Origin of the sequence: Bradyrhizobium sp. (genome assembly GCF_035309285.1) — a bacterium.
Taxonomy (GTDB): Bacteria; Pseudomonadota; Alphaproteobacteria; order Rhizobiales; family Xanthobacteraceae; genus Bradyrhizobium.
The window spans coordinates 1-57671 of the sequence record NZ_DATGFH010000144.1 but is presented as its reverse complement, the minus strand read 5'-3'; the positions used below and the strand labels follow the sequence as shown (position 1 = coordinate 57671).

Sequence of the window (57671 nt, the reverse complement as noted above, 5' to 3'; positions counted from 1 at the left end):
TCAGGCCGAGGCCCATCAGCATCGGGGTCAGGAGCTGCACGCTGGAGACGCCGATATTGCCGCCGGCGGCATTCAGGCCCAGCGCCCACCCCTTCATGCGGTCCGGATAGAAGAAGGAGATGTTGGCCATCGAGGAGGCGAAATTACCGCCGCCGAGGCCTGCGAAGGACGCGACCAGCAGCATCAGCCAGAACGGCGTTTCCGGATGGCTGACGAAATAGGCGAGCGACAGCGTCGGGATGAACAGCACGGTGGCACTGAAGATGGTCCAGTTGCGGCCGCCGAACGTCGTCACTGCGAAGGTGTAGGGAAAGCGCATCAGAGAGCCGATCAACCCGGGCAGCGCCACGAGCTGGAAGAGCTGATCGGTGCTGTAGTGGAAGCCAGCCTGCGGCAGCTTGGTCGCGACGATCGACCAGATCAGCCAGACCGAGAAGCCGATGTGCTCAGCGACGATCGACCAGATCAGGTTGCGACGGGCGATGAATTTGCCCCTGGATTCCCAGAACTTCTCATCTTCGGGATTCCAGTCGGAAATCCAGGTCGGGTTGTGCTCAGGCATCAGAGTCTTCCTTTCAATCGCAGGCGTCGGTGCACGCGCTGGGGTCGCCCCCAGGTCTGGTGGTCAACATTTCGGATGATTGGCTTCCAGGGACGGCGTCGGTGGCGTCGGAACAAGCTATTCAAGCTTTGTGCCAAGCCACGTCAGAACGAAAATTGAAATAATTATCGATAGTTACGAGTCTTGCCTGAAATTTTTGCAGAGCGGATTCGCATTCAAAATTTGCGATTCGCTCATTTCTTGTGCGGCGCACAAGAAATGAGCTGAGTGATCAAAAGGTGACCGGCAATCTTGCCATTGCTGCGCGAGGAGCGAAGCGGACGAAGCAGTCCAGAGCGCGGCTGAAGCTCTGGATTAGATTGCTTCGCTCGCAATGACGGCAGAGACGGCAGCCTACGCCGGCTCGCTTTCGCGCGCTGCCATCGGCTTCGGCGCCATGCCGCCGCCCGGCTTCAGACGGAATTCATACGTCATCAGATGCCACGGCGCGGACGCTTCCTTGCCGTCCGGCATCTTCGGATCGCTGCGCTCCTCGACCTTGGCGATCAGTTCATCCTTCACGCCGAACACCACGTCGGAGTCGATATACTTGTCGCCGTCGATGAAGACGTGCGTGATCAACGGCTCGTAACCCTTGGCGTTGACGAGGAAGTGCACATGCGCCGGCCGCATCGGATGCCGCCTGGTCTGCACGATCATCTCGCCGACCGGGCCGTCGGTCGGGATCGGGTAGCTGCAAGGCAGGATGGTGCGGAAGAAGAAACGGCCATCGCCGTCGGTGACAAAACGCGCGCGCGCAGTCGGTCCGTGCGTTGCGTAGGAAGGCTTCTGCGAGTCATAGAGGCCGTCATCGTCGGCGTGCCAGACGTCGACGGGCACGCCTGCGAGCGGCTTGCCCGCAAGGTCCGTGGCGCGGCTCTGCACGAACATCTTCTCGCCGGTCACGTTGTGCGGAGAGATATCGCTGCCGTGCGGCATCTGCTTGTGCTCGCCGACATAGAACGGCCCGAGCACGGTGGTCTGGGTCGCCCCCTCGCGCTCGCGATGGTTCACGGCATCGACCAGCATGGATACGCCGAGCACGTCCGATAGCAGGATGAACTCCTGTCGGATCGGGGTGCATTTTTGTCCCGTGCGGGTCAGGAACTCGATCGCGTATTCCCATTCCTCGAAGGTGAGATCGGTCCTGCGCACATAGTCGTGCAGCGATTTCACCAATTCCTGCAGGAGAAATTTCGCCCTCGGATTCGGCGTGCTCTCGAAGCTTTTGACGACGGCTGCAGTGAGGTCGTTTTCGTTGAACTGGGGCATGTGAGATATCCTGCAAGCTACCCGGGAAACGCGCTAAGCTTATAGGTAAACGCACGTGGTTGGAACACAACCGCGTTTAAGTTATCAAGGTGCACTCGCTTTCCACGGAGACGCTCCCGATGCTCGCCCCGACTCCCGCCTCCCCCGAATCCGTCGGCATGTCGCAATCAGCTCTTGACCGGATCGATGCGCATCTGAAGACCCGCTACGTCGATGCGGGGCGTTTTCCGGGCACCCAGCTCCTGATCTACCGCCGCGGCAAGGTGGTGCACGACAGCGTGCAGGGTTTTGCCGACGTCGAGCGCAAGGTGCCGGTCAGGAACGATACCATCTTCCGCATCTATTCGATGACCAAGCCGATCACAAGCGTCGCCTTCATGATGCTGTTCGAGGAAGGCCGCGTCGCGCTCGACGAGCCCGTGCACAAATACATCCCGGAATGGAAGAATCTTGGCGTGTTCGTCGGCGGCACCGCACCTGCTTTCGTGACGCGCCCGCCGGCGCGGCCGATGCTGATCGTCGATCTCATGCGCCATACGTCCGGACTTACCTACGGCTTCCAGCAGCGCTCCAATGTCGATGCGGCCTATCGCGAAGCCAAGCTCGGCGACGTGGTGAAGGCGGGCACGCTGGATTCGATGATCGCGGATCTGGCGAAAATCCCGCTGGAGTTCTCGCCGGGCGAGGCCTGGAATTATTCGGTCTCGACCGACGTCATCGGCTATCTCATCGGCAAGATTTCGGGCATGCCGTTCGAGCAGTTCCTGAAGGAGCGCATCTTCGATCCGCTCGGCATGGTTGACACCGATTTCTACGTGCCGGCGAACAAGGCGCATCGGCTCGCCGCGTGCTATTCCGCCGATCCTCCGGGCGCGATGTCGTTTCTCGCCACCGAGCGCAAGGCCACGCTCACGCTGCAGGACGATCCGGCGACGAGCTCCTTCCTGTCGCCGCCCTCGCTGATCTCGGGTGGCGGCGGGCTGTGCTCCACCACGGCCGACTACCTCACCTTCTGCCGCGCCCTGATCAATGGCGGGGAGGTCGGCGGCGTGCGCTTGCTCGGGCCGAAGACGCTGCATCTGATGACAACCAATCACCTGCCGGGCAACCTCGATCTGCCGGCGCTGTCGCGCTCGTTGTTTTCGGAATCGGCCTACAACGGCATCGGCTTCGGGCTCGGCTTTGGCGTCAACATGGATCCGGCAAAGACGCTCATTCCCGGCAGTGCGGGCGAATACTACTGGGGCGGCGCCGCCGCGACCGCGTTCTGGATTGATCCGGCCGAAGAGCTGATCACGATCTTCATGACGCAAGTGCTGCCCTCGAGCGCCTATCCGATCCGGCGCGAGCTGCGGACCATGGTCTATGCCGCGATCGCCGAAAGTAACCTTTGATTAACGAGGATTCCGCACCGCACCGAGGCTTCCGGAACCCGGCTGAAATCTTTGGCGGATTGCTGACGCTTCTCCTATGCTCGCAATGAGCTGGCGCGTTCGCGCCGTGTTTCTTGCGGGATTGTTGTGCCAAAGCTTTCCCTGCCGGTCCGGCTTGCACTTCTGGTCGCGGGCACCATGCTGCCGCTGATCATCTTCATGGTCGGCATCATCTTCCATAACTATCTGCAGGACCGGAAGGACGCTACTGCGCACGTGCTGCAGACCGTGCGCAGCATCCGCCTGACGCTCGAGGCCGAGATGGAGCGCATCACTGGCGGGCTGCAGGTGCTGGCGATGACCGACACGCTGAAGAACGGCGACTTCAACGACTTCCGACGTATCGCGCTCGGCTTCATCGATCAGTACGGCAAGGGCGGCGTGTTGTTGGTCGCCGATCGCGAAGGCCGCATGCTGTTTTCCACGCTCTCGGAGGACACAACAAGCCTGCCGCTGCGCAACAACCGCGAGATCGTCAAGCGGCTGTTCGAAATCAGGCAGCCGCAATATTCCAACCTGTTCTTCGGCGCGGTCAAGAAAACGCGGATCGTCACCGTCGAGGTGCCGGTGTTTCGCGACGGCGAGGTGATCTACGATATTTCGTTCACTCCGCCGCTCGGGATGTTCCAGCATATCCTCGAGAGCCAGCGCCCGAACGACGATTGGACGCTGTCGCTACTGGACGGCAACGGCGTCGTCTTCGGACGCCTGCCGAACCCGCAGGAGAATTTCGGCAAGCGCGCCACGCCCTCTGTGCTGAGTGATATGCTGCAGAAATCCGAGGCGGTGCAGCCGACGACGTCGCTCGACGGCGTGCACCTGATGTCAGGCTTCATGCATTCGCCGCTCACGGGCTGGATCGTGGCTGCCGGCGTCTCGGAAAGCTCGCTCGCCGCGCCGCTCTGGCGCAACCTTGCGATCGCAAGCATCATCGGCGCGGTGCTGCTCGCGATCGGGCTTGGCTTCGCGCTGAGGATGGCGACAACGATCGCGCGCGGCGAGACGCTGCATGACCTGCTGATCGAGGAGCTCAACCACCGTGTCAAGAACACGCTGGCGATCCTGCAGGCGATCGCGGCGCAGACGTTCCGCGGCGCCACCCGCGCCGAACGCGAGACGTTCGAGGGAAGGCTCGGTGCGCTCGCCGAAGCGCACGACCTGCTCAGCCAGGAAAAGTGGCAGGGCTCGGAGCTCGCCGACGTGATCGCGCGCGTGTTGCAGCCCTATCTGCTCAACAATCCCAAACGGGTCAGGATGTTCGGCCCCAAAGTGCCACTGTCGCCGCGGTTTGCCGTGGTGCTGTCGATGATCGTGCATGAGATCGCGACCAACGCGGCGAAATACGGCGCGCTGTCGAACGACAACGGTACGGTTACGCTGGACTGGGAGATCCTCGAGGAAACGCCGCGCAAGCTGCGGCTGATCTGGACCGAGGCCGGCGGGCCGCCGGTGGTGGCGCCAGTGCAGCGCGGTTTCGGCTCGCGGCTGATCGAGCGCAGCGCGCGCGACCAGCTCGGCGGCGAAGCTACCGTCGATTTCCTGCCGCGCGGCGTAGTCTACACGGTGGTCGGTTCGCTGGAGGAAAAGAGCTAGCCGATGCTTTGCAGCGACGGGAACGCGTCGAGCAGCCAGATGCTGACGTTGGAGATCGCACCGGTCAGGAAAGCGATGCCGGTGATGATCATCAACACGCCCATCGCCCGCTCGACGGTCGCGAGATGCCGTTTCATGCGCGCAAACACGGACGAGAACCGCTCGACCATGAAGGCTGCGATGAGGAAGGGAATGCCGAGCCCCGCGGAATAGACCGCAAGCAGGCCTGCGCCCTTGGCGACAGTGGCTTCAGCCGCGGCGATCGACAGAATGGCGGCGAGGATCGGGCCGATGCACGGCGTCCAGCCAAATGCAAAGGCGAGCCCCATGACATAAGCGCCCCAGAGACCCACGGGTTTCGGGATCGATAGCCGACCTTCCCGCATCAACAGGCCGACCCGCGTCAGCCCGAGGAAGTGCAGGCCCATCAGGATGATGACGATGCCGGCGACGATGGCGAGTTGTCCCGACCAGGCGCGGATCAAACCGCCGATCAGCGACGCGCTCGCGCCCAAGAGGACGAATACGGTGGAGAAGCCGAGCACGAACAGAAGCGCGGAGATCATCACCGCGCGCCGAGAGGCAGCTTCCGTCTCCTGATTGGCGACGTGCTCGATCGTCGCGCCGGTCAGATAGACCAGATAGGGCGGGACCAGAGGCAGCACGCAGGGCGACAGAAAGCTGACCAGACCGGCAATCAACGCCGCCGGGATCGAAACGTTTTGGATCATGCCGTCATCGCCATCTCTTCAAAGCAGGGGCCGAAAAGCGGGCCCAGGCCTGGCCGAAGGGGTACGCCCCCCTCACCTTGTGTACTACGCTGCATAGCCACGCGCCGTATCGATGGCGAGGATTTTTTCCCAATCACAAATGCGGGATTGCGGGCGTGATGGGCAGGGCTCAGAAGGCGCCTGGCTCAATCGATGCCCGCCCTACTTGACGATCCAAAGCAGTGGCCGGCGTGGCTGCGACCTTCCATCGCGCGAGCGCGCATCGGAAGGATCGGATGGCGTCATCTGATCGCATACTGCTTTCAGCTCAGCCTCATCGATCCGGTGAAGCTTCGTGCGCAGGTCGAGGATGGCGACCGAAACCAGTTGGGCCGTCTGGGTCTTGCCGCCCTGCCGAAGCGCGTCCCTGCATTCCTCAAGCTTTGCCAGGACGGAAAGCAATTGTTCGTCAGAATGACACACCGGCGTTTATTCCATTTCCTGGGATGGCCGAGCTAGACGCTTGCGGCAATCCGTTCGGCCGTTTCCTGCGCTTCTCCCGCAAAATCCTGAGCTCGCCAAGGCGGTGCCATGCGCCTGGTCGGCGCGACCGATTGGCGCACACGCCAAGGCCGCCAAGGGAAGGGCCGGAATTGGAGTTCTTCGGCGCTGCTGCCGCGGCTAAAAGGGCAGGAATCACCCTCCGGGCGTCCCCCAATACCGCTTGTAACGGTAAGGTTGTGCACTAAAACGGAGGAGACTTGACCCGTCATGGTTGTAGTCCGTGCAGGTTTCTGCCAAATTTAGCAGACTGAAAGGGCTTGTATGCATCTGACAACGGAAAGGGGCGTTCTCCCAGAGGAACGCCGGAGGGTTTCCCTCGGCAGTCTCAAGGATTGGGACGCGGCCCGCGTGTTTCTGGAAGTCGCGCGCTGTGGAAGCTTCCGCTCCGCAGCCGAGCGGCTTGGCCTGTCCATCAATGCGGTGCGCCGGCGGGTCGGGGATTTCGAGCGGCAGATCGGCGCCACCATGTTCATCCGCGACGTCCACGGCGCACGCCTGACGGAAGAAGGCGTGCAGGTCTTGGCTGCCGTCGAACGCATGGAAGCGGCTTCCTTCGACCTCTTGCGTTCCGCCACGAACGTGCTCTCCGGCGAGATTCGGGTGGCCGTGACCGAGGGGCTAGGGACGTTCTGGCTTGCCCCGCGGCTCGTCGAATTCCAGCGCGCGTTTCCCAACATCCTGATCGACCTGCATTGCGCGATGCGCTCCGCCGATGTGTCGCGGCACGAAGCCGATATTGCCATCCAGCTGGCGCGGCCGGAAACCCCCGACGTCAAGGCGGTGAGGCTCGGGCGCATGCATCTGATGTTCTTTGCCAGCGAGCAGTACCTGCAAACCTATGGCACCCCGAAGACAGTCGAGGACCTGGTCAAGCACCGGTTGGTTATTCAACTCGCCGACGAGGCCACCACAAGGCAAGCGCTCGCCGGCCTGTTTCCCGGCCACGGCGACCGCGACCTCGTGGTCATGAAGACCAACGTTTCCAGCGCCAACTACTGGGCCGTCGCCAATGGCGCCGGCATTGGCATATTCCCGACCTACGCGCTCGCGCTCGGCGGGAAGATGATGCCACTCGACGTTGAGGCGCGTTGGTCATTCGATATCTGGCTTTCCTATCATCCGGGCAGCGGCCGCATCCCGCGGGTGCGGAGCATGGTCGACTGGCTGATAGAGGCCTTCAATCCCGCAAAGTACCCGTGGTTTGGCGACGACTTCGTCCATCCCCGGGAACTTGACGCGGTGTATATGGGTGAACCCCTGACCCATCTGTTCGGGGGCTTTTCGACCGAAGGACGGTGAGACGAGAATGAACAAATCAGCGGCTAAAAAGATGAAGCAACGCAGCGCAGGCAAGCCCGACATCGAGCTTGGCAAGCGCATTCGGCTGCGGCGGGTTGAACAGAAGATCTCGCAGGCAGAGCTCGGCGACAAGCTTGGCGTGAGCTTCCAGCAGGTTCAGAAATACGAGAAAGGCGTCAACCGTGTCGGCGCCGCTCGTCTGCAGCAGATCGCCACCGCGCTGGACGTACCCGTCACCTTCTTCTACGACGGCGACAACAAGTCGCGCGAGGTTGAGAGCCTCTTGTTCCTCGACAGTGCGTTCAGCCTCCGCTTGCTGCGAGCTTACAGCAAGATCAAGGATCAGACCGTGCAGCGTCAGCTGGTCTCCTTGATGGAATCGATCGCCGCCAACGAGGAATAGTTCTTCGCGCGCTGCGTTGAGGTCGGGGGACCTCAACGCGCCGCGCCGCGCACGCGATCGATCAGGCCGACCGGATCCACCGGTGCAGCATTGCCGCGCCACGCGACGTGCTGATCCGGGCGCGACAACACCAGACCGCTGCCATCAAACGCGGCGGGGGCAGATTCTTTCACGTCCAGAATGCTGAGCGGGACGCCCCGTGTGTTGGCCGCCCGGGCAAGCGACGCGACGTCGAGACTGGGGTCGAACCGCAACAGGGTGAACTCGGGCCCCATTGCATCGTAAATCGAGCTGCCGTCGTCGCGGAAGAAATGCGGCGTACGGCAACCCGGCACGGTGGAAGCCGTGTAGCTGCTCATGGAATAGGACGGCTGCGCCGCCCCGTCATAGGCGATGATCGGCGAGGCGTCGTAATAGGCGCCGAAGTTCAGCCCGGCGCAGGCATATTGCTGGACGTTGATCTCATAGGTCAGCCGCCCGACCTGGCGCCGGGCCGCCTCCCCGCGCGGCCCGTCCTCCTCGATCTCGGCCGGCACTGCGCCGCGCCGCTTGATCTCAGCCTCCGCATGCGACATCGCAAAGCGCGAGACCTGGCTCGTGATCGGCCAGCGTTCGGCTTCATAGGCATCGAGAACCGCTTCCGGCGCCCAGCCGTTGAGATGCGCGGCAAGCAACCAGGACAGGTTCATCGCGTCCGCGATGCCGGCGTTCATGCCATAGCCGGCATAGGGCACCCAGATATGCGCGGCATCGCCGGCAATGAAAGCAGACCGATCGCGGAACTTGTTTGCGATCAGGCGGCGGCCATACCAGTCTTCCTTCGAGATGATCTCATAGTTGAAATTCGCGTCGACGCCGAGGATGGTGCGAAGCCCATAGTCACGGTCGACCGCCTCGAAATCCTCCTCGCCGGGCTTGAGATAGTTGTGCACCAGCCAGCGCTCGCGCCCGTCGATCGCGTAGACCATGCCGGACCGGCGCGGGTTGATCGCGCCGGTTCCCCACGCACTCTCGTGACGCTGTCGGTCGACCAGACCGGGCGCGCGGATGAAGGTCGATTGCACGCGCTGGATGATCGCGTCGCCGAAAAATTCCGCGCCGATCGCCTTGCGCACCACGGAGCGCGCGCCGTCGCAGCCGACCAGGAAGCGGCAATCGACTCGTGCGACCTTCCCGGTATCGAGATCGCGAAGGGAGACGCTGGCGGAGCTCGCGTCCACCACGACGTCCTCGACCGAGGTGCGATTGACGATGGTGATGCGCTTTTGCGCCGCTGCATGCTCGAACAGGATCGGCTCGAGGAAGATTTGATTGATACGGTGCGGCGGCTCCGGCGTCGGCCAGTTGGCATCGGCCGCGTCGGTTGCAGTGAAGCGATCGCGGCGACAGGGAATCCTGATGCGCGTCAGCTCCTGTCCCGTGAACGAAGTACGGTAGCTGATGTCGTGCGGATAATCGGCCGGCAATCCAGCATTGCGGATCTTGTCGGCGATGCCGAGTCGGCGAAAAATCTCCATGGTGCGCGCGGCCACATGGTTGCATTTCGGCTCTGGCGGTGCAGCGCGCGGTCGCGTCTCCACCACCGTCACATCGATGCCGCGCCAGGCGAGATCGATCGCAAGCGTGAGCCCGACCGGCCCGGCGCCGACGATCAACACGTTCGAAGAAATCATTCCGCCTCGGCGCCCGAATTGATCACGATGGTCGCCCAGCGGTCGACCTCGGTCTTGATGTAGCTGGCAAAGCTGTCGGGCGTTGATGGTGGAACCGGCTCGATCGCCATTGCCGTGAAGCGCTCGCGCGTGGCGGGATCGGACAACAGCCTTCCGATCTGCACCGCCAGCGTATCGATGATCGGACGCGGCGTGCCCGCCGGCGCCACCACGCCCTGCCAGGCCACGAGCTCGTAGCCTGAAAGCCCGCTTTCGGCGAGTGTCGGGATGTCGGGCGCGGCGGTAACGCGCCTGGGCGTGGTCACGCCCAGCACCCTCACCTTGCCAGCCTTGATCTGCGCCAGGGCCGGCTGCAAATCCATGATCATGAAGGGGATGTGGCCGGCGATCACGTCGAGCATCGCCGCCACGCTGCCACGATAGGGCACGTGGCGGATGTCGATGCCCGCCGCCGTTTTCAGCATCGCGGCGCCGAGATGATGCGGGCTGCCATTACCGGCCGAGCCGTAGGCGAGCCCCGGATTGGCCTTGGCATAGGCAATGAATTCAGCGAGCGTCTTCGCCGGAATCGCCGGGTTGACGATCAGCGCGAACGGAATGGCTGCGACCAGTGCGATCGCGGAAAAATCCTTGACCGGGTCATAGGGCAGTTTCTTGTAGAGCGTCTTGTTGATCGCAAGCGTGGTCGATGTCGCCATCAGCAGCGTGTAGCCGTCGGGTGCTGAGCGCGCGACCTGCTCGGCGCCGAGCGTGGTGCCCGCGCCCGGCTTGTTCTCGACAACAACGACCGCATTCAGCCCGGTCTTGATCTGGTCGGCGACCAGGCGCGCGAGCAGATCGGTGGTGCCGCCGGCCGGATATGGCACGATCATTTTGATGTTGCGGCTTGGATAGGCGGCCTCGGTGGCTCCCGCGGGCGCCGCCAGGATGGCGAGCCCACCGCCGGCACCGAACATGACCTGCCGGCGCGTCACTCCCATGGGGCCTCCCTAAGGTCCATTGCGCGTGGCTTTTTGCAGACCAGTAGCGCCGTCATTGCGACATATCAAACGCAGCCGCCGACAAGAAGGCGACCAAAGTCATACCCGTCCTTTCGGCAACGCGGGCTTCCCGGATCCGCCGCTGTTCCCGTCGTCAAGCGGATCGATGAGGAGATCGCGCCGGATCAGGTATCCGAAAAGCACCATCCCCACGCCGCCGAATGGTGGGCTAGGATACAGGTGCGGCCGGCTTTTGCGTGTGCGAATATCGGCCCGTTTGCGACCACCTACTCCTAACGAAGGCAGCTTTGCGATGCTGGACGTCACCAAGAGCGAAAAATCCTACGCTGACGGCAAGATCCTCAAGAGCGTCACCGAGGGCGTCGGCGTCGTTACCTTCAACAATCCGGACAAGCGCAACGCCATGTCGCTCGACATGTGGGAAGGCTTGGGGCTTGCGCTGACCGAATTGCGCGACGATGAAGAGGTGCGGGTCGTGGTGCTGGTCGGCGCCGGCGACAAGGCCTTCGTCTCGGGCGCCGACATCAGCCAGTTCGAGAAGACCCGGCACAATGCGGCGGCTTCCGAGGAATACTCCAGGAGAAGCGAGGCGCAGCGCGCGTTGCTCGGCAACTACCCCAAGCCCACTATCTCCTGCATTCGCGGCTTCTGCCTCGGCGGCGGCATGCAGGTCGCGATGCTGACCGACATCCGCATCGCGGCCGCCGACAGCCAGTTCGGCATCCCCGCGGCCAAGCTCGGCATCGCCTACGGCTATGATGGCCTGCGCAATCTGGTGTCGCTGGTCGGCCCGTCCTGGGCGCGTCTCATCATGTATACGGGCATGCGGATCGATTCGGCGGAAGCGCTGCGGATCGGCCTCGTCGACCGCGTCATCCCGACCGACGAGTTGTGGGGCGAGACCATGGCGCTTGCCCGCACCATTTCCTCCAACGCGCCGCTTGCGATCAAGGCCGCCAAGATCACCATCGCGCAGGTGCTCAAAGAGCCGGCCGACCGCGACATGGCTGCTGTCAAGCAGATTGGCCTCGACTGCATGGATAGCGAGGATTTCCGCGAAGGCCGCCGTGCCTTCATGGAAAAACGGAAACCACAGTTCAAGGGAAAATAGCATCCGGCACTTTGCGCGCGTGAGGGAGACCAGCATGCACAAGCCCGTGGAAGCACCTGCACAGGCAACGCCGGAGAGCCAACCTTCGCGGCTGCCGTTGTCGCGCTTCAAGGTGATCGACCTGACGCTGGCGCGGGCCGGTCCCTCCTGCGTCCGCACGCTCGCCGACTGGGGCGCCGACGTGATCCGGGTCGAGCCGCCGCCCGAAGGCGACGAGGCCGGCGAACTGGTCGGCCGGCGCGACGGCTCGGATTTCCAGAACCTGCACCGCAACAAGCGCGCCATCACGTTGAACCTGAAGAGCGAACAAGGCCGCGAGATCCTGATGCGGCTCGCGGAAGACGCCGACGTCGTCGTCGAGAACATGCGACCCGGCGTCACCAAGCGGCTCGGCGTCGACTATGAAGCTGTCAGGAAGCGCAATCCGCGGATCGTCTACGGCAGCATTTCCGGCTTCGGCCAGTACGGCCCCTACACGTCACGGCCCTCCATCGACCAGATCGCACAGGGCATGAGCGGCATCATGTCGGTGACGGGCATTCCCGGCCAGGGTCCGGTTCGTGTCGGTGTCGCCGTCACCGACATCATGGCCGGCGCGTTCCTGGCACAAGGCATTCTGATCGCGCTGCTCGATCGCGACGTTTCGGGCCAGGGCCGCTGGGTGCAGACCTCCCTGATCGAGGCCGGCCTGACGCTCCTGGATTTTCAGGCGACGCGCTGGACCATGGACAAGAAGATTCCGCCGCAGGAAGGCAACAATCATCCCACCAACACGCCGATGGGATGTTTTCCAACCGCCGACGGCCACATCAACATCGCCGCCACCAGCAACAAGAATTTTCAGATTTTCTGCAAAGTGATCGGCCACGAGACCATGGCGGCCGATCCACGTTTTGCCTCGATCGCACTCAGACGGCAAAACAAGGAAGCGATGAACGACATGATCGCCGCGACGCTGCGGGAGAAGACGACCGGCGAATGGTTCGAGCTATTGGTGGCTGCGGGTCTGCCCTGCGGGCCGGTCTATAACATCAAGCAGGCGTTCGCCGACCCACAGATCGAGGCGTTGCGCATCAAGCGGTCCGTGCAGCATCCGCGCCTCGGCGAACTCGATCTGGTGGCGCAGCCCTGCGAGATTTCGGGCTTCGACCGTGAGATCAGGACAGCCACGCCCGATCTCGGCGAACACACCAATGAAATCCTGGTTTCGCTCGGCTACAGCGAGGAAGAGATCGAAAAGCTGAAGGCAGCACGGGCGATATAGCACGAACGCGGCAAGCATCGCGTTCGCCAATATCGGTAGCTGCCGAACTCACGGGAGATCTGATCGGTCGCGACCGGATCGTGGCGGATTCGCGGCAAAGAATGGCACAGCTCGCCGAAGGTGCAGCGGTCGCGCTGCCCTTGTGCTAAACTGGTCCCATAAGGGGAGCACCGGGTGGTGCGGCAGGATCTGCGAATACCGGTACAGGATGAGCTTTCCGCCAGCATCAACCTGACGGGATGGGTCCGCTCGATCGGGCTCGCGGTCACGGTCGGTATCGTCTACTTCGTGGCTGCGCGGCTCAGCCTTGCTCTCCTGACCAAGCCTGAGGGGGTTGCGGTTTTCTGGCCTGCCGCCGGCGTATCGGCCGGCGCGCTGATTGCGCTCGGATCGCGGGCGCGATGGCCGGTCGTTGCGGGCACGATGGCGGCAACGATCGCGGCCAATCTGTCCGGCGATCGCAATCTCGGCAGCGCAGTCCTCTTCGCTCTCTGCAATGCGGGGGAAGCCGTGATCACAGCATGGCTGATCGAGCATTACTTCGGTCCGGATTTCCGGCTGAGCAGGCTAAGCAACGTGTTGGGGCTGACGGCGGCGGCGATCGTAGCGACCGCCGTCTCAGGGGTGGGAGGAGCCATCACATTCAAATTGCTTCACAGCACGACGACGCCGATCCTGACGACCTGGCAGCACTGGTTCGCATCGGACGGCCTGGGCATCATCACGGTTGCACCGTTGCTGATCGAGCTTGCATCGGCCTCGAGGGACCGGCCGCCGTTGAGCGAACTCGTCGAAGGCGCGCTGACCGTCGCGGTGCTGGCGCTTGTGAGCGGACTTGCCATTTTCCTGCGGTCGGAGCTTTTGGCCAATGTCGGGCCGGTCGCGGTGCTGTTCGCGCCGCTGTTGTGGCTTGCGGCGCGTTGCCGGCCGGTCTTCGCCGCGGCAGCCGCCTTCATCGTCAGCCTGTCGATCGTCTGGACGACCACTTTTGGCATTGGCTATTTCGGCAATCCGGATCTTTCAATGGACCAACGCGTCGGGGCCGCGCAATTGAGCATTCTCCTTGTGACGCTTGGCGCATCGGTTCTTGCCGCGCTTTTTGCCGAGTTCCGCGACAAGCGGAGGCTGGCCGAAGTGGCGCTACACGCGAGCGAAACACAACGCTATCTCATCGAAAGCGAAAGGCTGGCGGCGCTCGGCGGCCTGGTCGCAGGTGTCGCCCATGAAATCTCGAGCCCGATCGGCACCAGCCTCACAGTCGCGTCGACCTTGGCGCATCGCACCAGCGAATTCACGGATCAGATAGCCTCGCGCCAGGTACGGCGCGCCCTGCTTGTCGAGTTCGCCGACGGCTGTCGCGGCGCCACGGGACAACTCGTCGCGAACCTGCAACGCGCTGCCGAACTCATTCAGTCGTTCAAGCAGGTTGCCGCCGACCGCAGCAGTGACGATCAGCGCGTCTTCGACCTCAAGCTTGCGACCGAGCAGGTCATGGCAAGCGTTCGGTCCCGACTGCTGAAATCGCGATCTTCAATCGCAATCGAGATGCCCTTCGACATCATCATGAACAGCTTTCCCGGCCCTTACGGGCAGGTGCTGACCAATCTCATCTTCAACGCGGTCACCCACGGCTTCACCGGTCGCCCTGGTGGGCAGATCATGATCAAGGCGCACCGTCTCGGTCCGGACGAGGTCGAGATCACGTTCGGCGATGACGGCTGCGGCATGCCGGAAGAGGTTCGCCGCCGCGCCTTCGATCCGTTCTTCACCACCCGACGGGCGCAGGGCAGCACCGGGCTCGGCCTTTACATCGTCCACAATCTCGTGACGCAGCAGCTAGGTGGCAAGATCACGCTCACCTCTGCGCCCGGAAAGGGCACGACCATCGGCATGACGCTTCCCATGCTCGCCCCTGGCTAGGCCGACCCGGTGGCTGCGGGGCCGCGGAAGAGACGCCGGTTCGTACCCCACCAAAATCATGCTTCGCGTTTCAGATCGTGCGGGGCAGGTGCGCCAAAGCCCACCGCCGGCCCCGCGCCTCAGATCGGCAGCGCCGTGGTGCGCTTGACGGTACGCAGCGTCAGCGCCGATTGCACGCGCATCACGCCCGGCAACTGCGTCAGCACCTTGGTGTGAATGCGCTCGAAGTCGGCGGAGTCGCGATAGACCACCCGCAGCACGTAATCGGCGGGACCGGCGATCAGATAGCATTCGGAGATTTCCGGGTAGCGCTGCGCGGCCAGCTCGAACTTGTCGAGCGTCGAGCGCCCCTGGTCCTTCAGCGTGACCGACACGAAGGCGACGCCCGGCATGTTGGCACGAGCGGTGTCGAGCAGCATGACGTAGCCCGCAATCAGGCCGCTCTCCTCCATCGCCCGCACGCGGCGCAGGCAGGCGGACGGCGACAGGTTCACCCGCTCGGCGAGCTCCGCATTGGTGAGGCGGCCGTTGCGCATCAGCTCGCGGAGGATGGCCCGGTCGCGCTGGTCCAGCGTCTCTTCCTGCATGATTCTGCTTCTATTTTTGCAAATCTCGCAATAAAATTGTGCCCACTATCCATCGGGCACTAAATTCGACCATTAATCTTCGCGTTGTCAAGTTATCGTGGCGCATCAGGTTCAAGGAGGCTCGCGATGCTTGTAGGTGTTCCCAGGGAGATCAAGGACAACGAGTTTCGCGTCGGCATGACACCGGCTGTCGTGACCGAACTCGTCCACCACGGCCATTCCGTGCTGGTGGAGACCTCGGCCGGGCTCGGCTCGGGCTTGACCGACGAGGAGTACCGCGCCGCGGGCGCAACCATCGTCGCTACTGCCGGCGAAATCTTCGCGCGCGCAGACATGGTCGTGAAGGTCAAGGAGCCGCAGGAGGCCGAGCGCAGGATGCTGCGCAATGGACAGACGCTGTTCACTTACCTGCACCTTGCGCCCGATCGGGCCCAGACCGAGGACCTGATCAAGAGCGGCGCCATCTGCATCGCCTATGAGACTGTCACCTCCGCGAGTGGCGGCCTGCCGCTATTGGCGCCGATGTCGGAGGTCGCGGGCCGTCTTGCACCGCAGGTCGGCGCGCATGCACTGGAGAAGGCGGCCGGTGGCCGCGGCATTCTCTTGGGCGGCGTACCCGGCGCGCCGGCGGCCGACGTGCTGATCATCGGCGGCGGCGTCTCCGGCACCCATGCCGCGACGATTGCGCTCGGCATGGGCGCGCATGTCACGATCCTCGACCGTTCGCTGGAAGCACTGCGGCGGCTGTCCGATCATTTCGGCGGACGGGTGCAGACCATCTTCTCGACACGCGCGGCGATCCGCGAATGGGTGACGAAAGCCGATCTTGTCATCGGCGCGGTGCTCGTGCCCGGCGCGTCCGCGCCCAAGCTGATCACCCGCGAGATGCTCCGCACCATGAAGCAGGGCGCGGTACTGGTCGACATCGCCATCGACCAGGGCGGTTGCGCCGAAACTTCGAAACCCACGACGCACTCGCATCCGACTTATGTCGTCGACGGCGTCGTGCACTACTGCGTCGCCAACATGCCGGGCGCGGTGGCGCGGACCTCGACCTTTGCGCTCAACAACGCGACGCTGCCGTTTACGCTGGCGCTCGCCGACAAGGGCTGGCGCAGGGCCTTGAGCGACGATCCGCATCTGCGCGCCGGACTTAACGTCTGCGCCGGCCATGTCACATGCGAACCGGTGGCAGCCGCCCACGGCCTACCCTACCGGCCGGCGGAGACGCTGCTGTCGCAGGCCCCACTCGCGCAGGTAAGTTAACGCATGATCCGGAAAAAGCCTGCCCCGCGCTTGATGCGGGGTGTGAAGCGGTTTTCCGAAAAGATCATGCGCAACTAAAAAAGCTTAAGCGCGATAATCGCGCTTAGGCTGGACGCGCGAATTCGCCGAGCTCGCGCAGGAGCGCGTGCCGGAAATCGTGATAGTCGACCTCGATCAAGTGGCGCGGCGCCGCGCCAAACCGGCGCCGCCGCCGGCTCGCTTCGCCGGCGCTTCTTGCTGCGACGTCGGTCGGACGCTTGAGCACGCCCTTGATCTGGAGCGCCGCAATGCGGGCCTGGTGGTCGGCGAGGCGCCAGATGCATCCGATCGGCTGAAACAAGCCGATGAAGAACAGGCTCTCGATTCCCGGATGCATCATGGTCAGATAGAGCGGCGGGAAATGCGTGAAGTCCGGCCCCATGATCGCATCATCGAGAAATGGATAGCCGAAGCGGTAGCCGGTGGCCCAGATGATCGCGTCGAACGTTCCGGTCGAGCCATCGCTGAAATGGACGCGCTCGCCGTCAAGTCGCGCGATCGCGCGACGCGGAACCACGGCGCCGTCACGCAGCGCCGCGAGGATCGCGGTATTGAGCGTGGGGTGCATAGCCGTGGCCCGGCCTGCCGGCTTCTCCAGCCCGTATTTCTCCCACGGGCCCAGCTCCAAGCGCACGGTCGCGTCCGCAACCGCATCCTGCACAAAGCGCGGCGCAAAGCGCAGATAGCTCCGCATCCGGGCATAGAGCTGGTCGATCGGCCGGCCGAACATCACCTTGGGCAGGATGAAATAGCCACGGCGCATGCTGAGGCTGACGGAAGCGGCGACGCGCGACACATCGACCGCGATGTCGCAGGCCGAATTGCCGCCGCCCACGACCAGAACGCGCTGGCCTTCGAACGGCTCCGGCCGCTTGTATTCTCGCGAATGCAGCACCCGGCCCGAGAACGCGCCGGGATAGTCCGGCAGCAGCGGTTCGCGATGATGGCCGGAGCAGACGATCAGGTCATCGAAGGTCTCGACACGCGGGCCGTCGCGGCCGGTGACGCTGACCGACCATTTGCCATCAGGAAGGCGCTTGGCGCTTTCGACATGCGCATTCAGAACGACCGTCGCGAGCACACCGAAGCGCTCGGCATAGGATTTGAAATAGTCGAGCATCTGCCGGTGCGAGGGAAAATCCGGATAATCCGCCGGCATCGGAAAATCCTCGAACTCGGAAAGGCGCTTCGAGGAGATCAGCCGCGTCGCGCGGTAGACGCTTCGCCGGTCGGGTGCGTCGTCATAGACCCAGTTGCCGCCGATGGCGGAGGCTTCCTCGTAGCAGACGACGTCGCTGATGCCTGCGGCAAGCAGGTTCTTGACCGTGGTCAGACCGCACGGGCCTGCACCGATGACGCACACGCGCGGTGCGGCGGAAGGAGTCATGGGCTCGAAACCCGACCTACAGGCGTCAGCGGCAGGGAATCCCCTGCGCCGCCGCGATCTGAGCAATGATATGCTTGTGAATATCGGGCAGCGTCGTCATCACGACATGATCCATCCCCGGCCGCTGGGACAGATCGACGTTTTGGATCTGGCCGTGGAAATTGGAATCCGTGCGGATCGATGAGCCGATGCCGTTGGAGAGGTAATAATTCTCCAGCCGGCGCACATTGTCGGATGCCTGGCTCGCCGCCACCGGATCGAGCGTCACCATCAGAGCGACGGTCATGCCTGCCTCCTGCAGGTGCCTCGCGACATCGATCACCGCGGCCGCGCCGAGCGAATGGCCGACCAGGACGATCGAAGAGATCTGGCCGGATGCGCATTCCTCGATGGCCTCGCGTGCAGTCAGCGCCGAGGTGAGGTGGTTGGACACCTCGGTCTGAACGCCGCGTTCCCGCAGCTCGGCCGCGAGCTGGTCGATCCCGGGGGAGAAGACATTCATGAAGCCGTGAATGAGAAAGACCTTCTGCCCGGCCGCATTGGCCTGGCTGGGCAAGCAAAAGGCGGCCGACCAAATCAGCGCCGCCGCCAATCGGAGCAATGAGAGTTTCACGTTCGCGCCTGATCCCCTGTTGGGGGTATTTGCAATGGCTGGTTTTTGCCCGTCAAGTCATGGAACTGTGATGGGACCCACCTGCATTGGAACTGATGCCAAAGATCAGCAGCAGAACGGGCGCGCGGCGACGGTCCACTTCCACACTTTGGCCATGCTTCTGAGGGGCAGGTGCCGCCCTCACCCCTTCGGGCGCCGCCCTACAGCGCCTCCAGCACTGCCCTGGCGATATCCGCGGTGCCGTTGCTGCCGCCAAATTCCATCGGCTTGATGCCGCCGCCATAGGCCTGATCGACCGCGCGCTCGATGCTCTCGGCTGCCTCAGCCGCACTCTCGATGCCGTGCTTGCCGGCGAGCCAATCCAGCATCATTGCCGCGGACAGGATCATCCCGGTCGGGTTGGCCTTGCCTTGCCCCATGATGTCGGGCGCGGTGCCGTGGCAGGGCTGGAACACCGCATAACGGTCGCCGATGTCGGCCGAGGGCGCCATGCCCATGCCGCCGATCAGGCCCGCGGTCAGATCGGAGAGGATGTCGCCGAACATGTTCTCCGTCACCATGACGTCGAAATCCCAGGGCCGCTTGACCAGGTTGGCCGCGCAGGCGTCGACATAGAGGTGCTCGGCCTTCACGTCCGGATGACGTTGAGCGGCCTCATCGAAGATCTCGCGAAAGAAGGCGAAGGCCTTGAAGACGTTCGCTTTATCGACGCAGGCTAAAGCGCCCTGGCGGCCGCGCCGCTTGCGCCGCTCAGCAAGCTTGAAGGAAAACTCGAACAGCCGTTCCGAGGTCCTGCGCGTGATGACGAGCGTCTCGCGCGCGTCCTCGTGCGTCACGACGCCCTTTCCCATCGAGGCGAACAAGCCTTCGGTCGACTCCCGGATCAGGACCAGGTCGATACCGCGCTGATCGGCGCCGACGATCGGGCTCGGCACGCCCGGGATCAGCCGCGCCGGGCGGACGCCGGCATAGAGGTCGAAGATGAAGCGCAGCTCCACCTGCGGTGCGATCTCGGTGTTGTCGGGGTAGCGCACCGATGGCAGGCCGCAGGCGCCAAGCAGGATCGCATCCGCCTCCTCGCACAGCCGCACCGTGGAGTCCGGCATCGACTTGCCGGTCTCCTTATAATGGTTCGCACCGGCCGGCGCCTCGGTGAAGCGAAAGCTGAGGCCCGATTTGGCTTCGATCTTGCGCAGGATCTCCAGCGCCGGCGCCATCACCTCGGGGCCGATACCGTCGCCGCCGAGGACAGCGACGTGGATTGCGTTGTTGGCGGACATGGAGATTCCTTGTTGAAATGAGCTGTCATTGCGAGGAGCCAACAGGGCCGGCCTTTTGGCTGGCCCGATGATAGACTCCGCGACGACCTGTCCGCCATAGCTCGAAGAGCGAAGGCGGAAGCAAACCAGACTGTTTCAGCGCAGGCCGCTTCGCTCGCGATGAATTGGAGAGGACACACGCCAGCGTTCCCGCGGCACGACATGCCCGAGTGATGCATCATGCGTCGCCCTCGAGAAGTCGGAGGGCGCAGGGAACACCGGATGCTGGCCGCACCCGCGAGCCTTGCGTGCAAAAAAGAGTGCACTTTGCGCACGCAAGCATCAACAGGGCAGCCGAAACAACCGGCGTTCCCTGCGCGATGGTTCACGGCTTATACGTGGTCTCCCCGGAGTGCCGGGCTTGTTAGCCTCCGTCACCTGACGGTTCGTCACCGTCAAGCTTGATCCCAGCGTCGGGAGATCAGGACCCGCACGATTTCGCTACGTCCGCTTCAATGCCGTTCGTCTTGCGACACCAACGCGTCCACCGCTCCCCGCTTCCAACGTCCGTGACGATCGCGATACGCCCCTCCTGGTGGAGGCGGGATGCGCGGAGATAATCATGTCTTTCCGAAAAACGGAAGCGGAATATTTTTGCGGAATGGGCTTGACATGATTCTGATTAAGCGAAGTGATTTGCCCGTCGTGCCGCCGAAGCCACAGTCCGCCGGTCGCCAGTATGGCAGGTATGGGGTGAAGACCGGACCTTATCGCCACGGTGCCAAACCGGCGCGATTGACCCGAAGCAGGCTTAACTGCGTTGATCTTCGGGGAAAGCGATATTATCAGGGCTTTATCTTAGCAGACTCATCCACACGCGCCGGGCCTCGATTTTGCTCAGACTGTTCCTTGAGCGCCTTGTAGGGAGCACGCGCTACATGCTGCGCGCTATCGGCCTTGGCCGCAGGATGACGCACAGCGAGATTTTTCGCGCGGGTAAAATTGGAGCGGAGCCGTCCACCGACTATCAGCGCGCTCTAACTGTGCTTGATAACGTTGTCCGCGAGTGCATTACGGTATCGAAGCAATACGGCGGCCTCCAGGCTGTAACCCAAAAGCACTTTTATGCTTCTGTGCTTTTCACCGCGATGCTTTCTCGTAGCGTGAGCCTGTTGATGCTGGCACCCTACAGTCCTTGGGCTAGCAAGATGATCGAGCATTGGGACTATGCCTCTGCTGCCGTGATCCTCCGCACGATGATGGAGCTGCGCGCCGCGTTCCACTACCTCTGCGTGGATGAGTGTACGGACGAGGAATGGGATTGTCGGTGGAACCTTCTCAATCTGCACGACTGCAATTCACGGATAAGATTGTTTGAAGCGCGGGAACCGAATGACCCTAATCAAGTCGCGGGTTTGCAGGCCCAAGCCGAGGAAATTCGGAATCGTCTAAGAGCCAACCCATATTTTCAAACGCTACGGCATCAAACACGGCTATTGAACGGTCAAGCTGCTTACCTCTTTCCGATAGAGGAAATGATGGAGCGGGCCGGCCAGGATAAACCGACGTACAGATTCTTGAACATACTGTTTTCAAGCCACGTCCACGGCCTGCCGATGTCCTATTACCGAATGGGGATGCAGGAACGCGGTCGAGGCTTGCCTAGCCCAGTCGAGGAAGGCTACACGACGATCTGCCTCTCGCTCGCGTCTGTGCTTCTCACGGCAACTAGAGACGAGGTGCATGAGCTTTTCCGGGGATTACCGCCCGTGCAAAAGCAAGCATCTAGTAAGCCAGCCTAGGTGCAGGTAAGTCGACCTTATGCTCAGTCCGTCGCGCGCTCGGTCAACTCACGCAAATACTACCGTTATTGGCCGTTCGCAGCGCGGCCGTAGGGCGGATTAGCGTCAGCGTAATCCGCCTTTTTGCCCGCGTCCACGATCCGCGCCGAAATCCTCGTCGCTGTCAATCTCGCCGCCCATTTGAGCGGGAGGAGCCCGGCGCACACATCGCGATGAGTTGCCTCGTAGCATGACGGCGGATTACGCTGAAGCTAATCCGCCCTACGGGCTCTCGGAAATTCCGCCAAGAATCCATCGCCAGTGTTTTTGACAATGCGGCCGCCGTGCTCACCAATTGCCGGGGCGACAGCGTCGGTCAAGAGAGCTGTCAGTGTGGCGTGCGTCGCCTCTTCGTCATTATGCATGAGCCGCGAGTAGCCAGCCACGTCGGCGGCCAATATCGCCGACAACCTGCGCTCGACCCGGACTGGCCGCTCTTGCACCATGGCCGCAATCCAACCGTGAAGTGATCCTATGACGGATCAGACCGCAGCGCCAAGCCCGCTTTGATCTGGTCTTGGTCATTGCCGCGAGTTGAAAGGGTCAGCCGCGCTGACCGGCCATGCCGAGGGAGTATGCAAATAGCTCGAAATGGGTGCCGCCGATGTCGCCTGTTGGCCCTTCTCGGAAGTCCGGTGATGCCCGCTTTCCGCCGGTCTTGGGTGTTGAGCGGACATGAGTCAATTCCCGCTCGGCCGCCGCTACGGCGTCAGCACGGCGCGGCCGACGAGCTTGCCCTTTTGCAGGTCGAGCAACGCGTCATTGGCTCTGGCGAGCGGCATCGGGGTCACCGGGATCGGCGGGATATTCTTGGTGCGCACGAGATCGAGCAGCTCCCGCGTCTCGCGGAGATTGCCGACATAGCTGCCCTGGATGGTGACCGCCTTGATCGGGATCAGCGGCAGCGCGAACGTCGCGCCGCCGCCGAACAGGCCGACGATGATGAGCTTGCCGCCCTTGGTCAGGCAATCGAAGCCGAGCTGCGTGGTCTGGGCGTTGCCGACGAGATCGATCACGGCGCGGATCGGGCCGCCGGCCTTTTGCGCGAGCTGCTGCAGGGCGTCGGGCGCCTTGCCGTCGACGGTCGCGAGCGCGCCGGCCTTTTCCGCGGCCTCGCGCTTCCTGGCGTCAATGTCGACCACGATCGCGCCCTTGCCGCCCATCGCCTTCAACAGCGACAGCGCCATCAGCCCAAGGCCGCCGGCACCGAAGATCACGATCGGAGTGTCAAAATCCTTCGCGACCTTCTTCAGCGCCGAATAGGTGGTGACGCCCGAGCAGGCGTAAGGCGCGGCGGTCACGGGATCGAGTCCCTTCAGGTCGATCAGATATTTCGGGTGCGGCACCGTCATGTGATCGGCGTAGCCGCCGTCGCAATAGACACCGATCGCGTTCGGCTTGATCGCGCACATGTTCTCGTCATCCGCGAGGCAAGTCGGGCATTTGCCGCAACCGAGCCAGGGATAGGCCAGCGCAACGGTGCCGACCTTGAGGCCGCCCTTGTCGCTGTCCTTCACATCGGGACCGAAGGCGACGATCTCGCCGACGGTCTCGTGCCCCATGGTGCGCGGCAGCGACACGCCGCGGTCTTTCAGAGAGAGCGGCTTGCGGCCATGGCCGAGCTCGTAGCCGCCTTCCCAGATATGGAGGTCGCTATGGCAGACGCCGGCGGCCTTCACCTTGATCAGCACCTGCGTGCCCGAGGGCTGTGGCGTCGGCTGATCGACTTCCTTTAAGGGTGCATTGAAATCGGTGACCTGAAAACTCTTCATGGCGTCACTCCCGGCGTTTTCTTGATTTCGTCTTTATTTACGTCAGCGGGTGATGGCAAGCTACAGATTGGCGCGGCCCAACCGGGCGCAATTCCGGCACCTCGCGCGCGCAACGCTCATCAGCGCGTGGGCAGCGGGTGCGGAAACGGCAGCCCGAGGGCGGCGCGATCGGTGACGGCGGCTCGCCGACCGCGACACGCTCTGCCGGCTTGATGTCGGGATCGGGCACCGGGATCGCCTCGAGCAGCAGAGCGGTATAGGGATGCGCCGGCCTGGCAAAGAGCTCCTCGGAAGGGGCGACCTCGCACAACCGGCCGAGATACATCACCGCGACGCGGTCGCTGACTGCTTTGACCACGGCGAGGTCGTGCGCGATGAACAGCAGCGTCAGCCCGAAGCGCGCCTTCATCTCCTCCAGGAGATTGAGGATTTGCGCGCGAATGGAGACATCGAGCGCGGACACCGGCTCGTCGCAAATGATGAATTCGGGGTTGAGCACCAGGGCGCGGGCGATGCAGATACGTTGGCATTGCCCGCCGGAGAACTCATGCGGCAGCCGGCCGATCGTGAGCGCGGGGTCGAGTCCGACCGCGTTCAACACCTTGCAGACGCGGTCGTGCCGCTCTTTCGCATCCCTCACGCCGGCGATGACGAGCGGTTCGGCGACGATGTCGCCGATCCGGCGCCGCGGATTGAGGGAAGCGATCGGATCCTGGAAGATGAGCTGCACGCGCCGGCGCATCTTCCGCAAGGCCTCGCCTTGCATGGCCGTCAAATCCTCGCCGTCGAAAAGGACTTTTCCGGATACCGCCGGCCGTAGCTGCAACACGGCGCGGCCAAGGGTGGATTTGCCGCATCCGGATTCGCCGACCAGCCCCAGCGTCTCGCCGCGCGCGATCTCGAGGCTGACATCGGAGACTGCATGCACGATCTTGTTGCCGACGACATATTCGACGACGAGGTTTTCCACCTTGAGAAGCGGCGATGTCGCGGCCTGCTGCATCATGCCGTCGCGTCCGCCGCAAGCCTGATCGGATGGAAGCAGGCATATTGATGGGCGGCCATCTCCGCAGGTACCAGAGGCGGCTTCTCGCTCTCGCAACGGCCGGCGGCATAGCGGCAGCGCGGCGAGAACGAGCAACCCTTGAGGGGCCGGGTCGGGTCTGGCGGCCGTCCCGAGATCGCCGGCAGCGGCGTGTGCGGCGCGGTCTCGAGCTTCGGGATCGCGGCAAGCAGCGCCTCGGTGTAGGGCATGTGCATCTGCTTGAACAGGGCTTGGGTCGGCGCGCGCTCGACCACGCGGCCGGCATACATCACCGCAACATCGTCGGTGCGGCCGGCGACGACGCCGAGGTCATGGGTGATGATGATCATGGCCATGTGGCGCCGCTTCTGCTCGCGCGCGAGCAGATCGAGAATTTGCGCCTGGATGGTGACGTCCAGCGCCGTGGTCGGCTCGTCCGCGATCAGGAGTTTTGGCTCGCAGGAGAGCGCGATCGCGATCGCTACACGCTGGCGCATGCCGCCCGAAAGCTGGTGCGGGTATTGCGAAAGCCGCTGCTCGGGCGCCGGGATTCCGACCGCGGCGAGCAGCTCGCCACTGCGCCTCTTCGCCGCCGCCGCATCGAGTTCCAGATGTTCCTGCAGCGTTTCGATCAACTGTGTGCCGATGGTGAGCACCGGATTGAGCGAGGTCATCGGGTCCTGAAACACGACGGCGAGCGAGCGTGCTCGAAGTTTTCGCAGGGCCTCCGCGCTGCAGTGAGCCAGATCCTGCCCATCGAAGATCACCCGGCCTGCGAGCTTTGCCTTCTTCGGCAGCAATTGCAGGATCGCGCGCGACAGCATGGTCTTGCCGCAGCCGGATTCGCCGACAATGCCAAGCGTCTGGCCGGCGGCAAGGTGGAGATCGACCTGATCCACCGCGCGCAGATTGCCCCGCACGGTCGGCAGATCGACCGAGACGGCTTCGACGGAAAGCAGCGCCGCGCCGTTCACAGCGCGCCCTGCCGCGGATCGGTGAGTGCTCGCAGCGTATCGCCAACGAGATTGAAGGAGAGCACGGTCAAAAACATTGCAATCGCCGGAAGGAAGGCGAGCTGCGGCGCGACGTCGAGGCTCTCGCGCCCCTCCCCGATCATGCTGCCCCAGCTCGCGATCGGCGGCGGGACACCGAGCCCCAGGAACGACAGCGCGCCTTCGGCGACGATGATCACCGCAACGCCGAGCAGGAAGAAGGCCAACAGCGGCAGCATGACGTTGGGCAATAGCTCGCGAAGCAGGATGCGTGCATGGCTCGCGCCGAGCGCTTGCGCCGCAATCACGAACTCGCGCCGCGCCAAAGTAAGCGTAGCGGCGCGCGCGACCCGCATGAAGGCGGGAATGCCGAGCATGCCGAGGATGCAGGTAAGATTGAGGATCGACTGGCCGAGATAGGCTGTGACGGCCAGTGCCAGGATCAGCGGCGGAAAGGCGAGCAGCACGTCCATGCTGCCCACCACCAGCGTCTCGAAGCGGCCGCGGAAATAGCCGGCGAGCATGCCAAGCGCGCCGCCGATGGTGACCCCGATCACCGGCGCGCCGAGGCCGACGATGAGGGAAATGCGCGCGCCATAGACGAGCCGCGCCAGCTCGTCGCGGCCGAGCCCGTCGGTCCCGAGCCAGTGCAGCGCCGAGAACGGTGCGCGCCGGTTCAGCATGTCCATGTCGGTCGGGCTGGGCAGCGGCAGAACGTCGGCGAAAATCGCCGCCACGAAGATGAAGACCATCCACGCAATTGCCGCCCAGAATACCGGCCCGAGCCGGCGCTTCCGCCGCGCAGGTAGCGCCGCAACAACCTCTTCCTCAAGGGCAAGATCAAGCGTGGCCATGGCGGATCCGCGGGTCAATCACCGCGTAGAGCATGTCGACGATGAAGTTCATGATGACAAAGCCGGCGGCGACCAGGAGCACCACGCCCTGCAGGATGATGAGGTCGCGGGTATAGATCGCGCCGACCAGGAGCCGGCCGATTCCCGGCAACGCAAAGATCGACTCCACGATCACGGCGCCGCCGATCAGGCGACCGATATTGATGCCGGTGATGGTGACGAGGGTCAGTGATGACGGCTTCAGCGCATGCACGAACAGGATGCGCGAGGGTTTCAGGCCTTTCGCCCTGGCGAGCGCGATATAGTCTTCCTGCAGGGTCGCGATCATGTCCGAGCGCAGCACCCGCATGATGCCCGGCCATTCGGCGAGCGCGAGCGTCAGCGCCGGCAGCACGAAGAAGCGCAGATTGCCGAGCGGGTCCTCGGAGAACGGCACATAGCCTGTCGCCGGCAAGAGATGCAGCTCGACGGCGAAGAGATAAATCAGGAGAATCGCGGACAAAAACGTCGGGACCGAGAGCATGCCGAAGGCGGTCGAGGTCACGAAGCGGTCGAACGCGCCGCCGCTCTTCGCCGCACAGACGATCGCGAGCGGCACGCCGATTACAAGCCCCGTCAGCTCGGCCAGGATCATCAGCTCGAAAGAAACCGGCAGCCGCTCGGCGACCGCCTGCAACACGGTTTGGCCGGTGCGGAAGGATCGGCCGAAATCTCCCTGCAGGATATGCCAGAGCCAGCCGAGGTAACGGATCAGCACCGGCTGATCGAGGCCCATGTCGTGGCGCAGCGCCGCGACCTTGTCGGGCGTCGCCTGGTCGCCCAGGATCACATAGGCGAGATCGCCCGGCAGAAGCGAGGCGATCAGGAAGGTGAGCAGAGAGACCGCCACCAGCACAGGCAGGAGATATAGCAGCCGTCTAGCGACGAAGCCGAGCATGGAGGATCATTCCAGCCAGGCGTTGGAGACGTCAATCACCCCGCTATACATTTTCGGAAGGCCTTTCAGCTTGCTGCTCGAGATTGCGTAATAGGTGTTCTGGAAGGTCCAGAACCAGATCGCCTGCTTGTTGATGAGCCGGCTGATCGCGCAATAATCCTCGGTTCGCTTGGCGAGATCGGCAGTGGTGCGCGCGTGCTCCAGAAGCCGGTCCAGCTCCGGATCGCTGTAGTTGGCGAGCGCGACCGGGCTGCCGGTGTGGAAGTTCGCATACATCTGCGGATCGGGATCGGCGAGATCGATGATGCGCCATGGCGTCAACTGGAATTGGCGCATGAAGGCACGCGGGGGGATCGTTGCCTGATCGACCTGCTCGATTTCCATGTTGGCGCCGACCTGCTTCCAGAATTGCTGCATCACCTGACCGACGGCACGACCGCGCGGGGTTGCGGTAACGAGCATCTTGAAGTCGACCGGCTTGCCGTAATCCTTGAGCAGCGCCTTGGCCTTCTCGGGATCCTCCGGCAATGCGCCGTCGTCCTTGCACTTCACCCAGGAGCCGTCGCCGTAAGGATTGGTGGCGGGGCGCGACAGACCGTTGGTGATCGCCTGCGACATCTTCTTGCGGTCGATCGCCATCACCAGCGCCTGGCGCACGCGGACGTCGTCGAAAGGAGGCGTTTTGGTATTGAAGGCATAGACCTGCGCACCTGATCCCTTATAGGTATGCACGGCCATCTTCGGGTCTTTCAGCGCCCTCTGGATGTTGTCGGCGTCGTATTCGTCGTCCCAGATGATGTCGGCCTCACCGGATTGCAGCGACGCGAAGCGCGATTGGGCGTCCGGCAACGGCTTCAAGATAATGCGGTCGAGATAGGGATGACCCTTGTTCCAGTAGTCCGGGTTCTTCTCCAGCACCATGCGGTCGCCGGCGTTCCATGATTTCAGGATGTAGGGACCGGTGCCGACCGGGTTGCGATTATAGTCGTCACCCTTGGTCTTCCATGCGGTCGGTGACTGGATGACGCCATTGGCGCTCGGCAGACTCGCAAGCGCCGGCGCGTTTACCGAGGGATCGTTGAGGTGGTAGACGACCGTCAAGTCGTCCGGCGCCTGCACATCGTGGATATAGGAGATGTAGAAGGCGCAGCGGCACTTGTTGGCCGGGTCCTTCTGCCGGTCGAAATTCTCCTTCACCGCCTGGGCGTTGAACGGTGTCCCGTCCTGGAATTTGACTCCCGGCCGGAGCTTGTAGGTCCAGGTCTTGTAATCATCCGAGTGGGTCCAGGACAGCGCGAGCTTCGGCTGCACGTTGCCCTTGTCGTCGAGAGTCGTCAGCGTATCGAAGATCGCCGAGGCGGCGGTTTCCGCCGACGTATCGAACACGCCGACCTTCAAGGGATCGAAGCCGGGAATGTCCAGCTCCTGCCCGACGGTGATGGTGCCGCCTTGCTTCTGCGCGCTCGCGGGGCTCGCGAAAGCAATTGCTGCAAATGCCGTGACAAGGAAAATTGGCGCAAGCGTGCGCGCTGAGGTCAGCACCTTCATCGGAATCTCCTCCAGAGCCGAGCGTCCGTGTTGTCCGGATCGTTGGCGGCGTCGGAGCAGCTTGGCGGGAAACGCAAGCTGCGGCAAGATCGACCTTAGCGGCCCTCCGCGACCAGGGGTCTCCCTGAGAAAGCCGCGATCTGCTCCTCCGAGAGGCCGGTCTCCTTCAAAAGCGCGCGCGTGTGCTCGCCGAGCGTCGAGACCCGTTTTCCCGCGGCGACTCTGGCGCCCGACATCCGGAACGGCAGGTTCATCATTCTGAACGTTCCGCCGCCATCCTCCACTTCGGCCAGTGCACGGCGATGGGCGATCTGCGGGTCAGCCAGCGCCTCCGCCACAGTGCGATAGGCCGAGGACGGCACGCCCTCGCGGTTGAGTTCGGCGAGACATGTCTCGGTGGTGACGGTACGCGACCAGGCTTCGACGCCATCCATCAGCTCGGACCAGTTGTTGCGGCGGTCGCCATAGGCCAGAAAGCGCGGGTCGGTCACCCATTCGGGACGGCCGATCACCTTCATCAGGCCCTGGAAGGTCTTCTCGCTCGCGATCGCCAGCATGACGTAGCCGTCCGCGGTTGCGATCGGGCCGAACATCGGCCGCGAGGTCGCCGGAACGGTGAATTGCGACCACTGCACCTCGTTCAACGTCAGCAACAGCATGGATTCCAGCATCGACACGTCGATGTGTTGGCCCTTATGCGTGATCGTGCGCTGATAGAGGGCGGAGGCGATGGCGCCGAAGGCGTAGGCGCCGCTGAACACGTCGGCATGATAGATGCCGCAATAATCCGGCCGCTTGCGCCCGGGTTGGTAGGCCAGATGCGCCATGTCGTAGCCCGAAGCGGCATGGATCACCGGCGCATAGGCCGGACGCTCCGCGGACGGGCCGGTCTGGCCGTAGCCGGAGATCGAGCAATAGACGAGCTTCGGGTTGAGCGGCCGCAGCGTCTCGTAGTCGAGCCGCAAGCGCCGCATCACGCCGGGACGGAAATTTTCGACCAGCACGTCGGCGGTCGCAACCAGCCGGCGGATCGCTTCGGTCCCCGCCTTCGACTTCAAATCGAGCACGAGGCTCTTCTTGCCGACATTGAGCTGGCCGAACACGGTGGAGCAGCCGGATCGCAGCGGCGGGCGCGAGCGCATGGTCTCGCCCTCGGCGGGCTCGATCTTGATCACCTCGGCGCCCATGTCGGCGAGCATCCGCGCACAATGCGGGCCCGCGATCGTGGTCGAAAAATCGATCACGCGAAGGCCCGAAAAGCTTCCTGTCAAATGGTCCTCATTGAGCTGAGGTATTGTCATTCAAAATCCTCCCGAAGCGGCGGCCAGCTTTTTTTGCTGGTCGCCTGAACCGAACCTAGATGGCGGAGACGACTTAAGGAAGCGTCGATAGGAACCGGCAGCAAGTCCGCCGGTTGTGAGGAAATTGAACCCGTTCTTGCATAGCAACATACGGGTCCTTTTCAGGGGCAATACTTGAAAGTTCTCTTTGTAACGACAGAAATGGACGACTTCGTCCGGGTGGGCGGGTTGGGCGCCGTTTCGGCCGCGTTGCCAAGAGCGCTTCGTCCCTGGGCCGATGTAAGGGTCCTGCTCCCCGGATACCGGGACGTCGTCGAACAACTCACGCAGATTCAAGCCGTTGGCGAGTGCAGAGCCCGCGGCGAGATGCCGGCCTGTGCCCTCGGGCGAGCCGCAACACGCGATGGCCTGCCGGTCTATGTCCTGCTTTGCCCCGAGCTCTACGACCGGCCTGGCAACCCCTATGGCGACGAGACCGGGCGCGACTGGCCGGACAACGATATCCGCTTTGCGCGTCTGGCGTCGGCCGCCGCCGAATTGGCTTTGGGCATGCTGGACAGGAATTGGGCAGCCGACCTCGTGCACGCCAATGACTGGCCGGCCGCGCTGGTGCCGGCCTACCTCGCCTGGAGCGGCGCGCGGCTGCCCACCATCCTGACCATTCACAATCTCGCCTATCAGGGGCTGTTTCCGCGGGACTCGCTCCGACGGATCGGCGCGCCGGAAAGCTCGTTCCACATCGACGGCGTCGAGTTCTACGACAAGCTGTCCTTCCTCAAGGGCGGCCTCGTCTACGCCTCCCACCTCACCACGGTCAGCGCCACCTATGCGCGGGAAATCACGACGCCGGAATACGGTTGCGGCCTCGAAGGCCTGCTTCGTGTCCGCTCGAATGCGTCGGAGCTGACCGGCATATTGAACGGCATCGACGAGAGCTGGGACCCGCGCGTCTGCGCGCAGCTCGCCCAGCCCTTTGCCGCCGGCGACTGGGCGGGCAAGCGCGCCAATGCCGACTACGTGCGCAAGCAATTCGGGCTTGCGCTTTCGCGTGGCCCGATCTTCGGCCTGGTCGCGCGGCTGGTGCACCAGAAGGGAATCGATCTCGTGTTGTCTGCCGCCGACGAGATTGTCGAACGCGGCGGACAGATCATCGTCACCGGATCGGGCGAGCCGAAGTTCGAGCAGGCGCTGGTGGCCGCACATCGCCGCAGGCCGGATGCGATCGGTGTCGTGATCGGCTTCAACGACGCGCAGGCGCGGCGCGTCTTCGCCGGCAGCGATTTCACGCTGATGCCCTCGCGCTTCGAGCCGTGCGGCCTGAGTCAGATGTATGCGCAGCGCTTCGGCTCGCTGCCGATCGGCCATCAGACCGGTGGCCTCGCCGAGACCATCACCGACGGCGAGACCGGCTTTCTGTTCTCGAAGCCATCGATCGATTCCTTCCTCGGCGGCGTGCGGCGCGCCTTCTCCACCTTCGTGTCGACCGAGCGCCTTGACGCCATGCGGCGCAGGGCCATGGCGCGCTCCTTTAGCTGGCATCTGTCGGCCGCGCTTTACGGCGCGCTCTACCGCAAGACGGTCGCGCCCTAAGTGCGATCCTACCCCTCCACGTGCGCCGTCTCCGGCATGATCAGTGCAATCATGACCAGTCCCAGCGCCGCGACGCCGGCAAGGGAGAGGAAGGCGACCGGGCTACCCACCGCGTCGCTGATGTAGCCCGCGAGCACGGTCGAGAGCGAGGCGCCGATGCCGGTCGCGGTCCCGACAATGCCTTGCGCGAGGTTGAAATGGCCGCTGCCAAAGGCAACGTCCGCCACCGTCAAGGGCACGAGCACGGCGAACACCGACGCGGTAATACCGTCGAAAACCTGCACGGCGACGAGCACAAAGGGATCGTGCACGACGGCAAACAGAACGCCGCGAATGGCGAGCGCGGCGAAGCCGATCAGGAGCAGCGGGCGCCGGCCCCAGGTATGGGCCTTGACGCCGACCGACGGCGACATCAACGCCACGATCGCCTGCGGCACCACGATGCAGAATGCGATCAGCACCGGCGCCCATTGGCTCGACCGCGTGGTGACGACGCCCGCCATCAGCGGCAGCATCGCGGCATTGGCGAGCTGCAACAGCAGCACGCAGCCGGCGAAGATCAGGAGTGGGCGCTTTCGCACCAGCTTCACGACGCTGGTCGCCTGCGGATCGGGCGCCGGGCGCAGAATGGCGCCGTGAGCGCGCTCAACATCGACTTCGGCCTCGCGGATGCGCGACAGCGCGATCAAAGTCGGGATCGCAAGGCAGAAGGTGACAAGGAACACCGATCGGCTGGAGATGAGGTAGCCGCAGGTGCCCATCACGGCCGCGGCCATGCCATTGCCGAGCGAGGCAAAGCGTGCGTTGCGCCCGAGCCGTTCGCCGATCGCGTGCGGTCCGACCAGGCCGAGGCTGATCGCGGCGATCGCAGGTCCCAGCACGCAGCTCGCTGCGGCGTGCAACGTGGCGGCTGTCGCCACCACCGGAAAGATCGGCAGCGCCGCATAAGCGAGCGCAGCGCAGCCGATGGTCACGATCGCAAAGCCTGCGACCCGGCGCTCCGAGCGCGCCGCGTCGACGATCGCGCCGCCCGGCATCTGCCCGAGCAAGCCGACCACGCTCCCGATCGACAGCACCAGGCCGATCTGGGCCTGCGTCCATTTCTGCGTGGTGAGATAGACCGCGATGAACGGACCAAAACCGGTTTGGACATCGGCGAGAAAGAAGATGAACCAGTCGAGACCGCGCAGGCTCTGCTTCGAAGGATGCGGCTCGCCTTCGGACGTACTCGGCGGAAGCGACACAATATCATTCTTGCCGATCGCGCCCCCCTTGCGATCACCACCACTTCGCTCGTTGAAATGAAATGGGCGCGCGACCAGAATGCCCCTCCTCCCTGCCTAATGCTCGTAGTCGAAGGGTGAAAGCTTGCCGGCCGCGCCCAGCACCACAATCGGTGTGTCTTCCTTGTATTCGGGGGCGGCTGCGACCTGTGCCTTGGTGAGCTCCAGCGTGATGCTGTCGCTCTTGTTGTTGACGCGGCCGAAATGCAACGCGTTCCAGTCGACCACGATCTTGCGGCTGCCGACGCCGAGGAACCCGCCGAAGTCGATCACGGCTGCGCGCACCGTGCCGGCGTGGTCGACGATGACGTCGACGATGTGTCCCATGTCCTCGTCCGTGGGACTGCGGACATCGCGGCCGAGCACACCATAGGCTTCCTTGGGTGCGATGACGGTGACCGAGGGCGGCGGCGCAGCCTGCTGTTTTGGTGCTGCCGCCGGCGGCGGAGCGGCAGGCGCGGTGGTTTGCTGCGGTTCGTCCGCCGCGCGCACGGCTGTCGCCGCGACGAGGAAAGAGAGGCCCAAGCAGATGAACCAGCATCTTCCGCGCATATGCTCTCCCCGTCTGTTGGCGCCCACTCAGCGCGCGAGCACGATCGACACCTGGATTTGCCCGCGCCGGCGCAGCACCTCCAGCGAGACGTCGTCGCCATGGCGCGTGATCCTCAAGTCGACGCTCGAGGAGCCCAACTGCAGTTCGCGCAGGATGACCTCATTGAGAAAGGCCGGCAAGCGCGGATTGCGCAGCCGGATCTCGGCGCGTTCGGCATCGAATTCCAGTCCGAGCACAGCCTCCAGCAGCGTAAAAGGCGTGGCGCTGGCCCAGGCCTGCGGCGCGCACGCAACCGGATAGAGCGTCGGCCCGCGATGCTTTTCGCGACGGAAGCCGCAAAACAGTTCCGGCAGCCGCCGCAGGTCCATATAGGTCGCGGCATCGAACAGGCCCCTGAAGACCTGATCGACCTCGTGTTTCAGGCCGTAACGCGCGAGCCCAAGCGCGATCAGCGCATTGTCGTGCGGCCAAATCGAGCCGTTATGGTAGGACATCGGATTGTAGCGGGCTTCGCCAAGCGCGATGGTGCGAATGCCCCAGCCGGTGAAGAAATGCGGCCGGAGCAGATCAACCGCCACGCGGCGCGCGCGGTCCTCGGAGATCATGCCGCTGAATAGCAGATGTCCGGCATTCGACGAACGCACCGCGCAAGGGCGCTTCTTGCCATCGAGCGCGATTGCATAGGTGCCGAGCTCCTCACACCAGAAGCTATCCTCGAAACGCTTGGCGAGCCGATGCGCCTCCATCTCCAGCCGATCGGCGACGTCGAGCCGGCCGAGCCGCCGCGCGCAGCGCGCGGCGAGAAGCTTGCCTGCGAATACATAGCCCTGCACTTCGGCAAGCGCGATATTGCCTTCGGCGAGACGGCCATCGGCGTGGAAGATCGCGTCATAGGAATCCTTCCAGCCCTGATTGCGCAAGCCGGCATCGGTCGCGCGCTGGTATTCGACAAAGCCGTCGCCATCGGGATCGCCCGGCCCCTCGATCCAGCGTAGCGCCGCCTCTACCGCGGGCCACAACTCCGCCAGCGTCCCGGCGTCGCCGGTGCGTTCGCCGTAGAGGCCGGCGAGCAGCACGAACAATGGCGTTGCATCGACGCTGCCGTAATATTGCGCGAACGGCACCTCGCGCAGCGCCGCCATCTCACCGCCCCGCATCTCGTGCAGGATCTTTCCTGGCTCGGCATCGGCGAGCGGATCAACCGATGTCGCCTGATAGAACGCGAGCCGTCTCAGCACTCCGCGCGCCACCCTGGGATCGATCCACAGCATCTGCAGCGCGGTGATGATGCCGTCGCGGCCGAACGTGGTGGAATACCAGGGGATGCCGGCATAAGGATAGCGGCCCTGCGGTGTTTCCGTCATCAGCATGTTGAGGTCGGCCATTGAACGGCACAGCACCTCGTTGAAGATGTTGTTCGAGGTCTCGATGCTGGTCGCGCCCATGGTCGAGGACCGCATCTCGCGACGATGTGCGAGCAGCCCCGGGAAGAACCGCTTGAGCTTCGGCTCAGCCGGCTTGTTGCAGGAGACCGAAACGAACAGCGAGTGGGTCTGATGCGGTTCGAGATCGCAATGCCAGGTCGCGGCATTGACCGCGAGACGCGTCGGCCGCGGATCGAAGTGCAGCGCGGTCATGCGCGCTGCATCATCGAGCCCCCTGTAATCCAGGACGGCGTCGGCCGGCCCGAGCAACCTGGCCGAGCCGACGCCGCGGCGCTGGCGCTTCTCGCCGCGCACTTCGAAAAGATCAGCAAAGTCGTTGTCGAACAGAAGCGTGATGTCGAAACTGGCACGGCGGTCGCCGTGGTTCTGCAAGCCGACGCGCTGGTAGGCCGTGCCACGCCACAGGAAGACCGTGCGCACGATGTGCAGCATGTCCTTCTCAAGCACCAGCCGGCCCTGACGATAGACGTCGGGATTGGTGAGATCGACCGTCAGCGACGAATTGTCGTCGCGCAAATTGGAACCGAGCAACAGCGGCTGCGTGTCCTCGAACACAAGCTGCAGTCGCGCGAGATAGCGCGTGTCGGCATGGAACAGCCCGTCCGGACCACCGGCGGAGGCACCGATATCGCCGTGGCTGTCGAGCACGATAAAGGTGTCATCGTGCTTGAGGGAACGACGCAACCGGGCCGCCGGCCCGGTCATCGGAATGTAGAAGGGCTGCTCTGGGATGCGCTCGAGGACCAGCGTGCTCGCGATGACCTGGGTGACGGCTTCGGCCATGATGACCTCGAAGTATTGCTGACGCGCGACGCGGAACGCAACCGACTGAACGCCTCCGCCTGCTCAGGCGGCAAACTTCGCGAGCCGGCTCATTTCCTGCGTCACCAATTCGCGATAAGGCCCCTGCCCCTGCATCAGGCGGTCCGGCGGACCGTCCTCGATGATGCGGCCGGCCTTCAGCACTACCACGCGATCGAAATTGCGCAAGGTGGACAGCCGATGCGCGATCGCGATAACCGTGCGGCCGCGCATCAGTCGCGCCAACGCCTCGCGTATCAGCTCCTCGGATTCGCCGTCGAGCGCGGCGGTCGCCTCATCGAGCAGCAGGATCGGCGCGTCTTTCAAAAATGCGCGAGCAATCGCGATGCGCTGGCGCTGGCCGCCCGACAGCTTCACGCCACGGTCGCCGACCATGGTGTCGAGTCCATCCGGCAAACTTTCGACAAAGTCGCAGCGCGCCGCAATCGCCGCGCGCAACACCTCGTCATCGGTCGCATCAGGACGGCCGTAGCGGATGTTTTCCCGGATGGAGCGATGGAACAGCGAGATATCCTGCGGAACGACCGAGATCGCATGGCGCAGGCTTTCCTGCATCACCCGCGCAATATTCTGGCCGTCGATGGTAATGCTGCCGTGATCGACGTCATAGAAACGCTGTAGCAGCACGAACAGCGACGACTTGCCGCCGCCGGACTGGCCGACCAGCCCGACGCGCTGACCGGGCTGCAGTCGCAGGCTGAAGCGGTCGAACACCCGCGGTCCGCCGGGATATTGGAACGAAATATTGTTGAAGGCGATCGCCGCACCGCTGCGGATCAGCGGCTCGGCTTCTGGATGGTCGCAGAGCTCATGCGGCTGCAGCAGCGTTGCGATCGCTTCCGTCATTCGCGCTACATGTTGGGTGACATCGACCAGCGCCACCGCAAGATCGCGCGTGGCGTTCAGGATGGAAAGACCGAGGGTGCAGATCAGCACGACGTCGCCGGTGGTCGCACCACCCTGCTCCCAGAGCCGGATGCCCCAGGCGAGCAGCGCAACGATCATCACCACCGTAACCGCCGCGTGGGTGAGCCGCAGCTTTTCGAGATAACGCAGGCTTCGCCCGCGCGCGAGGATTTCGCGCCTCACCGTCGCGTCAAAGCGATTGTGCTCATGGCTCCGCCCGCAAAAGGCGCGCACGAGGGGCAAGTTGTTGATGACGTCGACCATCTCGCCGTCGACGGCTGCGGCCTTGCCGGCGAAATCGTCATGCAGCGGCTTTCCGGCCGCAGCGAGATGGAACATGGCGATCACCATGCCCCCGGCGATGATGATCAGCCCCCCCGCCATCGGCAGGCTCACCGTTCCAATCAGGCTGATGGCCGCAATTGTGGCGATGCACGGCGGTAGCACATTCCAGACGAACATGTTCTCGACCGTGAAGATCGCGTTCGAGGTCGCGGTGATCCGGCTGGTCAGCATGCCAGGCAGGCGATCGGAGAAATAGCTCGGCGCATGGCCGGTGAGATGACGGAACATGTCGCGGCGCAAATCGCCGGTGACGCCGACAAAGGTGAAGCTCGCGATCCAGCTTGCGATCCGCCACAGAAAATTGTCGGCGGCGATCAGCGACATGAGAAAAACGAAGGCCAGCCATACACCGGTTGCGTGCTCAGACCCCGCTGAAAGGCAGTCCACCAGAAACTTTACGCCGTATTGCGTGCTCGTCGAGCAGGCAACCGCGGCTATGACGCATGTCAAGATAAGGAGATGTGACGCTGGCCGCTGGCGCAGATAGCGCAACACGAAGCGAAAGGGGCGGTGCGCGTATCCTGAAAGCTGGTCCATGGATGCTAATACCTGTCGGAGGGTTCGAGTGCGGAAGTTCCGGTCAGTGAACGACTTAGCCTTCCACCCAGTTCCCACTTTAGTCGCGTTTCACGTGTCGCAATTCTGGGCAGCGATGGTGACCCTTCGAGCCTGAAGGCGTGGCAACTTCGCGACGAACATGCGACGAACATGCGTAGCTTTCGGATAAGTAATTTTCGGCATCCGGAACTTCGCTTTTGCGGCAGCGTTCCCTGTCCGGCATTCGCCAGTGCCGCTAACCAGGGGGCAGTCCTTCCATGATCACGAAAAGGAGAACGTGAGATGCGCATCGCGCAAGTCGCGCCGTTGACGGAGGCTGTTCCACCCAAGCTTTATGGCGGCACCGAGCGGGTGGTGCATTGGCTCACCGAAGAACTGGTCGCATTGGGACATGACGTCACACTGTTCGCCAGCGGCGACTCCCGCACTTCGGCCAAACTTGATGCGACGTGGCCAAAGGCGTTGCGCCTTGACGGCGCGGTACGCGACCCAAATGCGCTGCACATGGTGATGCTGGAGCGCGTCCGCCAAAAATGTGACGATGAGGAATTCGACTTCCTGCACTTCCATCTCGACTATTATCCATTCTCGCTGTTCTACCGGCAGCCGACGCCCTTTCTCACCACGCTGCATGGCCGGCTTGACCTGCCGGAGCACCAGCCGGTGTTCGCGACCTTTTCAAAGGCTCCCGTGATCTCGATCTCCAACGCGCAGCGCCGGCCGGTGCCGCACGCAAACTGGGTGCGCACCATCCACCACGGTCTGCCCGAAGGGCTTTTGACGCCACAACCGGCGAAGCCCGAATATCTCGCCGTGCTGGGCCGAATCGCGCCGGAAAAGGGCGTCGACCGCGCGATCAAGATCGCCATGCGTTGCGACATTCCGCTCAAGATCGCCGCCAAGGTCGACCGCGCCGACCAGGACTATTACGACCAGCTCATTTCGCCGCTCATCGTCGGCAATCCGCTGGTCGACTATATCGGCGAGATCAGCGATCACGAGAAATCGGATTTTCTCAGCGGCGCGATCGGCCTTCTGGTGCCGATCGACTGGCCGGAGCCGTTCGGCCTCGTCATGATCGAGGCTTTGGCCTGCGGCACGCCCGTCATCGCCTACAACCGCGGATCGGTGCCGGAGATCATCGAGGATGGCGTTACCGGCTTCATCGTCGAGGACGAGATCAGCGCGGTGAGCGCCGTCGACCGTCTATCCGGGCTCGACCGCGCCGCAATCCGCCGGCAATTCGAGATGCATTTCACGGCCCGGCGAATGGCGCTCGACTATCTCACCGTCTATCGCGGCCTGATGGAAAAGGCGGAGCCGAAGATCAGGCTGGTGAGCAGCGCCGAATAAGGAGCGCGGCGACGAAAACCGTAGGGTGGGCAAAGGCGCACTTCGCGCCGTGCCCACCACCTTGCTGAGGTGTAAGATGGTGGGCACGCTTCGCTTTGCCCACCCTACGTGGAGCCTGTCATCGGGCCGCGCGTTCGCGCGGACCCGGTGGCTCGCAATGACGGCTACGTCACCGCCGACCGCTTCGGCTCGACGATCTCGAACATGCGCGGAAACTCGTCCATCAGGCCCATGAGGTCGGCGAGCTTCATCGGGTCGCCGCTCAGCTTGACCTTGCCCGCGGTGACGGCTTCCGGAAAGCTCGTCTGCTTGGCGATCACCTCGTCGAGCGTGGCCCGCGCGAGCGAGAAGCTGGCATCGGCCTTTTCCGACTGCACGTCTTCGGTGTAGGTCAACGCCGCGTTTTCGAGATTGAGCACAAAGGTCTCGCCGGTGTCGGTAAAGCTGAAGTTCAGCACGATGCGCTTGCCTTCCGCCTTCGGCCCGTTGAGCCGCACGCCGAGCACGTCCCAGAGCTGCTCGGTGCGCAGTGCTGCGAGCGTCTCGCGCGGCATCGGCGGCCGTGGCGACGTCTTTGGCATGCCCTGGCGCAATTCCTGCGCGCCGAACAGATAGGCGTTGCGCCAGGTCGAGCTTTCGGCGGCATAGCCGAGCTGCTCGAACGTATCGGCGAGCATCGCACGCGCCGCCACGTTGTCGGGCTCGGCGAACACGAGATGGCTCAGCGCCTGCGCGACAAAGCGGAACTCGCCTTTGTCGAAGTCCTTTTTCGCGCGCGACAGGATCGCATCTGCGCCTCCCATATACTCGACATATTTCTTGCCCTCCGCGACCGGCGGCAGCGGATCGAGATGGACGGGATTGGCATCATACCAACCGAGATATTTCTGGTAGATCGCTTTCACGTTATGGCGGATGTGACCGTAATAGCCGCGGGTGTGCCATGCGCCGTCGAGGCTCTTCGGCAATCGGATGGTCTCGGCGATCTCGGCCGCCGTCAGCCCGTGATTCATCAGGCGGATGGTCTGGTCATGCGCGAACTTGTAGAGATCGCGCTGCTGGCGGATCATGGTGTCGATCCGCTCCCCTCCCCACACCGGCCAGTGATGCTGGCCGCACATGGCCTCGGCCTTGCCGCCCCACATTTTCAACGCCTCGTTGAGATATTTCGACCAGGCGAGCGCGTCGCGCACGTCGGCGCCGCGGAACGGCAGCAGATTGTGGAAATTATGCGTGCAGTTTTCCGCGAGGTTCAAAAGCTTGTAGCGCGGCACGTAGACATGCATCTCCGCCGGCGCCTCGCTGTTCGGCGCCATCTGGAATTCGAACGCGACGCCGTCGATCACCCGCTTGTCGCCGGTCGCCATGATCAGATCGGTCGGCCGCACCAGCGCGACTGCGCCCGCCGCCATCGACTTGCCGAGTCCGCAATCGACGTGTCCGCGCGGGCCCTTTGCAAGGAATGGCCCGAATTGATATTGCGCACGGCGCAGCATCGCCGGTCCCGCGATGATGTTCTCGGAGACCCCGTGCTCCATGAACAGATTGGGCGCGACGATCGGCACCTTGCCGCTCGCCAAGGTCGCCTCGTCGAGCACGCCGCGCGCGCCGCCCCAATGGTCGGTATGGGTGTGGCTGAAGATCACCGCCGTGACGGGCTTCCTGCCGCGGTGCTGGAAGTAAAGCTCCATCGCAGCACGCGCGCCCTCGATCGAGGTCAGCGTATCCAGCACGATGACGCCCGTATCGCCCTCGATCAGCGTCATGTTGGCGATGTCGAGCCCGCGCACCTGATAGACGCCGGGTACCACCTCGAACAGGCCGTGCCACATGTTGAGCCGCGACTGCCGCCACAGGCTCGGATTGACGGTTGGCGGCGCCTCGGTCGCGAAGAGGAAGCCATAAGGTTCGAGGCTCCAGACCACGCGGCCGGACGCCGAATTGATCTTCGCGTGCTCGATGGTGCCGAGGAAACCGCGCGCGGCGTCGTCGAAATCGGCAATGTCGACGAAGGGCAGCGCATCGCGCACCGCCCGTTGCTGAGCGATCACGAAGGGCGAGGCTTCCTTCGGGGCTTCGCTGACGGCGGCTTGGCTCACGATCATCCTCCTGTTCCCTACCGGCCCTTTTGGGAGGGTTATACCCCCATGTCGATACAAAGTGCAATTTCGTTTCGATATATTGACAATATTGCAATTCATGACCGATATTAGTTGCCGTGGCCGTGATTTCTCAGGCTGAGGCTCTTTCCAAGCAGCGCGCGGAGCAAGGCGACCCCTCCTTTGCGACGACGCTCGCGCATGGGCTCGACGTGCTGGCGGCATTCCGCTCGAGAGGCGGCCCGCTCTCGAACGCCGAGCTTGCCGAGCACACCGGGCTGTCGCGGCCGACGGTGTCGCGGCTGACCTACACGCTCGCGCAGCTCGGCTATCTCAAGCGCGACACCAAGGGCCGCTTCGTGCTCGGGCTAGGCGTGCTCGCAAACGCGTACCCGCTGCTCGCCGCGATCAAGGTGCGGCAGACCGCGCGTCCGCTGATGCGCGACTTTGCGGCCTACGCCGGCGGCACGGTGTCGATCGCGATGCCGTTCGGCCTCGATTTCATCTATGTGGAGACGCTGCGCACCACGGATGCAGCGCCGCATGTACCCGATGTCGGCTTTTCAAGCGCGATGTCGACGACCGCGGTCGGCCGCGCTCTGCTGTCGCTCTACACGAAGGATGAGCTAGAGGCCTATGTCACGGCGATGAAGGCGGAGCGCCCCGACGAAACCGAATACGTCGCGCGCCGAACGCTGCCGGACATCGAGCTCTGCAAGGAGCGCGGCTTCGCAGTATCACTGGGCGAATGGCGGCGCGAAATCTTTGGTGTCGCCGCTCCGCTCTATCGCACGCCGGGCGGCGACTGCCTCTCGGTCAATTGCGGCATCCCCTCGTTCCGCTTCAGCGCCGAGCAGGTCGAGCGCGAATGCGGGCCGCGCATCCTGGGGCTGGCACGCAGCATCCGTTCGCTGGTCGAGGACGCGACCTCGCCGCTTCGCTCGCGATGATGCGCCTGTGGCGCGTCACTTCTTTACCTTGCTCGCATCCATCTTGATCGACGTGTCCAGCATCTTCGTCGTGAACGCCGTCTGCACATCGAACGGCTTCTCCATGCCGAGATAGGTCTGCACCAGCTCGTAATCCTTCTTCATGCGCTCGCCGTCGATCCAGCCGAGCGCCTTGGTCGTGGTGAACTCATCGGTCATCAGAACCTTGATACGCTCCCACTGCCGCTGCTGATTCTCCTTGTCGAGACCGGAGACGTTATTCAACAGCGCTTTCAGGCAGGGCGTGACGTCGGCGACGCAGGCGGCAAAGGCCTTCTGCGTGATCTTCACAAAATCCTCCACTAGCTTCGGGTTCTTCTTGAGGTACGCGCCATTGACGATCAGCGCATTGCCGTACGGGTTGAGCCCGATATCCTTCCAGTTGAGGTAGCCGAGGTCGCTTCCGAACTCGATCACCTTCAGATCGTGCTCGTTGTAGAAGTCGCTGATGATGTCGGTGGCATGCGTCTTCAGCGCCGCGATCTTGGCGGTCGGTCCGACATTGACGAAGGTCACGGAATCAGGCGCAATCCCCGCCGCCTTCGCGAATGCTGGCCACATCACCCGTGACGCATCGCCGGGCGGATTGCCGATCTTGTGGCCGGGAAAATCCTTTGGTCCGTTCACGCCATAGCTCTTCAGCCAGTAGAACGTCTGACCGGTATTGGCATAGATGCTCATGACCGCCACATCGTCGGCGCCCTTGCTCTTCGCCACCAGCATGGTGGCGAGATCGGCGATGCCGAACGGCGAGCCGCCGGAGCCGACCTTGAGCGAGGACACGCCCGAGCCCTTGCCGATCTCGATGGTGAGATCGATGCCGGCCTTCTCGTACCAGCCCTGCGCTTTGGCGTAATAGAACGGCGAATGATCCGCGGTCGGCGTCCAGTTCAGCATCAGATTGACCGGCTCGGCGGCAGCGACGGGAGCCGCCGGAAGCACAAGTGCAAATGCTGCTCCCATCAACCTGGCATATTTTTTCATTGGCGACGTTCCCTCTCCACAACCCGTACTTGTCGATGCCCGTCGGTGACGCTACCAATGCAACCGCGGACGACACGACTTGTCAACTGTTTGGTTGGAAATGCCCGATAGACGTGCAAACGGCAAAAAGCCGCAACGGCGCAATCCCGAGGCGACACGGCAAAAGCTTCTGATCGCTGCCCGGCGCGAATTCGCCGACGGGGGGCTGGCCGGCGCCCGCGTCGACGAGATCGCCGCGCGGGCCGGCGTCAACAAGCAGCTCGTTTATCATTATTTCGGCGACAAGGATGCGCTCTATCTCGCGGTGCTGGAGTGGGTCTACGAGGAGATCCGCAACCACGAACACGCCCTCAACCTGGAGGGCCTGCCGCCGGAACAGGCGATCCGCAAGCTGATCGAAAGTTCCTTCGATCACCTCGACGCCCACCCGGACTTCATCGTGCTGCTGAACGACGAGAACCGCGGCGGCGCCCGCCACGTCCGCACCTCGCGCAAACTCGAGGCCATGCATTCGCCGCTGGTCAGCCTGGTCGACAAGATCCTGAAACAGGGCGTGCGCGAGGGGATCTTCCGGCGCGGCATCAATCCGGTCCATCTCTACATCTCGATCGCGGGGCTGAGCTATTTCTTCTTCTCCAACACGCCGACCCTGTCGGCGATCTTCGGCACGGACCTGAGCAAGCCGGCGGCGAAACGCGCCCGCCGCAAGCATGTGGTCGACCTGGTGCTCCAGGCTCTGCGGCCGTAGCAGCCGTCATTGCGAGGAGCGTGAGCTCCGAAGCAATCCAGACTGTCGCCGCGGAGCCAGTGTAGATTGCTTCGCTTTGCTCGCAATGACGGAGTAGGGCCGGGTCGGTCATTTATCAACCAAACGGTTGAAAGATGTCTGTTGCAGCAATAGGTTAGTCGGCAAGGAGGAGAGCAACGTGAACAGCGGCGGACGACCGGCAGGACCGGTGACAATCATCCTGGTCGTGCATCTGGCCGTGATCGTGCTGTGGCAGGTCGTGGTCGACGCTTTTCACGTTCCCAAATTCATCCTGCCTTCGCCGCTCGCGGCGCTTTCGACCCTTGGCAATGCTCAATATGCCTGGGCCTCCAATCTTCTCGTCACCGCGAGCGAAATCCTGGGCGGTTTCGCGCTCGGCGCCATCGTCGGCGTGGCGCTGGCGCTGATCTTCACCTGGTCGCGGGCAGTGGCGCTGATCCTGCTGCCGCTGTTCGTGACCCTGAACATGATTCCAAAGGTGGCGATGGGGCCGCTCGTCATCGTCTGGTTCTCCTACGGCATTTTCGCCAATGTCCTGATCGCGTTTTCCATCTGCTTCTTCCCGATCCTGCTCACGACCGCGCGCGGCCTCTCCGAGGTCGAGCCGGACCTGCTTGATCTCGTCAAGTCGCTACGCGGCTCGCGCTGGACCTTGTTCCGCAAGATCCAGCTCCCCGGCTCGCTGCCTTATGTGTTCTCCGGCATGAAGGTCGGCGCCATTCTTGCGGTCGCGGGCGCCATCGTCGGCGAGTTCATCGCCTCCGACCGCGGGCTCGGCTATCTCATGATCCAGGTGCAGTCCGCGCTCGATACGCCGGCGATGGTGATGGCGGTGATCCTGCTGACGCTGCTCGGCGTCGCCCTTTACGGCCTGGTGCTCGGCCTCGAACGGCTGTTCGTGGTCCGCGACATCCGCCTGCAATGAGACAATCAGGGAAGAGACATGCTGCTCTCGCGCGACAATCTGCCGGAGACTATCGCCGATATCGAAGCGCTCGACGAACTCCTGTGCCGCCCGAGCCAGGCGCTGATCGACGATCTCGGCAAGGTCGACGGCGATATCATGATCCTGGGCGTCGGCGGCAAGATGGGACCGACGCTGGCGGGCCTTGCCAAGGCGGCGCAGCCGAGCCGCAACGTGATCGGCGTCGCGCGCTTCAGCGAGCCAGGCGTGAGGGAATGGCTCGAGGCGCGCGGCGTCGGGACCATCCATTGCGATCTCCTGGATGCGGCCGCTGTCGACGCGTTGCCAAAGTCTGCCAACGTCATCTTCATGGCCGGACGCAAATTCGGCGCGGAGGGCAATCTGGCGCTGACCTGGGCGATGAACGCGCATGTGCCGGCGCTGGTCGCGCAGGCGTTCCGCACCTCGCGCATCGTCGCGTTCTCGACCGGCTGCGTCTATCCTTTCGTGCCGGTCGACGGCCAAGGCTCGGACGAGAGCATGGCGCCCAATCCGCCCGGCGAATACGCGCAATCCTGCGTCGGGCGCGAGCGCATGTTCGAGTATTTCTCGCACCAGTTCAAAACGCCGGGCCGCCTGTTCCGTCTCAATTATGCGATCGACATGCGCTATGGCGTGCTGCACGATATCGCGACCAAGGTCGCCTCCGGCAGGCCGATCGATGTCAGCCTCGGCCATGTCAACTTCATCTGGCAGGGCGATGCGGCGTCGCAAGCGCTGCGCTGCCTTGCCCATTGCGAGATGCCGACCTCTCCGATCAATGTCAGTGGCTATGAGATCCTCGCGGTGCGCGATCTCGCGGGCAAATTCGGCAAGCTGCTCGGTCGCGCGCCCGTGATTGTCGGCAAGGAAGAGCCGACCGCATGGCTCACCGACACCTCACAGGCAGTAAAATTGTTCGGCCTTCCCGTTGTCGATACCGGCCGGCTCATCAAATGGACTGCAGACTGGGTGTCGCGGTCGATGCCAAGCCTTGGCAAGCCGACGAAATACGAGGTGCGCGATGGCCGATACTGAGCATCTCGCCATCAGCCAGCTCGATCCACACGATGCCGCCGGCGGGCTGAAGCTCTCGACCGAAGCGCATTGGAATCAGAATGAGGCGGATTGGCAATTCTTCCTGACCAAAGGCATCGTATTCGGCACGCGCGACCGCAATGGCAATCTGGTCGCGACCGCAGCGCTGTTGCCGTATACCGAGACCGATGCCTGGATCAGCATGGTGCTGGTCACCGAAAGCTGGCGCCGTCGGGGGCTCGCGACGCGGCTGGTCGACGCCTGCCTCAACACCGCAACGAAGCTCGGTCTCACCACCTGGCTCGACGCGACGCCGGACGGCGCCCAAGTCTATGGTCCGCTTGGCTTCGCACCGACCATCCAGTTGCGGCGACTGCGGCTTGCGAACGCGCCAGGCAGTGGCGGCGCGCCCCTTCCCGCCGCTACACTAACGGAATTCCTGACTTGCGACATCGGAGCGATGGGCTTTGACCGCCGCGGCCTGCTGCAGGAGCTCAGCGGGCGCGCCGGCTCCCGGCTGATCTCCAACGGCGATGCCGTGGCATTGGTCCGCGACGGCCGTAGCGCGCGCCATATCGGTCCGCTGTTTGCCGAATCATCAGCCCATGCGCTTGCGATGGTCCGGAACGTTGCAGCCGCCGAGAGCGGTCCGCTCCTGATCGATGCCATTGCGGCGCAGACCGTATTTCTTGACGGACTCAAAGCGGACGGCTGGACGATCGAGCGGCCGTTCCAGCGCATGCGCTTCGGCCGCGCCACCGTCGCGGGTACGGAGCTGCCATTTGCCGTTGCCGGCCCGGAATTCGGATAGGACAGACCATGCATCACAGCGCAATCAAATCCGACGTCCGTCGCCTGATCGCCGAGGGCACGGTGCTGCCCGCCCATCCGCTCGCGCTCGACGCGAACCGCCGGCTCGATAAGGTCCATCAGCGCGCACTGACGCGTTACTACATCGACGCCGGCGCCGGTGGGCTCGCGGTCGGCGTCCACACCACGCAATTCGCGATCCGCGATGTTGGCCTGTACCGGCTGGTGCTGGAGCTTGCGGCGGAAACGGCGGCGCACTGGACCAAGCGGCCGCTGGTGCTGGTCGCCGGCCTCGTTGGTCCGACGCAGCAGGCGATATCGGAAGCAAAGATCGCCCGCGACATCGGCTATCATGCGGGCCTCCTCAGTCTCGCGGCGATGAAATCAGCCAGCGAGGACGAGATCGTCGCCCATTGCCGCAGCGTCGCCCGCGAAATCCCGCTGGTCGGCTTCTACCTGCAGCCCGCCGTCGGGGGTGTGATTCTCTCCGCGAATTTCTGGCGGCGCTTTGCCGAGATCGACAATGTGATTGCGATCAAGATCGCGCCGTTCAACCGCTACCGCACGCTCGATGTGCTCCGTGGCGTCGTCGCTGCCGGCGCACTCGACCGCATCACCCTCTATACCGGCAATGACGACCACATCCTGCTCGATCTGGCGCTACCTTTCGATCTCCGCGACAATGGCGTGACCACACGGACCCATATCCGCGGCGGCCTGCTCGGCCATTGGTCGGTGTGGACACAGACTGCGATCAAGCAGTTCGAAGCCTGCAAGGCCGCGCGCAACAAGGCAGTCGTGCCCGCCGATCTGCTCGCCCTCGATGCGCGCGTGACCGATTGCAACAGCGCCTTCTTCGATGTCGCCAATAACTTCCACGGCTGCATCGCCGGCTGCCATGAAGTGCTGCGGCGGCAGGGCCTGATGCAGGGCATCTGGTGCCTCGATCCGCACGAGGGCCTGAGCCCCGGGCAGATGCAGGAGATCGACCGCGTCTGTAACGAGCACGCCGACCTCTCTGATGACGACTTCGTCGCCGCCCATTTGTGGAAATGGCTGGCATGAGCGACGCCGCGCCCTTCATCAGCCTGCGCAATGTCCGCAAGGTCTATCGGTCGGGAGGGCAGGAGTTCCTCGCGGTCTCCGATGTCACCATGGACGTGCAGGAGGGCGAATTGGTCTCTCTCGTCGGTCCATCCGGTTGCGGCAAGACCACGGTGTTGAAGATCCTGGCGGGGCTGCATAGCGCCGACGGCGGGCATGTGACAATCGGCAACGCCCGGACGCCGTTCGATCCGGCCCGCGATATCGGCATGGTGTTCCAGCAGGCGCTGCTCCTGAAATGGCGTACGATCCTCGACAACGTGTTGCTGCCGGCCGAGATCGTCGGGCTGCCGATGAAGGCCGCGCGCGCACGGGCACGCGACCTCCTCAACCTGGTCGGGCTGTCCGGCTACGAGGACAAATATCCGCAGCAATTGTCCGGCGGCATGCAGCAGCGCGCGGCGATTGCACGCGCTTTCATCCATGATCCCAAGCTGATCCTGATGGACGAACCGTTCGGCGCCCTGGATGCGCTGACGCGCGAGCAGATGAATCTGGAGATGCTGAAGATCTGGCGCGAGAGCGGCAAGACCATCCTGTTCGTCACGCACTCGATCCAGGAGGCGGTATTCCTCGCCTCCCACTGCGCGGTGCTCACAGCAGGTCCGGCGCGCATGGCGGAATACTTCAGAATCGATCTGCCGTCGCCGCGCACGTTGCCGATCAAGACCACCGATGAATTCGGCGCCTATGCGCGGCGTATCTATCAAAGCCTTGGACTCGCCGCGAGCTAGCCCTCAGTGCATTCCGAGCAGTCTCGGCAGGAACAGCGTGAGCTCCGGCCAATACGTCACGAGGATGAGGAAGCCGAGCATCGTGAGCAGCCATGGCAGGACCGAGACCGCCAGATCCGTGATGCGCATTCCCGCTATCATCGACGCGACATACAGGTTCAGGCCGACCGGAGGATGGCAGAGACCGACCTCCATATTGACGTCGATCACGATGCCGAAATGGACGAGATCGATGCCGAGCTTCTTGGCCGCCGGCGCCAGGATCGGCGCCATGATCAGGATGATCGAGTTCGGCTCCATGAAGTTTCCGGCGGCGAGCAACAGGATGTTGACGAGCGCCAGGAAGCCGACCCAGCCGAGATTCTGCCCTATGATCCAGTCGGCGAGCGCGGCCGGAATGTTTTCATTGCTGAGCACAAACGAGAACAGCACCGCGTTGGTGATGATGTAGAGCAGCATCGCGCTGGTATTCGCGGCACGCAACAGCACCCGCGGCACGTCCTTGAAGCTGAGCGCCTTGTAGACGAACACCGAAATGAGGAACGAATAGACCGCGGCCATCGCCGCCGCCTCTGTCGCGGTGAACAGTCCGCTATAGATGCCGCCGATAATGATCACGACCAGCATCAGCCCCCAGATGCTCTCGCGGAACGCGTGCCAGGTCTCGGCCCAGCTTGCCTTTTTCATCAACGGATAGTCGCGCTTGCGTGCCAGGTACCAGGTCACCACGCACAGCATGACGGTAAGCAGCGAACCCGGCAGCAGCCCGGCGACGAACAGCGCGCCGATCGAGGTGTTGGTTGCGACCGCATAGACGATCTTCGGGATCGACGGCAACATCAGGATGCCGAGCGAGCCCGCGACCGTGATGATGCCGGCGCCGAACCGCATTGGATATCCGTGCCTGACCATTTCGGGCAACACGATGGCGCCGATCGCGGCAACGGTGGCGACGCTCGATCCACACACCAGCGCGAACATCGCGCAAGCCACGATACCGGCAAGGCCAAGCCCGCCATGCAGGTGTCCGATCAGCGAGGTCGCGAAGTTGATCATCCGCCGGGCGACGCCGCCATGGGTCAGAAAATTGCCGGCAAGGATGAAGAACGGGATCGCCATGATCTCGAAACTCTCGATGCCCGTAAAGAGCTTCATCGAGACTGCCTCGATCGGCACCGCGGTCAGCGTGAACAGGAAGGTCATCACGGTCAGGCCGAGCGCGATCGAGACCGGAATTCCCGTGAGCATCAACGAGATCAGCAGCGCGAAGATGGTGGCGGCGCGCAACGCCTGTGGCAGCACGAGGATGCCGGACTTCTCGGCGAGGCAGATCGCAAAGATGAGGATCGGCACCAGAATCAGGATAACCCCGAGTGGGCTGACCTTGCGCGCGGCGGCCTCGGTTGCGGCATCCGCCGGCTGCGGATGGAGCGCCGGCGAGACGTCCGCCTCCGCCTCGACACCTTCGACATGGGTCTCGTCGTGGTGGGGCAAATCCCCGGTCCAGAAGTAGAACCACGAGACCTGCAGGAAGCGGTAGCACATCAGGCCCGAACCGAGCGGGATAGCCAGATAGACAATCCACATCGGCGCTTCGAGGTCGTTCGATTGCTGGCCGGTCTGGAACATCTCGCCGACAAATGATGCGCCGAACGCCGCGATCATGCCGGTGAAGAGCGCGCCGCACAGCAGCGCGAACAGAATTACCTGCTTGCGCGAGTGCGCCGGCAGACGGTTGACGAGGATGTCGACGCCGACATGGATGCCGGTGCGCACGCCATAGGCGGCGCCGAACTTCGCCATCCAGATGAACATGTAGATGCAGAGCTCCTGCGCCCAGGACAGATCGAGCTGGGCGAGCCAGGAGAAGATGCCCTTCATCGCAGACGCGAGCAGCGTGAGCCCGTGCGCGGTCGCCCATTTGGCGACATCGGCCGACAACCCGGTGCCGTAGCGGTGGACGACGGCTACGAAGATCAATCCCGTGGCGGCCGCAATGAGCGTCGCGATCAGCCATTCTTCGAGATGATCGAGCACATTATTCAACGCGCGAAGCAAATCAGTCCCCCAAAATCAGCTCGCATCCAACATCGAAACGGCCGGGAGTGTGCTTCACTCCCGACCGTTCTGTTCTTGTTATTTTCCGGAAGGGTCGATCGTCAATTCATCTTGACGTCGAGTTCCTTGGAGATCAGATCGAGCACCTCCTGCCCGACCCGTCCCTTCGCCCACTTGTACGTCGGCTGCATTGCCGTCTGCCACGCCTTGCGGTCATCGTCGGTCAGGTAATGCAGCGTGGTCTTGCCCGACGCCTTGATCGCGGCCAGCGCGTCCTCGTTCTCCTTGCGCGCGATCGAGTTGGTATAGTCGGTCGCCTCCGCCATCGCCTTCTCCAGCTCGCTGCGGATATCCGGCGGCAAGCCGCTCCAGAATTTCGAATTGACGATCACGGCATACTGCAGGTGCGCGTGATAGGACACCGTGATGTCCTTCTGCACTTCGTAGAACTTCTGGGTCAGGTAGTTCGAGGGCGTGTTCTCGCAACCGTCGACCACGCCGGTCTGCAGCGCAGAGTAGACTTCCGAGAACGCCATGATTTGCGGGATCGATCCGAGATTGCGGAAATACTGGTCGGCGATTTTCGATCCGGAAATGCGGATCTTGAGGCCTTGGAAATCCGCGGGCTTGATCAGCGGCCGATTGGCCGACATCATGTGGAAGCCGTTGTCCCAATAGGCAAGGCCGGTGATGCCCTTGACCTCGAGCTTCTTGAACAGGTATTGGCCGACCGGCCCCTTCATGGCCTTCGCATAGGTCTCGTCGTCCTTGAACAGCCAAGGCAGATCCAGCGCCTCGAATTCCTTCACACCGAGCGGGGCGAATTTCGAGGTGGATGGGGCGAGCATCTGCACCGAGCCGAGCTGCAGCGCCTCGATCTCCTCCTTGTCCTTGTAGAGCGAGGAGTTCGGATAAACCTCAACCTTGACCTTGCCGTTGGTGTACTTTTCGGCAAGCTCCTTGAATTTGAGCGCACCCTTGCCTTTCGGCGTGTCGGCGGCAACGACATGGCTGAACTTGATGACGATCGGCTCGTCCGCCAATGCAGCGGCCGGCGCCATCATGAAGACGGCGGCAACAGTAGCAAGAATCAACTTACGCATGAATCTCCCCTCTTTGAGCTCGCGCTGAAATCGCGTGTTTTTCTTCTTGGTTTGGTTGCTCTACTGGCAGCAAACACAAAACGCAACAACTAGACCTAAGCCGCATTCCACATGGCTCGCGCTCCGCGCCGATCAGCGCTTGCGCTGCGCTACCATGAACAGCCTCCGAAAGGGAAAAAGCGTCTGTCCGGACGCGTTCTTGGGGTAGGCTTTTGCCACGCGCTCGCCGTAGGCGGCCTCGAAGGCTGCCTTCTCCTCACCCTGCAGAATATCGAGATAGCGCGTGAGCCATGTGCCTTTGGTCCATTCCTTGACAGGGTTCTCCCCCTCCAGCACCTGGAGGTATTCGGTATTCCAGATATCGATGGTGTCGGACAACGGGGCGAGCAGGCCGTGATAGAATCCAGGCTCGCCGACGGGTGGCGGCGTCACCAGATGCTCCACCTTGCCGCGCCAGGGTCCGTTGAGGGCGGTTTCCGCAATCAGCAAATGCGAAGGCGCGGTAAAATTCCGCGGCATCTGCACCGCGAGGATGCCGCCGGGCTCGACCTTCTGCATCAGGGCGGGAAACAGGCTCGCGTGGTCCGGCAACCAATGCAGCGCCGCATTCGAATAGATCACGTCGTATTTCTGCGCGGGACGCCAGGAGGCCAGATCCTGCTGCAGCCATTCGATCTCGGGCGCGGCCTTCTTCCCGGCGGCGACCATTTCGGCCGAGCCTTCGACGCCGGTGACGGCTGCCTCCGGCCATCGCTCCTTGATGAGCTTTGTGACGTTACCCGCACCCGCGCCAAGGTCGGCGACGCTGCGAACGGCAAAGTCCGAAATGCGTATCAAGAGATCGACCGCCGGCCTCAGCCTGTGGCCGGAGAACTTCAGGTATTGCTGGGGATCCCACACCATCGTGCAACCAACTTTATTTTCTTCGACCGATATGCTTGCTGTGAGCGGCGGCCTGCGTACTACACGCGCGGCCCTCGCAACGCAATTCATCTTGACGGAAAGAACGGACATGGATCTGGAGCTTAAGTCCAAGACGGCAGTGGTCACGGGAGCCAGCATCGGGATCGGGCGCGCGATCGCCAGGGGGCTGGCGGAGGAAGGCACGCGCGTGGTCGCGGTGGCAAGGCGAAAGGAGCTCCTGGACACGCTGGTAGCGGAGACCAAGGCCGCCGGCGGCACCATCATCCCGCTGGTGCAGGACATCGTGGCCGAAGGCGCCGCAAACAAGCTTGCTGCCGCTGCCATCGCCGAGCTCGGCCATGTCGATATCCTGGTCAACAATGCCGGCGGCAGCCGGCCGCTTCCGGTCGATGCGCCCGACAGCGCCTGGGATGAGGCCATTGCGCTCAATTTCACCAGCTACCGGAAGATCGCGCATGCACTGTTGCCGCAGATGATCCAGCGCCGCTGGGGCCGCATCATCAACATCACCGGCAAGTCGGAGCCGGAGGGTCTGAACGCGGCATTTGCGGCCAAGGCTGCGGTCCATGCGTGGGCCAAGGGTCTGTCGCGCGAGATCGGCGAGCACGGCATCACCATCAACTGCATTCCGCCAGGACGCATCATGAGCGAGCAGATCCGGCGCAACTATCCGGAGGATTACCGCGAGCGATTTGCCGAAGAGGAAATTCCCGTTGGCTTCTGGGGTGAGCCCGAAGACCTCGCCGTGCTCGCCATTTTCCTGGCCTCGCCGCGGGCGCGCTATATCACCGGCACGGTGATCCCGGTCGATGGCGGATTGCGCCGCTATCAGTTCTAGGCCAAGCGAGCGTCGCAAATACAAACAAGAACCCGATGAGGCCGGGGGCATGGCGCGAGCGCGCGTTTGCCAACCCCCTGCGATTCCCGTTGCCGCGATGGTCCGTCCATATTCAACTGTCAAACAGCCATACCGTCATTGCGAGCCAACGGGTCCGCGCGAAGCGCGGCCCGATGACAGGCTCCGCGAAGCAATCCATAGCGCCGCAAGTTGAGAGCTGGATTGCTTCGTCGCTTCGCTCCTCGCAATGACGACGGTGAGACACACCTCCGCGTTCCCGCGGCTCGAAAAGCCCGAGTGATGCATCATTCGCCGCCCTCGAAAATCAGGAGGGCGCAGGGAATGCCGGGTGCCGTTGCACCCGCGAGCCTCGCGTGCAGCAAATGCGCAAAAAACGCACACGAGTCATCAACAGGTACAACCGAACACACTCCGGCATTCCCTGCGCGATGGTTTACGGCTTATACGTGGTCTCCCCGGAGTACCGGGCTTGTTAGCCTCCGTCGCCTCGCGGTCATCATCCGCGAGACTTGACGCCAGCGTCGGGGCGTCAGGACCGCACGATTTCGCTCGTCCGCAAGGAATGCTTTCGTCGGCGCGGCAAGCCGCGCTGAGCACCCTCACGTCCACCGCATCCCGTGTCCAACGTCCGTGACGATCGCGATACGTCCCTCTCAAGGGACTCGGGATGCGGGGAGACAACCATGATTTTCTGTAAAACGGAAACAGAATATTTTTCGCGGAAGGGCTTGACTTAACCCAAATGACTTCTGATTAGACGAAGTGATTTGCCTGTCGGGTCATCACATCTCGTTATTTGGGGACAATCCGCTGCCCGAGGGCGCGCAGGCTCAACTTGACGGGCCAAGGAGAGGTTTGGTCTCTATCCGCCCGAAAGCAGACGTATTGTGCTCACACGCGGAGTTTGGCGTTTCAAGTGAAGGGTTTCGGATGCCGGCCGTTTGAGGCTCCGCCGTGGACTTGCGGACCGCCACGTCTTCGATCATCCCGCGCAACAAGCTAATGGTCCTACTCGTCAGGATGCCCTGTCGCCTATTGCTTTGCTGTGCCGCCAGCCGCAATGCCCTACCGCGCGAGCGGTTTAGTCCTTTGACCCAGAACGCAAGTCAGGATTATGCGCGTATATGCCCCAATGCCCTCAAATCCAGGAATCAAATTCATGTTGAACGCCATGCGTTTTGCACCAGTCCCGGAACCCATCGACCGCGTTCAATTGGCCCGAAAACTTCTCACGCAGCAGTTCGAAAGCAAGCTTGGTCACCGAAGCCGGCGGCACCCGCACCCAAAATTCGTAGTCGCCGTCGCCCCAAATACGGGTGACGGAGGGGCCGATATCCTGCGCTTCCATTTTGATCGTGCCATCGTCATCAAATGACAGGCGTACCGAGCGAAACTCGGCTCCCCCTTGGCGGGCAATTTCAAGTACCTGGCTAGCCATATTTCGTTACCTCAAAAACCCGTGCCAACGAAAATAGCGTTTGCAGCCGCTCCCTGCGCTTCTTTATCGGCAGATTCGCGTGCTGGAAGATTTTTAGTCTGCGAAATGTAACTCGCCAAGCGGTAGAGAATGAAGATGGATTTGCAATGAGGCGTGACCTAAAAAGAGTCATGCCAAGCTGCCTGACTCATTGCAAAGGTGCATCTGCTTCTTCCATAGTAAACTGCCCGATTCGACCCCGTTCGAATGATGAATATGCAGAATATGCAGGTGAGGAACAGACTCAACTCTGATCCAGTGGAGCCAGCAGGGAGCAGACAATGAGATCAATACTTATCGCAATGTTAGCTGCCTGGGCTTCAAGTGCACAAGCATTGCCCTGCGTACTTACAGAGGCCGATTACGCATCAATTGCGCAAGCGCATCTCCATTACAACAAAGCGGCCATCGGTGCGCTCCCTCCGCGCGATCAGCGGGAATTATGTCGCGCACGTCTGCTCATCGAGTTTGCTAAGGGCAAGACTGCAGAGCAAATAGCTCAAAATTGCACTGCGGGCGATATTCCAATTGACTTTAACCGGTACATTAGTTCAGCGGAATGGGAGAGCCTAAAAAACCTGAGAAGCGCCGTCGCCGAGATCATGGCCGATGCATCGGGAACCGCAAAAATAGATGCGCCGCCAAGGTGTACAGCCAAATTGGGGCCGCAACTTAGATAGGGGCGCGCACTGGGGAACCAAGTGGTGACGTAATATCATGAAAGCTCTTTTTCTTGCTCTTGCCCTTTGCGCCGTCTCTCTCGGCCTGGCCAGCTAAGCGCGCGCTGCAACGTATCGTGATCCCTGACGCCTTTTTCGCCAGCCACAGCACTCAGATCGTCGCGCTCGCTAAGCGTTTCAGACTGCCGGCAGTCTATCCTTATCGGTATTACGTGGCGCAGGGTGGGCTCCTGAGCTACGGCGTCAACAATGTTGATCTGTTCCGACAGACCGCACCCTACATCGATCGCATCTTCCGAGGCGCGAAGCCCTCCGATCTGCCGGTCCAGCAGCCGACCCGTTTTGATCTTGTCATCAACATGAAGACTGCCAAGGCTCTCGGCCTGACCGTGCCCCAGACGCTGCAGGCAAGTGCGGACGAGGTGATCGAATAGGACGCATTTGCCGCGATGCATGAGTCCGAAAGTGTGAAGAGTTTCGGATGCCGTCCGCTTGAGGGACGGCGCCGCGTGTTCGGCGGCCGTCGCAATACTGTGGCCTTCAACTCCTCGACCCAAGGGGCCGTCGGGTGATAAGGTTTTCCTTAACCAAAGGGAGGGATGTCATGGAAATCCGGGCATTCGGCTATCTCGGCGTCGGAACCGCGAAACTAGACGACTGGACGGCGTTGGCGACGAAGGGCCTCGGCATGGAAGCTGTCGATCGCGGCGGCAGCACGCGCGCCTTCCGCATGGATGACCGAAAGCAGCGCCTTGTGCTCGACGGCGCCGTGCCCAGCGGTATGAACTATTTTGGCTGGGAGGTCGCGGACGCCGCCGCACTGGAGGCGCTTGCTGCAAGGCTGGAGCAGGCCGACGTTGCCGTGCAGCGCGAGCCGGTTGCGCTTGCGGACCAGCGCTTTGTGTCCGGCCTGATCTCGTTTTGCGATCCAGCCGGCAATCGTTTGGAAGCGTTCCACGGCGCCGCGGTTGCTGATACGCCGTTTCGCCCCAGCCGCTTGATTTCGGGATTTCGCGCTGGGCCGCTCGGGATGGGGCATGTTCTGGTCACGGTGCAAAACATCGAAGGCGCATTGGCGTTCTACCGCGACCTGCTCGGCTTTCGCATCAGCGATTATTCGCTCGCGCCGATCAAGGCCTATTTCCTGCACGTCAATCCGCGGCACCACAGCATCGCCCTCGTCGAGGCACCGGTGAATGTTCTCAACCATCTGATGGTCGAACTCTATTCGCTAGACGATGTCGGCCAGGGTTATGACCTGGCGCTGATGGATCGCGAGAAGATTGTTGCCACGCTTGGCCGTCACAGCAACGATTTCATGACGTCCTTCTACATGCGCACGCCATCGGAGTTTTTTCTCGAATATGGCTGGGGCGGCCGCGACGTGGACGACGCCACGTGGCAGCCGCACGAGGTAGATACGCTGGCGAGTTTTTGGGGCCATGATGGACTGTTCCGTGCTGTTGGCGGCGAGGATCCGCCTGCCGAGCTGCGGCATGATGCACAGAACCAGCAGAGGCGGGCGCCCGTTCAGGTGATCGACGGCAATTACGCGCGCCTCAAAGGCGTCTGCCCTTGGTGGGATGCCATGAAGGCGCAGAGCCGGCAATGACAATCGGCGCCGTCGGGAGGTGAACGAGTTCGCGACGCGCCGATTCAACTAAAAATCATCCTGCATTAGTCGTCGCTCACAGGCGACGTCACCACCAGAAACACCAGATCGACCAGTCCGGTGTTCGAGATCGCGTGCTCGACGCCGGGCGGCAGGAAGATCACATCGTGCTTGCGCACGACTTGCTTCTCGTTGCCGATCTCCATCAGCCCCTCGCCTTCGAGCACGGTAAGCCCCCGGTGAGGGCCGCCTTCCCGGATTGTGCTCGATCATGAGATGATTTGCTCATTAATTTGCAAGCAAATGAGCAAACGTGACGACGGTTACGGTTCTGTCCGGTCCAGAGAGGCGACGGCGGTGGACGACTGC

The 57671-nt window shown here is 63.0% G+C and carries 49 protein-coding genes and 2 pseudogenes (1 of these 51 running past the window's edge); 22 read left to right on the top strand and 29 right to left on the bottom strand.

What is annotated here, in order from left to right; genetic code table 11:
• Together VKR55_RS26940 and VKR55_RS26935 are read right to left on the bottom strand one after the other, a co-directional pair.
• Positions 1–562, bottom strand: partial view of an MFS transporter gene (locus VKR55_RS26940; RefSeq protein WP_324408187.1) — the start only. 821 nt of this gene lie to the left of the window's left edge; 562 of the gene's 1383 nt are visible here — the first part of the coding sequence; the start codon lies at positions 560–562; its stop codon lies off the left edge, out of view.
• A gap of 393 nt (positions 563–955) precedes the next feature.
• Positions 956–1873: a dioxygenase family protein gene (locus tag VKR55_RS26935; RefSeq protein WP_324408185.1), complete on the bottom strand. Its 918-nt coding sequence runs from the start codon at positions 1871–1873 to the stop codon at positions 956–958.
• A 119-nt stretch (positions 1874–1992) separates the two neighbouring features.
• Between VKR55_RS26935 and VKR55_RS26930 the strand changes: the two genes are divergently transcribed.
• Both VKR55_RS26930 and VKR55_RS26925 read left to right on the top strand, forming a co-directional pair.
• A complete protein-coding gene (locus tag VKR55_RS26930; protein WP_324408184.1) occupies positions 1993–3267 on the top strand; it encodes a serine hydrolase domain-containing protein in 1275 nt (424 codons plus the stop codon).
• Between the two features lie 126 nt (positions 3268–3393).
• A complete protein-coding gene (locus VKR55_RS26925) occupies positions 3394–4899 on the top strand; it encodes a sensor histidine kinase (RefSeq protein WP_324408183.1) in 1506 nt (501 codons plus the stop codon).
• Here VKR55_RS26925 and VKR55_RS26920 read toward each other — a convergent pair.
• Positions 4896–5630: a cytochrome c biogenesis CcdA family protein gene (locus VKR55_RS26920; RefSeq protein WP_324408181.1), complete on the bottom strand. Its 735-nt coding sequence runs from the start codon at positions 5628–5630 to the stop codon at positions 4896–4898. The two genes, VKR55_RS26925 and VKR55_RS26920, sit on opposite strands and share 4 nt — an antisense overlap.
• An 804-nt stretch (positions 5631–6434) precedes the next feature.
• Between VKR55_RS26920 and VKR55_RS26915 the strand changes: the two genes are divergently transcribed.
• Together VKR55_RS26915 and VKR55_RS26910 are read left to right on the top strand one after the other, a co-directional pair.
• A complete protein-coding gene (locus VKR55_RS26915) occupies positions 6435–7472 on the top strand; it encodes a LysR family transcriptional regulator (RefSeq protein WP_324408179.1) in 1038 nt (345 codons plus the stop codon).
• A 7-nt stretch (positions 7473–7479) separates the two neighbouring features.
• Entirely contained in the window at positions 7480–7875 is a 396-nt protein-coding gene (locus tag VKR55_RS26910; RefSeq protein WP_324408178.1) for a helix-turn-helix domain-containing protein, read from the top strand.
• A gap of 32 nt (positions 7876–7907) precedes the next feature.
• Here the strand turns inward: VKR55_RS26910 and VKR55_RS26905 are convergent, their stop codons facing one another.
• Positions 7908–9548, bottom strand: a complete 1641-nt coding sequence (locus tag VKR55_RS26905; protein ID WP_324408176.1) for an FAD-dependent oxidoreductase — start codon at positions 9546–9548, stop codon at positions 7908–7910.
• Entirely contained in the window at positions 9545–10528 is a 984-nt protein-coding gene (locus tag VKR55_RS26900; protein WP_324408174.1) for a Bug family tripartite tricarboxylate transporter substrate binding protein, read from the bottom strand. The genes VKR55_RS26905 and VKR55_RS26900 overlap by 4 nt, the downstream gene beginning before the upstream one ends.
• A 313-nt stretch (positions 10529–10841) precedes the next feature.
• Between VKR55_RS26900 and VKR55_RS26895 the strand changes: the two genes are divergently transcribed.
• The 3 genes from VKR55_RS26895 to VKR55_RS26885 all read left to right on the top strand — a co-directional run bounded on the left by VKR55_RS26895 (position 10842) and on the right by VKR55_RS26885 (position 14844).
• Complete coding sequence (locus VKR55_RS26895) at positions 10842–11660, top strand: enoyl-CoA hydratase (RefSeq protein ID WP_324408172.1); 819 nt, start codon at positions 10842–10844, stop codon at positions 11658–11660.
• 34 nt (positions 11661–11694) lie between these two features.
• Entirely contained in the window at positions 11695–12924 is a 1230-nt protein-coding gene (locus VKR55_RS26890) for a CaiB/BaiF CoA transferase family protein (RefSeq protein WP_324408171.1), read from the top strand.
• Between the two features lie 174 nt (positions 12925–13098).
• Entirely contained in the window at positions 13099–14844 is a 1746-nt protein-coding gene (locus VKR55_RS26885; protein ID WP_324408169.1) for an MASE1 domain-containing protein, read from the top strand.
• A gap of 119 nt (positions 14845–14963) precedes the next feature.
• Here the strand turns inward: VKR55_RS26885 and VKR55_RS26880 are convergent, their stop codons facing one another.
• Complete coding sequence (locus tag VKR55_RS26880; protein WP_324408167.1) at positions 14964–15431, bottom strand: Lrp/AsnC family transcriptional regulator; 468 nt, start codon at positions 15429–15431, stop codon at positions 14964–14966.
• Positions 15432–15557: 126 nt separating this feature from the next.
• Here VKR55_RS26880 and ald point away from each other — a divergent pair, with 126 nt between their 5' ends.
• Positions 15558–16697 carry an alanine dehydrogenase gene (ald, locus tag VKR55_RS26875; protein WP_324408165.1) on the top strand — a complete coding sequence of 380 codons (1140 nt, stop codon included), beginning with the start codon at positions 15558–15560 and terminating at the stop codon, positions 16695–16697.
• 103 nt (positions 16698–16800) lie between these two features.
• Here the strand turns inward: ald and VKR55_RS26870 are convergent, their stop codons facing one another.
• The 3 genes from VKR55_RS26870 to VKR55_RS26860 form a co-directional block, all read right to left on the bottom strand.
• Positions 16801–18123 carry a flavin-containing monooxygenase gene (locus VKR55_RS26870; protein WP_324408164.1) on the bottom strand — a complete coding sequence of 441 codons (1323 nt, stop codon included), beginning with the start codon at positions 18121–18123 and terminating at the stop codon, positions 16801–16803.
• Between the two features lie 25 nt (positions 18124–18148).
• Positions 18149–18736, bottom strand: coding sequence for an alpha/beta hydrolase (locus VKR55_RS26865; protein ID WP_324408163.1), 588 nt, complete (start codon positions 18734–18736; stop codon positions 18149–18151).
• 200 nt (positions 18737–18936) lie between these two features.
• On the bottom strand, positions 18937–20016 hold the full coding sequence (locus tag VKR55_RS26860; RefSeq protein WP_324408161.1) for an isocitrate/isopropylmalate dehydrogenase family protein: 1080 nt from the start codon (positions 20014–20016) through the stop codon (positions 18937–18939).
• 917 nt (positions 20017–20933) lie between these two features.
• On the opposite strand from VKR55_RS26860, the gene VKR55_RS26855 reads away from it, so the two are divergent.
• Positions 20934–21797 carry a DUF5677 domain-containing protein gene (locus VKR55_RS26855; RefSeq protein WP_324408159.1) on the top strand — a complete coding sequence of 288 codons (864 nt, stop codon included), beginning with the start codon at positions 20934–20936 and terminating at the stop codon, positions 21795–21797.
• A gap of 257 nt (positions 21798–22054) precedes the next feature.
• Here the strand turns inward: VKR55_RS26855 and VKR55_RS26850 are convergent.
• The 8 genes and pseudogenes from VKR55_RS26850 to VKR55_RS26815 all read right to left on the bottom strand — a co-directional run.
• A pseudogene (locus VKR55_RS26850) lies at positions 22055–22282 on the bottom strand (adenylate/guanylate cyclase domain-containing protein); the annotation flags it as partial.
• Between the two features lie 255 nt (positions 22283–22537).
• On the bottom strand, positions 22538–23608 hold the full coding sequence (locus VKR55_RS26845) for an alcohol dehydrogenase (protein ID WP_324408158.1): 1071 nt from the start codon (positions 23606–23608) through the stop codon (positions 22538–22540).
• A gap of 37 nt (positions 23609–23645) precedes the next feature.
• Positions 23646–24614, bottom strand: a complete 969-nt coding sequence (locus VKR55_RS26840) for an ABC transporter ATP-binding protein (RefSeq protein WP_324408156.1) — start codon at positions 24612–24614, stop codon at positions 23646–23648.
• Positions 24611–25606: an ABC transporter ATP-binding protein gene (locus VKR55_RS26835; protein WP_324408154.1), complete on the bottom strand. Its 996-nt coding sequence runs from the start codon at positions 25604–25606 to the stop codon at positions 24611–24613. Before VKR55_RS26835 ends, VKR55_RS26840 begins: the two co-directional genes overlap by 4 nt.
• Positions 25603–26478, bottom strand: coding sequence for an ABC transporter permease (locus tag VKR55_RS26830; RefSeq protein ID WP_324408152.1), 876 nt, complete (start codon positions 26476–26478; stop codon positions 25603–25605). Before VKR55_RS26830 ends, VKR55_RS26835 begins: the two co-directional genes overlap by 4 nt.
• A complete protein-coding gene (locus VKR55_RS26825; RefSeq protein WP_324408150.1) occupies positions 26465–27415 on the bottom strand; it encodes an ABC transporter permease in 951 nt (316 codons plus the stop codon). The genes VKR55_RS26830 and VKR55_RS26825 overlap by 14 nt, the downstream gene beginning before the upstream one ends.
• Before the next feature lie 6 nt (positions 27416–27421).
• Positions 27422–28963: an ABC transporter substrate-binding protein gene (locus VKR55_RS26820; RefSeq protein WP_324408148.1), complete on the bottom strand. Its 1542-nt coding sequence runs from the start codon at positions 28961–28963 to the stop codon at positions 27422–27424.
• Between the two features lie 95 nt (positions 28964–29058).
• Positions 29059–30264, bottom strand: a complete 1206-nt coding sequence (locus VKR55_RS26815) for a CaiB/BaiF CoA transferase family protein (protein ID WP_324408147.1) — start codon at positions 30262–30264, stop codon at positions 29059–29061.
• Positions 30265–30438: 174 nt separating this feature from the next.
• Between VKR55_RS26815 and glgA the strand changes: the two genes are divergently transcribed.
• Positions 30439–31854: a glycogen synthase GlgA gene (gene glgA / locus VKR55_RS26810; RefSeq protein WP_324408145.1), complete on the top strand. Its 1416-nt coding sequence runs from the start codon at positions 30439–30441 to the stop codon at positions 31852–31854.
• Between the two features lie 8 nt (positions 31855–31862).
• Here glgA and VKR55_RS26805 read toward each other — a convergent pair whose 3' ends face one another.
• The 4 genes from VKR55_RS26805 to VKR55_RS26790 all read right to left on the bottom strand — a co-directional run bounded on the left by VKR55_RS26805 (position 31863) and on the right by VKR55_RS26790 (position 37745).
• The gene (locus tag VKR55_RS26805) at positions 31863–33116 is read right to left on the bottom strand and encodes an MFS transporter (protein ID WP_414642463.1); all 1254 of its coding nucleotides are present in this window, start codon (positions 33114–33116) and stop codon (positions 31863–31865) included.
• Between the two features lie 78 nt (positions 33117–33194).
• Complete coding sequence (locus tag VKR55_RS26800; RefSeq protein ID WP_324408142.1) at positions 33195–33689, bottom strand: PRC-barrel domain-containing protein; 495 nt, start codon at positions 33687–33689, stop codon at positions 33195–33197.
• Between the two features lie 27 nt (positions 33690–33716).
• The gene (locus tag VKR55_RS26795; protein WP_324408140.1) at positions 33717–35918 is read right to left on the bottom strand and encodes an amylo-alpha-1,6-glucosidase; all 2202 of its coding nucleotides are present in this window, start codon (positions 35916–35918) and stop codon (positions 33717–33719) included.
• Positions 35919–35981: 63 nt separating this feature from the next.
• Positions 35982–37745 carry an ABC transporter ATP-binding protein gene (locus VKR55_RS26790; protein WP_324408138.1) on the bottom strand — a complete coding sequence of 588 codons (1764 nt, stop codon included), beginning with the start codon at positions 37743–37745 and terminating at the stop codon, positions 35982–35984.
• A gap of 303 nt (positions 37746–38048) precedes the next feature.
• Here VKR55_RS26790 and VKR55_RS26785 point away from each other — a divergent pair, with 303 nt between their 5' ends.
• A complete protein-coding gene (locus tag VKR55_RS26785; protein ID WP_324408137.1) occupies positions 38049–39119 on the top strand; it encodes a glycosyltransferase family 4 protein in 1071 nt (356 codons plus the stop codon).
• 164 nt (positions 39120–39283) lie between these two features.
• On the opposite strand, the gene VKR55_RS26780 is transcribed toward VKR55_RS26785, so the two are convergent.
• A complete protein-coding gene (locus tag VKR55_RS26780; RefSeq protein ID WP_324408134.1) occupies positions 39284–41218 on the bottom strand; it encodes an alkyl/aryl-sulfatase in 1935 nt (644 codons plus the stop codon).
• Between the two features lie 119 nt (positions 41219–41337).
• Here VKR55_RS26780 and VKR55_RS26775 point away from each other — a divergent pair, with 119 nt between their 5' ends.
• Positions 41338–42168: an IclR family transcriptional regulator gene (locus tag VKR55_RS26775; RefSeq protein WP_324408133.1), complete on the top strand. Its 831-nt coding sequence runs from the start codon at positions 41338–41340 to the stop codon at positions 42166–42168.
• 15 nt (positions 42169–42183) lie between these two features.
• Here VKR55_RS26775 and VKR55_RS26770 read toward each other — a convergent pair whose 3' ends face one another.
• Positions 42184–43191, bottom strand: a complete 1008-nt coding sequence (locus VKR55_RS26770) for an ABC transporter substrate-binding protein (RefSeq protein WP_324408131.1) — start codon at positions 43189–43191, stop codon at positions 42184–42186.
• 100 nt (positions 43192–43291) lie between these two features.
• Here VKR55_RS26770 and VKR55_RS26765 point away from each other — a divergent pair, with 100 nt between their 5' ends.
• From VKR55_RS26765 to VKR55_RS26740, 6 genes are all read left to right on the top strand, one after another.
• Entirely contained in the window at positions 43292–43939 is a 648-nt protein-coding gene (locus VKR55_RS26765; RefSeq protein ID WP_324408129.1) for a TetR/AcrR family transcriptional regulator, read from the top strand.
• A gap of 178 nt (positions 43940–44117) precedes the next feature.
• Entirely contained in the window at positions 44118–44885 is a 768-nt protein-coding gene (locus VKR55_RS26760; protein ID WP_324408127.1) for an ABC transporter permease, read from the top strand.
• A gap of 18 nt (positions 44886–44903) precedes the next feature.
• Positions 44904–45941: an NAD-dependent epimerase/dehydratase family protein gene (locus tag VKR55_RS26755; RefSeq protein WP_324408126.1), complete on the top strand. Its 1038-nt coding sequence runs from the start codon at positions 44904–44906 to the stop codon at positions 45939–45941.
• A complete protein-coding gene (locus VKR55_RS26750; protein ID WP_324408124.1) occupies positions 45928–46752 on the top strand; it encodes a GNAT family N-acetyltransferase in 825 nt (274 codons plus the stop codon). Before VKR55_RS26755 ends, VKR55_RS26750 begins: the two co-directional genes overlap by 14 nt.
• An 8-nt stretch (positions 46753–46760) precedes the next feature.
• Positions 46761–47816: a dihydrodipicolinate synthase family protein gene (locus VKR55_RS26745; RefSeq protein WP_324408122.1), complete on the top strand. Its 1056-nt coding sequence runs from the start codon at positions 46761–46763 to the stop codon at positions 47814–47816.
• Complete coding sequence (locus VKR55_RS26740) at positions 47804–48589, top strand: ABC transporter ATP-binding protein (RefSeq protein WP_324408120.1); 786 nt, start codon at positions 47804–47806, stop codon at positions 48587–48589. Before VKR55_RS26745 ends, VKR55_RS26740 begins: the two co-directional genes overlap by 13 nt.
• 3 nt (positions 48590–48592) lie before the next feature.
• Here the strand turns inward: VKR55_RS26740 and VKR55_RS26735 are convergent, their stop codons facing one another.
• The 4 genes and pseudogenes from VKR55_RS26735 to VKR55_RS26720 form a co-directional block, all read right to left on the bottom strand.
• Entirely contained in the window at positions 48593–49876 is a 1284-nt protein-coding gene (locus VKR55_RS26735; RefSeq protein ID WP_324408270.1) for a TRAP transporter large permease, read from the bottom strand.
• Positions 49877–50125: 249 nt separating this feature from the next.
• Positions 50126–50470, bottom strand: a pseudogene (locus tag VKR55_RS26730) (TRAP transporter small permease); the annotation flags it as partial.
• A gap of 278 nt (positions 50471–50748) precedes the next feature.
• The gene (locus tag VKR55_RS26725) at positions 50749–51750 is read right to left on the bottom strand and encodes a TRAP transporter substrate-binding protein (RefSeq protein WP_324408119.1); all 1002 of its coding nucleotides are present in this window, start codon (positions 51748–51750) and stop codon (positions 50749–50751) included.
• Positions 51751–51882: 132 nt separating this feature from the next.
• Positions 51883–52653 (bottom strand): methyltransferase domain-containing protein, encoded by a 771-nt coding sequence (locus tag VKR55_RS26720; RefSeq protein WP_324408117.1) that lies wholly within the window; start codon positions 52651–52653, stop codon positions 51883–51885.
• Positions 52654–52762: 109 nt separating this feature from the next.
• Here VKR55_RS26720 and VKR55_RS26715 point away from each other — a divergent pair, with 109 nt between their 5' ends.
• Positions 52763–53512: an SDR family oxidoreductase gene (locus VKR55_RS26715; RefSeq protein ID WP_324408116.1), complete on the top strand. Its 750-nt coding sequence runs from the start codon at positions 52763–52765 to the stop codon at positions 53510–53512.
• 1159 nt (positions 53513–54671) lie between these two features.
• On the opposite strand, the gene VKR55_RS26710 is transcribed toward VKR55_RS26715, so the two are convergent.
• Positions 54672–54971 carry a hypothetical protein gene (locus tag VKR55_RS26710; protein WP_324408114.1) on the bottom strand — a complete coding sequence of 100 codons (300 nt, stop codon included), beginning with the start codon at positions 54969–54971 and terminating at the stop codon, positions 54672–54674.
• 320 nt (positions 54972–55291) lie between these two features.
• Here VKR55_RS26710 and VKR55_RS26705 point away from each other — a divergent pair, with 320 nt between their 5' ends.
• The 3 genes from VKR55_RS26705 (at position 55292) to VKR55_RS26695 (ending at position 57302) form a co-directional block, all read left to right on the top strand.
• Positions 55292–55690 carry a hypothetical protein gene (locus VKR55_RS26705; protein WP_324408113.1) on the top strand — a complete coding sequence of 133 codons (399 nt, stop codon included), beginning with the start codon at positions 55292–55294 and terminating at the stop codon, positions 55688–55690.
• Between the two features lie 116 nt (positions 55691–55806).
• Positions 55807–56124 (top strand): ABC transporter substrate binding protein, encoded by a 318-nt coding sequence (locus VKR55_RS26700; protein ID WP_324408111.1) that lies wholly within the window; start codon positions 55807–55809, stop codon positions 56122–56124.
• 170 nt (positions 56125–56294) lie between these two features.
• Positions 56295–57302 carry a VOC family protein gene (locus tag VKR55_RS26695; protein ID WP_324408109.1) on the top strand — a complete coding sequence of 336 codons (1008 nt, stop codon included), beginning with the start codon at positions 56295–56297 and terminating at the stop codon, positions 57300–57302.
• A gap of 65 nt (positions 57303–57367) precedes the next feature.
• Here the strand turns inward: VKR55_RS26695 and VKR55_RS26690 are convergent, their stop codons facing one another.
• On the bottom strand, positions 57368–57529 hold the full coding sequence (locus VKR55_RS26690; RefSeq protein ID WP_324408108.1) for a cupin domain-containing protein: 162 nt from the start codon (positions 57527–57529) through the stop codon (positions 57368–57370).
• Between the last annotated feature and the right edge of the window lie 142 nt (positions 57530–57671).

Bases quoted from the DNA above. Each gene is read 5' to 3' on its own strand.
- VKR55_RS26935 (WP_324408185.1), bottom strand. From the start codon at position 1,873: ATGCCCCAGTTCAACGAAAACGACCTCACTGCAGCCGTCGTCAAAAGC.
- VKR55_RS26930 (WP_324408184.1), top strand. From the start codon at position 1,993: ATGCTCGCCCCGACTCCCGCCTCCCCCGAATCCGTCGGCATGTCGCAA.
- VKR55_RS26920 (WP_324408181.1), bottom strand. From the start codon at position 5,630: ATGATCCAAAACGTTTCGATCCCGGCGGCGTTGATTGCCGGTCTGGTC.
- VKR55_RS26915 (WP_324408179.1), top strand. From the start codon at position 6,435: ATGCATCTGACAACGGAAAGGGGCGTTCTCCCAGAGGAACGCCGGAGG.
- VKR55_RS26910 (WP_324408178.1), top strand. From the start codon at position 7,480: ATGAACAAATCAGCGGCTAAAAAGATGAAGCAACGCAGCGCAGGCAAG.
- VKR55_RS26905 (WP_324408176.1), bottom strand. From the start codon at position 9,548: ATGATTTCTTCGAACGTGTTGATCGTCGGCGCCGGGCCGGTCGGGCTC.
- VKR55_RS26900 (WP_324408174.1), bottom strand. From the start codon at position 10,528: ATGGGAGTGACGCGCCGGCAGGTCATGTTCGGTGCCGGCGGTGGGCTC.
- VKR55_RS26895 (WP_324408172.1), top strand. From the start codon at position 10,842: ATGCTGGACGTCACCAAGAGCGAAAAATCCTACGCTGACGGCAAGATC.
- VKR55_RS26890 (WP_324408171.1), top strand. From the start codon at position 11,695: ATGCACAAGCCCGTGGAAGCACCTGCACAGGCAACGCCGGAGAGCCAA.
- VKR55_RS26880 (WP_324408167.1), bottom strand. From the start codon at position 15,431: ATGCAGGAAGAGACGCTGGACCAGCGCGACCGGGCCATCCTCCGCGAG.
- ald (WP_324408165.1), top strand. From the start codon at position 15,558: ATGCTTGTAGGTGTTCCCAGGGAGATCAAGGACAACGAGTTTCGCGTC.
- VKR55_RS26870 (WP_324408164.1), bottom strand. From the start codon at position 18,123: ATGACTCCTTCCGCCGCACCGCGCGTGTGCGTCATCGGTGCAGGCCCG.
- VKR55_RS26860 (WP_324408161.1), bottom strand. From the start codon at position 20,016: ATGTCCGCCAACAACGCAATCCACGTCGCTGTCCTCGGCGGCGACGGT.
- VKR55_RS26855 (WP_324408159.1), top strand. From the start codon at position 20,934: ATGCTGCGCGCTATCGGCCTTGGCCGCAGGATGACGCACAGCGAGATT.
- VKR55_RS26845 (WP_324408158.1), bottom strand. From the start codon at position 23,608: ATGAAGAGTTTTCAGGTCACCGATTTCAATGCACCCTTAAAGGAAGTC.
- VKR55_RS26840 (WP_324408156.1), bottom strand. From the start codon at position 24,614: ATGATGCAGCAGGCCGCGACATCGCCGCTTCTCAAGGTGGAAAACCTC.
- VKR55_RS26830 (WP_324408152.1), bottom strand. From the start codon at position 26,478: ATGGCCACGCTTGATCTTGCCCTTGAGGAAGAGGTTGTTGCGGCGCTA.
- VKR55_RS26825 (WP_324408150.1), bottom strand. From the start codon at position 27,415: ATGCTCGGCTTCGTCGCTAGACGGCTGCTATATCTCCTGCCTGTGCTG.
- VKR55_RS26820 (WP_324408148.1), bottom strand. From the start codon at position 28,963: ATGAAGGTGCTGACCTCAGCGCGCACGCTTGCGCCAATTTTCCTTGTC.
- VKR55_RS26815 (WP_324408147.1), bottom strand. From the start codon at position 30,264: ATGACAATACCTCAGCTCAATGAGGACCATTTGACAGGAAGCTTTTCG.
- VKR55_RS26800 (WP_324408142.1), bottom strand. From the start codon at position 33,689: ATGCGCGGAAGATGCTGGTTCATCTGCTTGGGCCTCTCTTTCCTCGTC.
- VKR55_RS26795 (WP_324408140.1), bottom strand. From the start codon at position 35,918: ATGGCCGAAGCCGTCACCCAGGTCATCGCGAGCACGCTGGTCCTCGAG.
- VKR55_RS26790 (WP_324408138.1), bottom strand. From the start codon at position 37,745: ATGGACCAGCTTTCAGGATACGCGCACCGCCCCTTTCGCTTCGTGTTG.
- VKR55_RS26785 (WP_324408137.1), top strand. From the start codon at position 38,049: ATGCGCATCGCGCAAGTCGCGCCGTTGACGGAGGCTGTTCCACCCAAG.
- VKR55_RS26770 (WP_324408131.1), bottom strand. From the start codon at position 43,191: ATGAAAAAATATGCCAGGTTGATGGGAGCAGCATTTGCACTTGTGCTT.
- VKR55_RS26765 (WP_324408129.1), top strand. From the start codon at position 43,292: ATGCCCGATAGACGTGCAAACGGCAAAAAGCCGCAACGGCGCAATCCC.
- VKR55_RS26755 (WP_324408126.1), top strand. From the start codon at position 44,904: ATGCTGCTCTCGCGCGACAATCTGCCGGAGACTATCGCCGATATCGAA.
- VKR55_RS26750 (WP_324408124.1), top strand. From the start codon at position 45,928: ATGGCCGATACTGAGCATCTCGCCATCAGCCAGCTCGATCCACACGAT.
- VKR55_RS26745 (WP_324408122.1), top strand. From the start codon at position 46,761: ATGCATCACAGCGCAATCAAATCCGACGTCCGTCGCCTGATCGCCGAG.
- VKR55_RS26740 (WP_324408120.1), top strand. From the start codon at position 47,804: ATGGCTGGCATGAGCGACGCCGCGCCCTTCATCAGCCTGCGCAATGTC.
- VKR55_RS26725 (WP_324408119.1), bottom strand. From the start codon at position 51,750: ATGCGTAAGTTGATTCTTGCTACTGTTGCCGCCGTCTTCATGATGGCG.
- VKR55_RS26720 (WP_324408117.1), bottom strand. From the start codon at position 52,653: ATGGTGTGGGATCCCCAGCAATACCTGAAGTTCTCCGGCCACAGGCTG.
- VKR55_RS26715 (WP_324408116.1), top strand. From the start codon at position 52,763: ATGGATCTGGAGCTTAAGTCCAAGACGGCAGTGGTCACGGGAGCCAGC.
- VKR55_RS26710 (WP_324408114.1), bottom strand. From the start codon at position 54,971: ATGGCTAGCCAGGTACTTGAAATTGCCCGCCAAGGGGGAGCCGAGTTT.
- VKR55_RS26705 (WP_324408113.1), top strand. From the start codon at position 55,292: ATGAGATCAATACTTATCGCAATGTTAGCTGCCTGGGCTTCAAGTGCA.
- VKR55_RS26695 (WP_324408109.1), top strand. From the start codon at position 56,295: ATGGAAATCCGGGCATTCGGCTATCTCGGCGTCGGAACCGCGAAACTA.